Below are 55,453 nucleotides of genomic sequence, written 5' to 3'. Positions count from 1 at the left end.
ACTCTCGGGCCAGGCGATGGCCCACAGCCACAGCCCGCGCGCCTCGCCCGCGAAGACCGCGCGGTCACCGGGCGCATCGTCCACATGCCACATCGGGGTCGGCCGCCCGGCGGCGAGCACCTTGGCGTGCGGGGGCTTGTCCACGCACATATGGGGGCCGGGGTCCAGGCCGTCTATCCCGGCGTAGCGTGCGCCGAGGCCGACGCCCAGCTCCTCGGCGATCAGCAGAAGTTCGCCGGGGCCGCCCAGCGGTCCGGGGCCCGAGCAGGCCACCGCGGTCGCGCGGCCGCCGCTGCGGTCGTCACCGGCGCACGCGACGCCGGTGAACAGCCAGCCGACGGGCAGTGGCCAGGGCATCCATACGGGCACCTGAGCGCGGTGCACGACAACGCCGAGCGCCTCGACGCTCGGCGGGACGACCGGCTGGAGTGGGTGCACGACGCCGTGCACGGCGCACTGCCAGGAGTCGGAGAAAAGACCGGGCGCCCGCACCCGGCCACCGCACTTCGGGCAACTGGGTTCGCCCCTCATAAGGACCAACGGTCCTCCAGGCCCGCGTTCGCGTCAAGGACGATCACCCATCCGGTGTGCCCGGAATCACGTACCCGGGCGCCCTTTTGGCCGTCCGTTCCGCGGCGCGTCCCGCTCCGGCGGCACCGGCGGCCATTTTAGTTGCAGTTTGCACTCTTTAGCTCGCCTAACTTACTGTGTGCATACGCCAACCATCTCGGCGGAACACCGCAACGGAACCGGTCACGGGAAGGGGAACCGCAGCGTGCAGAGCAGCACGGACAGCCGCGGCCACAGCGACGCCGACGGCGATGCGTTCAACGAGGGCAAAGCGTCGATCCTGCGCCAGCCGATGGCAGTCTGGGCCACCGCCGGCGCCTCGGTCGTGGCCTTCATGGGCATCGGCCTCGTCGACCCGATCCTCCCCTCCATCGCCCAGGGGCTGCACGCCTCCAACAGCCAGGTCTCGCTCCTGTTCACCTCCTACTTCCTGATCACCGCCGTCGCGATGCTGGTCACCGGCTTCGTCTCCAGCCGCATCGGCGGCCGCAAGACCCTGCTGGCCGGACTCGCCCTGGTCGTGGTCTTCGCCGCGCTCTCCGGCATGTCCGTATCGGTCGGCGAACTGGTCGGCTTCCGGGCCGGCTGGGGCCTGGGCAACGCGCTCTTCGTCTCGACGTCGCTGGCGGTCATAGTGGGCGCCGCCGCCGGAGGCAGCGCGGCGGCGATCCTGCTGTACGAGTCCGCCCTCGGGCTCGGCATGGCCTGCGGCCCCCTGCTCGGCGCGATCCTCGGCGACATGAAGTGGCGCTACCCGTTCTTCGGCACCGCCGTCCTGATGGCCATCGGCAATGGAGCAACATTCACCTCCCCTTCGTGGTCGCCGCCGTCGCCGCGGTGACCGGGGCGGGCATCGTCGCCGCCCGCCGCCATGCCCTGGCCCTCCGGGCCGAGGAACCGGAACCGGAACCGGAACCGGAACCGCGAGGAGGGTCCTCCCGGACGGAGTCCGGGGGAGGGACGGAGGAAGGCCTCACGGTCTTCGCCGACTGACGCCCGGCGTGACCGGGGCTCCCACCGCGACAGCCCCGGTCAGGCCCCGGGCCGCACACGGCCCTCGCCCCGGCTGCCCACCGAGCAGCGGCGCCCCCGGCAGCCCCTCAGTCCTCGAGCGGTACGCCCTGCCGCAACGGGTCTCGCAGATCCGTACCGTGCCGGAGCCAGCGTTCCTGCAGGGCCTCGGCGCCGTGCACCCGCTTCCAGGCCGCCTCGTTGGGCGTCATCGGCAGCAGCGGCAGAAAGCGGACCGGATCGGCGGGCTCATCCAGCTCCAGGTCCTCGACCAGCCCGCCGGCCTCGGCGACCAGGACCGAGGTGAAGGGCGCGGCGGGCCACAGCGGCCCGCCGACGTCCAGCGAAGCGCCCGGGGCCACGATCACCCCCTCGACCTGTGGGGAAGCGGCCAGTACGGCGAGCGGGCGGAGTACCTTGTCGGTGTCCGCGCGGCCGCCCCGTATGGTCAGTACGAGTTCGGCGCGGGGGCCGCGCAGCGGGTCGGCCACCACCACCGTGGGATCGGCCATCGGCCGGCCGGACATCCCCAGGGTGGCGTAACGCACGACCCCGTCGTCGACGAAGCGGAGTACCTCGATACGGTCGGTGCCGAGGAAGGTGACGGCGGCGCGTGCGTCCGGCTCGCCCAGGGTTGTCCGCAACCGGGCCTCGACCAGCTCAAGAACGTCAGACATGCCGCGAGCATAAGACTCGTATCGAACAAGCAAAGCCGCACCGTAACGCTTCAGACGGCTGATAGCCTTGCCGTCTGGTCAGGGAATGACGTCGTCCCCCAACGGGGACCGGCCGGAGGAGGTGGGGCTGCGGTGGATCCGAGTCGACCGTGCAGTACCGATAGTTCTCCTGTCATCCCCCTCGCGCAGCGAATCTCCTGATCCGAGAGCTTCCGTACCCCGCCGTTCAGCGGCGAAACCAGGAAGTTCCTTTGCGCCGGATGTAGATGACGGAAGAGCGCCTTCGACTCTCAATTTCCGTGTTCTGCGAACTGCCGTCAGTGTCACCGCACGGAGCGCCGCCCGCTTTGCGGACGTACGGTCAAAGATGCCTCGTACGTCCTCGTTCCGGGCAGCGTTGCGCCCCGCGCTCCTAACTGGCGGCCGGCCCGTGAAGGAGCCTGCCATGTCGATGATCCGCGACCTGCGCGCCGCCGTCCGTCCCTCCCGTCGCCGCGACGACACCCCCTACCACTACGAAACCTCCGCCCCGGCCTGCCCCAACAGCGCCATCGTCGACTGCGGTGTCTACCGCGAGGGCCGCCGGGTGAGCGAGCACGTCACCCCGGCCGAGGCGATGGCCGGCGTCCGCGCCGACGGCGGCTTCGCCTGGATCGGGCTCCACGAGCCCACGGAGGCCGAATTCGCCGGTATCGCCCAGGAGTTCGGGCTGCACCCGCTGGCCGTGGAGGACGCCGTCCACGCCCACCAGCGGCCCAAGCTGGAGCGCTACGACGACACCCTGTTCACCGTCTTCAAGACGGTCCACTACGTCGAGCACGCCGAGCTGACCGCGACCAGCGAGGTCGTGGAGACCGGCGAGGTGATGTGCTTCACCGGCCGGGACTTCATCGTGACCGTGCGGCACGGCGGCCAGGGCTCGCTGCGCGCCCTGCGGCACCGGCTGCAGGACGACCCGGAGCTGCTGGCCAAGGGCCCGTCGGCGGTGCTGCACGCCATCGCCGACCAGGTCGTCGACGGCTATATGGCGGTCGCGGGTGCGGTGCAGGACGACATCGACGAGGTGGAGATCGACGTCTTCAGCTCGGGCACCAACGGCAAGGGGACCGGCGCCAAGGGTTCGTCCGCCAAGGGCGGCGACGCCGGGCGGATCTACCAACTCAAGCGCGAGGTGCTGGAGTTCAAGCGCGCGGTGTCGCCGCTGCTGCGGCCGATGCAGCTGCTGAGCGAGCGCCCGATGCGGCTGGTCGACGCGGACATCCAGAAGTACTTCCGTGACGTGGCCGACCACTTGGCGCGGGTCAACGAGCAGGTGCTGTCCTTCGACGACCTGCTGAACTCCATCCTCCAGGCCAACCTCGCGCAGGCGGCCGTGGCGCAGAACGAGGACATGCGCAAGATCACGGCCTGGGCGGCGATCTTCGCCGTGCCCACGATGATCGCCGGGATCTACGGCATGAACTTCACGTACATGCCGGAACTGCACTGGAAGTTCGGCTATCCGGCCATGATGCTGGTGACGGTCGCCATCTGCTTCGGCATCCACCGGGGGTTCAAGCGGAACGGGTGGCTCTGACAGGGCAGTTGGGGGCCGGCGCGGCGCGGGCGTTGTCAGACCCCCGTGTCATCCTCGGATCATGACCAGTGCGGAGCCTGCCGATGACCGGTACGACGACGATGAGCCGACCCCGACCCCCGCGCCCACCACCCCCGCCGAGTGGGACAAGCTGATCGACGAGTGGGACGACATCCGGCACGGCTACTACCTCGGCAATGCGCCGGGGACGGTGCGGGAGTGCGCGAAGAACCTCGTAGCGAGCGTGGCTGGCCCGGCGAGTGGCGCGAGTCCTGGTACGAGGGCCGGATGACCCGCGGGATATGGGCCTGCCCGCAGAATCTGGCCGGGTTCGCCCGCGCGTTCAGCACCTGAGCCGGGGCGTCTCAGCGCCTGGGCGGCCCCGGGCGGGTGCGGGCGCGCCCATTAGGCTGACCCGTATGACGGAGACCGTGTCGCAGGCCCTGCAGGATCGCGCGCTCATCGAAGAGGCCACGAAGAAGTCCGGCCTGATCTGGGTGCACGGCACGGCGGGCCCGGCGCGTGCGCTGTGGCATCTGTGGCACGACGGGGCGGCCTGCCTCGTGGGAGACGGTGCCGGGGAGCAGCCGCTGGCCGACCTCGGGCTGACCGACGGCGGTACGGCCACGGTCACGGTACGCAGCAAGGACAAGGGCGGGCGGCTGGTCGCCTGGCAGGCCCGGGTCCAGGAGCTGGCGCCGGAGGGCGAGGCCTGGCGGAGTGCGGTCGAGGAGCTGAAGGGCAAGCGGCTCAACGCTCCGGACACGGACACCATCGCGGAGCGCTGGGCGCGCGAGTGCCGGGTGCTGCGGCTGGAGCCGACCGGTGAGGAGGCGGCGCAGCGACCCGGCCGGATGCCGGACGGAGCGCATGCCGCGCCGCCGCTGGCGACGTCCGCGACCACGCGCCGGCCCGCGCCCGCCGCGCTGCCCAGGCTGCTGCGCCGGGGCCGTAAGGGCTGACCGGCCGCGTGCGGCGGCGGGGCCCTCAGCCCTTGCCCGACACCCGCGACCCGTAGTCCACCACCTGGTCCTTGGCCGGGACCTTCAGATCCACGCTCTTTCCCCAGTCGTCGAGCCGGACCACTCCCGCACCGCCCGCGCGCTCCATCCGCAGCGGGTACGGCGTGCCCTCCAGGGAGACGTCCAGGGTGCCGCCGGAGCCCGCCGCCGCGGTGAGGCGGATGGTACGGACGCCGCCGGTGTCGCCGCGGTCGCCGGTGGCGAGCTTCCCGTGCAGGGCGAGCAGGCTGCCCAGCAGTGTGTCCTTGTCCGTGAAGCCGCTGAAGCGCTTGTACACCGGGTCGGTGGCAGGCACCTTGACGTATTTGCCGCCGAGCTTGGCGGCGGCGGACTCGTCGGGTGTACCGGACTTGCCGGTCTTCTCACCGGCCCAGAAGGCGGCGTCCGCCTTGAGATAGAGCGCGTTGCCGACCCGCAGCAGCGAGAAGGCCGCCGCGTTGGTGCTCAGCTCCCCCTTGGCGCCGTTCCGGGCGAGCCGCATGTCGAGCTTGTAGGTACGGCCCTGGCTGACGACATTGCCGGAGAGCCGGACCGTATCGGCCTGTTCGGCGGCCGTCTGCGCCTTGGATTCGATCTTCGCGGCGGGCAGCTTGCCGACGCCGTTGGTGCCGGCGTCCGGGTCCTCGGCGCCGCAGCCCGTGAGCGCCGCGGCCAGTCCCGCGCACACCGCCCCGACGAGCGCCGCCCGTCCCGTGCGACGGCGGCCGGTCAGGGCTCGGGGACGCGTCCCCAAGGGCGTAGCAGTCACGTCGGCTCTGCCTCCTGATGCGGGTGACCTCGACAGCAGTACGGCAGCGTACCTGGGCGGTGCAGGGTTTTCGGCGGGGTGTGGTGCGCACACCCGTACGGCCGTGGCGGGTGGGAACCATACGGGTTCTCCCCGGGGCGCCACCGACCCGGGCGCGTTAGCCTGAACGCGACTTGAGGGCACATTCCGGGTGAAATGGAAGAAAGGGAGGCACTGCGCATGGCGGTGGTCACTCCCCGGGTCTTCGTCTCCCATCTCTCCGGCGTCGCCGTCTTCGACCCCAACGGCGACCAGGTCGGCCGGGTCCGTGACCTGGTGGCGATGCTGCGGGTCGGCGCGCGCCCGCCGCGGCTGCTGGGTCTGGTCGTCGAGGTGGTCAGCAGGCGCCGGATCTTCCTGCCCATGACCCGGGTGACCGGCGTGGAGTCCGGCCAGGTCATCACCACCGGCGTGATCAATATGCGGCGCTTCGAACAGCGCGCCTCCGAGACGCTGGTGCTCGGCGAGCTGCTGGACCGCCGGGTGCGCCTGGTGGAGACCGGCGAGGAGGTCACCGTCCTCGACATCGGCATCATCCAGCTGCCGGCCCGCCGCGACTGGGAGATCGACAAGGTCTTCGTCCGCAAGGGCAAGGGCGGGGCGCTGCGCCGCAAGGGGGAGGCGCTGACCGTGGAGTGGTCGGCGGTGACCGGCTTCTCGCTGGAGGAGCACGGGCAGGGCGCGGAGAACCTCCTGGCCACCTTCGAACAGCTGCGGCCGGCCGACCTCGCCGGCGTACTGCACCACCTCTCCCCCAAGCGGCGCGGGGAGGTCGCCGCCGCGCTCGATGACGACCGGCTCGCCGATGTCATGGAGGAGCTGCCGGAGGACGACCAGGTCGAGATCATCGGCAAGCTGAAGGAGGAGCGGGCCGCCGACGTCCTGGAGGCGATGGACCCGGACGACGCGGCCGACCTGCTCTCGGAGCTGCCCGAGGAGGAGAAGGAGCGGCTGCTGGCCCTGATGCGGCCGGCCGAAGCCGCGGATGTGCGCCGGCTGATGGCGTACGAGGAGCGGACGGCGGGCGGTCTGATGACGACCGAGCCGATCGTGCTGCGCCCGGACGCGACCGTGGCGGTCGCGCTGGCCCGGGTCCGCGACCCGGACCTCTCCCCCGCGCTGGCCGCGCAGGTCTATGTCTGCCGCCCGCCCGACGAGACCCCCACCGGCAAATATCTGGGGCTGGTGCACTTCCAACGGCTGCTGCGCGACCCGCCGTTCACCCTCGTCAGCTCCATCGCCGACACCGATCTGCCCGCGCTGTCACCGAGCACCCCGCTGCCCGAGGTGACCAGCTATCTGGCGGCGTACAACATGGTCGCCGCGCCCGTCGTGGACGAGAGCGGCTCGCTGCTGGGCGCGGTCACCGTCGATGACGTACTGGACCATCTGCTGCCCGACGACTGGCGGGAGGCCGAATTGCACGGCCCGGCCGGGGTGAGCGGCGCGCCGGATCTGCGGGGGGCCGCGGGTGGGCGCTGAGGAGCGGGACGGCGGCAAGGAGCGGGTGCGGGCGCACGGCGCCTCCGCGGTACGCCGCGGTGCCCCGTCCGACCGGCCACGGGTACGCCTGGACCAGCCGCGGGCGCCGCGCCGTTCGTTGTGGCCGGAGTACGACCCGGAGGCGTTCGGGCGGCTGTCGGAGAAGATCGCCCGGTTCCTGGGGACCGGCCGGTTCATCGTCTGGATGACGGTCATCGTCATCGCCTGGATCGGCTGGAACATCCTGGCACCCGGCCACCTGCGGTTCGACCAGTACCCGTTCATCTTCCTGACGCTGGCGCTGTCCCTGCAGGCGTCGTACGCGGCGCCGCTGATCCTGCTGGCACAGAACCGGCAGGACGACCGCGACCGGGTCACCCACGAGCAGGACCGCGCGCAGAACGAGCGCTCCATCGCCGACACCGAATATCTGACCCGGGAGATCGCGGCGCTGCGGCTCGGCCTCGGCGAGGTCGCCACCCGCGACTGGATCCGCTCGGAGCTGGAGGACCGGATGCGGGATCTGGAGCTGCGGCGGATGGTCGAAGCGGAGAGTGACGAACGCGACCGCTGACGGCCTTACCGGAGGCCCTCTCCAGCGCCGTACCATCGGGGCATGGCTACCGACACGCCCCAGCCCACTGACTCCGCGCCGCACGAGGACGCGATCCGCGCCGCGCTCGCGACGGTGAACGACCCCGAGATCCACCGCCCCATCACCGAACTGGGGATGGTCAAATCGGTGGACATCGCGGCGGACGGCGCGGTGGCGGTCGTGGTCTACCTCACCGTCTCCGGCTGCCCGATGCGCGAGACGATCACCAGCAATGTGCGCGAGGCCGTCGAGCGGGTCGAGGGCGTCACCTCCGTCGCCGTCGAGCTGGACGTGATGAGCGACGAGCAGCGCAAGGAGCTGGCGACGTCGCTGCGCGGCGGCACCGCCGAGCGCGAGGTGCCGTTCGCCCAGCCCGGCTCGCTGACCCGCGTCTACGCCGTCGCCTCCGGCAAGGGCGGCGTCGGCAAGTCGTCGGTGACCGTCAACCTCGCCGCGGCGATGGCGGCCGACGGCCTGAAGGTCGGTGTCGTCGACGCCGACATCTACGGCCACTCGGTGCCCCGCATGCTGGGCGCCCACGGCAAACCCACCCAGGTCGAGAACATGATCATGCCGCCGTCGGCGAACGGCGTGAAGGTCATCTCGATCGGCATGTTCACCCCGGGCAACGCCCCGGTCGTCTGGCGCGGCCCGATGCTGCACCGCGCCCTCCAGCAGTTCCTCGCCGACGTCTACTGGGGCGACCTGGACGTCCTGCTCCTGGACCTGCCGCCGGGCACCGGCGACATCGCCATCTCGGTCGCCCAGCTGGTGCCGAACGCCGAGATCCTGGTCGTCACCACCCCGCAGCAGGCCGCCGCCGAGGTCGCCGAGCGGGCCGGCTCGATCGCCGTGCAGACCCACCAGAAGATCGTCGGCGTGGTCGAGAACATGGCCGGGCTGCCCTGCCCGCACTGCGACGAGATGGTCGACGTCTTCGGCACCGGCGGCGGCGAGCGGGTCGCCGAGGGCCTGACGAAGACCACCGGCACGCAGGTGCCGGTGCTGGGCTCCATCCCGATCGACGTCCGGCTGCGCGAGGGCGGCGACGAGGGCAAGCCGGTCGTGCTGACCGACCCTGACTCCCCCGCGGGCGCCGCGATCCGCACCATCGCGGGCAAGCTGGGCGGCCGGCAACGCGGCCTGTCGGGCATGTCGCTGGGCATCACGCCGCGCAACAAGTTCTGAGCGCCCGGGAGCGGCGCCCGGAAAAACGCCGCAGGGGCGGGCCCACCAGGGTCCGCCCCTTCTTCGTCGGGCCGCTCACACCGCCGGGCCGCTCAGCTCTCGTACGCCGCCAGGTCCTTGACGACCGAGAAGCCCAGGCCGTACGCGCTCATCCCGCGCCCGTACGCGCCGATGTGCACGCCCTCGATGCCCTCGCCCGACGAGCCGGCCAGCACCCAGCCGTACTCGGACTCGCGGTAGCGGAACGGCATCGGCACACCGTCCACCGGCAGCATCAGCTCGCTCCAGCTCTCGCCGCCGAGGTCGTCGGCCAGCTCCCAGGCGATCATCGTCTGCTGGTCCAGCCAGTCCTGGCGCAGCGCCCGGTCCATATGGGACGGCCAGGTATGCGCGAGCAGCCCGGACCCGGCGAGCCAGGCGGCCGTCGAAACCGAGGTGGCCTCCAGGACGCCGGTGCCGTCGGCGCTGCGCCGGACGGGGCGGCTGGCGACGGTGACCACGACCGCGAACCGGTCCTCGTCCTGGCCCGTGTCCACCTTTATGGTCGGCTCCTGGCCGTGCCCGGTGGCACCGTGCTCGACGGTGCCGTCCGCGGCCGCGCCGACCTGCATCAGCCAGCGTGGCCCGGTGAACGCCTCGTCGAGGCCGTACCACGGGAACGCGGCCAGCAGATAGCCGTCGACCTTCCGGCCGACGTCGGCGGACGCCTGGTGGGTCGGTGTCGGACTCGTCGTCTCCATCTGCGCGGCGCCTCCTTGTTGCCCTGCGTCGTGGGCGGCCCGCCCCCCTCAGGCGTCCTCACCCCGGACACCGGGAGCATAGCCATAGGGGTCAACACAGCCGGGCATACGGGAGTACTAGGTGGCGTCGGCGTCGAAAGGCGGACGCTCCGCCGGCTGCCCGTCGGCGGGCCGCTTGACCATGTCGAGGCGGTCGGAGGCGGCGGCCGGGGATTCCTTGGAGAGGTTGGCGCGTGCGCCGTTCGAGGGGCTCGCGGGCGCGTCGGAGGCGTCGTCGCGGCCGTGGACGACGTCCTCGAGATCGGCCATCTCGGACCTGAAGTCGAAGCCGTTACGGATCTCCTGGAGGTCCTTGAGGCCGTATTCGTCCTTCTCCAGGACATGCTTGCGGACGAAATTCTTGGGCTTGAGGTCCTCGAACTCGAAGTCCTTGAATTCCGGGCCCAGCTCGCTGCGGATGTCTTCCTTGGCGCTGTCGGAGAACGCCCGCACCTTGCGGATGAAGCCCGTGACGTCGTGAATGAGCTTGGGCAGCTTGTCCGGTCCGAAGATGAGCACGGCAAGGATCACGAGCGCTACCAGCTCGAGGGGTCCTATGTCGAAGAACACCTTGCAGCTCCTTGGGTTATCCGCGGCCTTCGATGGACTGAGGGGCCAGGCCGACTATCACGGTACCTGGCCCGTCGCGTCGGCCGGGAGTCACCCGTGCCAACTCCGTGCAAACGATCAGCTGCTGCCGGCGGAACCCAGCGTCAGCCGGATGGTCCGCTCCTTTCCGCCCCTTTGGACGCTCAGCACCAGTGTGTCGCCGGGCCGGTGGCTGCGGATCTTGACGATCAGCTCCTCGCCGCTGTGCACCGGCGCACCGTCCACCCTGGTGATCACGTCGCCGGCCCTGATCCCGGCCTTGGCTCCGGGGCCGGCCGGGGTGACCGGCGCCTTTCCATCCTTGCTCCGGTCGCTGACCCGAGCACCGTCCCCGGCGTACTCCATCTCCAGCGTCACGCCGATCACCGGGTGTGTCGCCCGGCCGGTGTTGATCAGCTCCTCGGCGACCCGCTTGGCCTGGTTGATCGGTATGGCGAAGCCCAGGCCGATGCTGCCGCCCTGGCCGCCGCCGTCCGGCCCGCTGCCGCTGTCGGCCGCCCGGATGGCGCTGTTGATGCCGATCACCCGCGCCTTGGCGTCCACCAGCGGGCCGCCGGAGTTGCCCGGGTTGATCGGGGCGTCCGTCTGCAGCGCGTCGACGTAGGACACATCGCTGCCGTCGCCCTTCTGGCCGCCCGCGGTGATCGGGCGCTGCTTGGCGCTGATGATGCCGGAGGTGACGGTGTTGGCGAGGTCGAACGGGGCGCCGATCGCCACGACCGGGTCGCCTACCCGCACCGAGTCGGAGTTGCCGAGGGTCAGCGGACGCAGCCCGGTAACGCCTTCCACCTGGACGACGGCGAGGTCATAGCCGCCGTCCTGCCCGACGACCTTGGCCTTGGCCGTCTGGCCGCCGCTGAACGTCACCGATATCTCGCCACCCGTCCCGGCCGGCTCGACGACGTGGTTGTTGGTGAGGATGTGCCCCTCGTGGTCGAGGACGAAGCCGGTGCCGGTGCCCTGTTCGGCGTTGCCCCGGACGTGCAGGGTGACCACCCCCGGCAGCGCCCGCTGCGCGATCCCGGCAACGCTGTCGGGGTTGCGGACCCCGTCGTCGTTCGCGGCCTGCGGGAGCTTGATGTCGTTGATGCCGCCGTACCGCTCGATGTACGCGCCGATGACGCCGCCCACACCCCCCGCGAGCAGGGCGAGCGCGACCGCACCGATCACCAGCGGTGCGCGCTTGCCGCGCCGGCTGCGCGGTGGCGGGGGTGCGGTGGGGCCGCCGTGCTGGGGGGCGCTCCAGGGGTCGTACTGCTGCCAGGCACCGGTAACCGCGAGGACGGGGACGGGAACGGGGACGGGAGCGGGAACGGGAACGGGAGCCGGTCCGTGGCCGCCCGGCAGGGCCGCCCGGCTCCCGGCGGGGCGGGGTCCGCCGTCGCCCGGGTGCGGGACGAAGACGGTGGTGTCGGGGGCGCCGGGAGCCGCGGGCGGAGCGGGTAGGGGCTCCTGGCCGCCGGCCTGCGGGGCCGGGGGCTTCTGCAGGGAGGGGCGGTCGTCGCCGGCGGGGAGGGGCGGTTGCGGGGCGGCCTGCGCGGCGTCGGCCGGCGGCTGCGGGGCGGGGGCGCCGGGTGCCGCGGGCGGCTGCGCGCCGGGCGCGGTCGGCGGCTGCGACGGCGGCGGGGCCGGGTAGGACGTGCCCGGCATCGGGGCCTGCGCGGGCATCGCGTACGGCGGGAGCCTGGTGCCCTGCGCCGGGGTCGCCATCGGGCGCTGTACGGGCGGCGCGGGCGCCCACGGCCCGGGACCGCCGTAGGGAGGAGTGCCGTAGGGGTCCTCGGCGTGCAGCGGCCGGGGCCGCTCCGGCGCGCCGGCGGGCTCGGCCGTGGCCGTCGCGGTCCCGCTGCCCGGCGCTTCGGCCCGTGGCCCGGCCGCCGCCTCGTCCCGTGCGCCGATGGGCACCTGGCCGAGCGTCACGGTCGAGGGCACGGGCCGGTCGCGGCCCGCCGTATCGGCGCCCGATATGCCACTTGGGTCTCCGGCAGGATCCGCGGCCTTCGCCAACTCCTCGGCGGCCGCGGCCGGTTCGGCCGGTCCGGCGGCTGCCGCCGCTTCGGCCGGTTCCGTGGCGTCCGATGGCGCGGACGCCACGCCCGCACCGGCACCGCCCGCCCCCTCCGGTGGCCGGACGGTCCAGTCCTCGTCACCCGAGGCCCCCGAGCCCCCCGCGGCCGCCCCGGCCGAGCGGTCGGCGGGAGGCACCGGTGCCTGCGGAGCGGCCTCGGCGGGCGGTTGCGTCACCGGACGTCCCGGGCGGCTCCACCACTTCAGCTTCGGCCCGGCGGCCTTACCGTCGTCCATGCTCTCCCCATATTTCGCCCACGTCTCGCGCGGGCCACCGCCACCTCGCGGCCCGCGCCCCGGACAGGGGTGCGCCGCCCAAACAGGAATTCAACCAGTTCCGTGCGGGGCTGCGCAGTGGGCGGTCAGTGCCGGTCGGGAGTTGCGCCCGGTGCGGAGGGGCCGGCCGGGGCGGCGGAGCCGATCAGCGGGCGCTTGGGCTCCAGCGGCGGGAGCGGGGGCAAGGCGCGGGCGGGCGCCTTGCCGGGCTCGTCGGCCACCGGGGAGAGGTGGTACGGCGAAGCCGGGCCGGTCGCGGCTATCAGGGGCGACAGGCCGAACCGTCCGCTCGGGTTCATGGCCGCCGGGGAGTGCGGCGAGAACGCCGCGCCGGGGGCGTAGAGACTCATCGCGCTGGGGGCCGGGGCCACCGTGGGAACGCCGCTGCGCGGGCCGGTGCCGCTCCGGGAGTCCCTGGTCGCGAGGAGCTCGCCGGTACGGGCCTGCGCACCGCTGCCGGACGCCGGGGTGGCGCTGAGCGGCGTAACGGCCGTGCCGCCGCCGTCGGCGCGGCCGCCGGGCACATCGACAGCCGCCTCCAGCGGAAGGGCACCGCCGAGCGCGAAGGCCGCCAGCGAGACCGCACCGGCCGCCGCGAAGGCGAACCGGCGCCGCTGCGGAGCGGGCCGCTCGGCCTCATGCACCCGGAAGCCGCGCTGCCGCGGCTGCGCGGCAAGACCCGCCATCGCACGGTCGGCCCGACGGCCATGCCCGTCGCCGGGAACGTAGCCGAAGGAGCCGCCGCCCCTGGCGAAGTCGCCGCGTCCGAGGCCGCCGGCCCCGAGCCGGCTGCCGGGTCCGCCCGGATCGCCGCCGGGCAGCCCCTGAAGGCGCGCCAGCAGCCCCGCGGAGGGACCGGGGGGTGCCGTCTCGGCGAAAACGGTCTTCAGCCGACGCTGGGCGTCGGCCTCCGCCTTGCATTTTCCGCACGTCGCAAGATGCGCGAGCACCCGCTCGCGCGCGTCATGCCCCAACTCGCCGTCGACCAGGGCCGCGAGGCGGTCGCCGAGATGCTGCTCGGCGGGGGACGGACCGCCACTGAGGCTCACGCGATCCCGACCTCCCCGGTGGAGACCACGGCCAGCGACCGCTGCTGCTTGCGCTCTTCGGCGCGCGCCGCCGGGGAGCGGTGCTTGAGCGCCTTGCGCAGGTGGGAGCGGCCGCGGTGGATCCGGCTGCGGACCGTGCCGAGCTTGACGCCCAGGGTCGCGGCGATCTCCTCGTAGGAGAGGCCTTCGATGTCGCACAGGACGACGGCGGCCCGGAATTCGGGGGCAAGGGTGTCCAGCGCGTGCTGCACATCGGCGTCGAAGTGGGTGTCGTCGAAATGCTGCTGCGGCGCCGGCTCGCGGCTGGGCAGCTTTTCGGCGGCGTCGTCACCGAGCGCGTCGAAGCGGATGCGCTGGCGGCGGCGGACCATGTCCAGGAAGAGGTTGGTGGTGATGCGGTGCAGCCAGCCCTCGAAGGTGCCGGGGGTGTACGTCGACAGCGAGCGGAAGACGCGGACGAACACCTCCTGGGTGAGGTCCTCGGCGTCGTGCTGATTGCCGGTGAGGCGGTAGGCGAGGCGGTAGACCCGTGCACTGTGGGTGCTGACGATCTCCTCCCAGCTGGGCGGAGTCCACGCCTGCGCATCCGCGTCCTCGGCGAAGGTCGCGGTGGTTGCGGAGTTGGTGGTGCGGAGACGGTCAGCGGTGTTTGTCACGGATTTCGGCTCGGCGAACGACCTTTTCAAGCGCCTCAGCACTCCTCGGTCACCCGCCGCAGCCGCACCTCCCCTGGTGGCTCTGGTGGTGTCCAGTAGAGCCCCTACCATATCCACCTCGCCCGTTAGCTCCGGATAAGCAGTTTTGACCTGCATTTGGTCCTGCTTCCGGTCGTGTCCCGTGTCCCGCGCCGTCTTCACCGGTGCATCCCCCCTGCTTTTCCCCCTGCCCTTTGATAACGCCCGGTCCCATCTGCGGGTTCCCGCACACAGCGGATACAGTCACGGTTGCGTCAACTACGGGGACAGGAGAGGGCCATTACCGGCAACCGGCAGACGAACTTGGCATTCGCCGAGGCGTACGGCGCCGGAACCATCGACGACTCCACCGAGGCCGCCCTGAGCTGGTGCCGGCAGCGGGCGCGGGAGGCCGGTATCCGTACGGTGACCACCGGCACCGGCGCGGCCCTGCGGATGCTCGCGGCCACCGCGGACGCCAAGGCGGTCGCCGAGATCGGCACCGGCACGGGCGTGTCGGGCATCTATCTCCTGCACGGCATGCGGCCCGACGGCGTGCTCACCACCGTCGACCTCGAACCGGAGCGGCAGACCTTCGCCAAGCAGGCATTCCGCGAGGCGGGCTTCGCCGGCAACCGCGCCCGCTTCATCCCCGGCCGTGCCCTGGACGTGCTGCCCCGTCTCGCGGACGGCGGATACGACCTCGTCTTCTGCGACGGGGACCTGATGGAGTACCTGGAATACCTCGCTGAATCGTTGCGTCTCCTGCGCCCCGGCGGCCTGGTGTGCTTCGAGGGCGTCTTCGCCGAGGGCCGTACGGTCGACTCCGCGGTGCAGCCCGCCGAGGTGCTGCGGCTGCGCGAACTGCTGCGCGCGATACGCGAGAGCACCGCGCTGGTGCCGTCCCTGCTGCCGGTGGGCGACGGCCTGCTCTGCGCGGTCAAGCGCGGCTGATCCGCGCTCAACGGGCCCGCCGTCCCCGCCTACGAAACGGTCCCGGCAGGCGGCGCGCAGTGTTGTGCGCGCCGCCTGCCGGGACCGGGGTACTCGGCTGGGCGTACCGGGGTCAGCCCCCGGGAAACCGCAGCGGTTGTTCCGCCCTCGTCAGACGGTGACCTTGTCCAGAGCCTCACCCAGGGCCTTGGCCTCGTCGGGGGTCAGCTCGACGACGAGTCGCCCGCCGCCTTCGAGCGGAACGCGCATGACGATGCCCCGCCCCTCCTTGGTCACCTCGAGCGGGCCGTCGCCCGTCCGCGGCTTCATGGCCGCCATGCTCGTTCCCCTTCCTGAAACCAGCTCATCTCAGCCGACGGCCCGGATAGGCGCGTGTCACCGGCATCGAACACATTGCTTCCAGGCCATTATCCCGCATCGAACGACCCGATGACCAACATCGGGGAGCATCGCTTGTGCAACGCGCTCTACCAAAACCACTCAATTCGGGGAGGGGCCTGCGATACTGCGCCACCCGCCGACCTCCGACGCGCCCCAGTTGTTTGATGTACGTCACATGTCGGCGGCGGATGATCTCCGGCATTCTGAGCGCTGACTGCCACTGCCGGGCAGTCCGAGCCGCGACGGAGGGGAACCCCTTATGGCCGACACCGTGCTCTACGACGTGACCGACGGACTCGCGACGATCACCCTCAACCGCCCCGACGCGATGAACGCGATGAACACCGAGACGAAGGTCCTGCTGCGGGACACCCTTCAGGAGGCCGCCGCCGACCAGGCCGTACGGGCCGTACTGCTGACCGCCACCGGACGCGCCTTCTGCGTCGGGCAGGACCTCAAGGAACACATCGGGCTGCTGGCCCAGGACCGGGCGAACGGCTCGGGCGGCACCATGAACACCGTGCGCGAGCACTACAACCCCATCGTGACGGCGCTGACCGAGATGCCCAAGCCGGTGGTCGCGGGCGTCAACGGCGTCGCGGCGGGCGCGGGCGCGGGCTTTGCGCTGGCCGCCGACTACCGGGTCGTCGCCGACTCGGCGTCCTTCAACACCTCCTTCGCGGGCGTCGCGCTGACCGCCGACTCCGGGATGTCCTGGACGCTGCCCCGGCTGATCGGCCATGGCCGGGCCGCCGATCTGCTGCTCTTCCCGCGCAGCGTCGCTGCCCAGGAGGCGTACGAGCTGGGGATCGCCAACAAGGTCGTCCCGGCGGCCGAGCTGGCGACACAGGCCACGGCCGTCGCCCGCCGGCTCGCCCAGGGCCCGACCGCCGCGTATGCCGCGATCAAGGAGTCGCTGGCCTACGGGGCCGGGCACTCGCTCGCCGACACGCTCGGCAAGGAGGACGAGCTGCAGGTCCGGGCCGGGGCGTCCCAGGATCACCACATCGCGGTCGAGGCGTTCGTGAAGAAGGAGAAGCCGGTCTTCCTGGGGCGCTGACCGGCGCCCCGGCACGACCCCCGGGCCGCGCCGTTCACCCGGCCGCCGCCTCCACCTTCTCCCGGACATGGCAGTCCGCCAGATGGTCGTTGACCAGGCCGCACGCCTGCATCATGGCGTACGCGGTCGTCGGGCCGACGAAGCGGAAGCCGCGCTTCTTGAGGTCCTTGGCGAGCGCCGTCGACTCCGGGGTCACCGGCTGCAGATCGCCGAGGGCGTGCGGCACCGGGCGGCCGGCCCGGTCGGGGGCGTAGGACCAGATGAGGGCGTCGAGCTCGCCCGGGGCCAGCTCGGCGGCGATCTTGGCGTTGTTGATCGTCGCGGCGATCTTGAGGCGGTTGCGGATGATGCCGGGGTCGACGAGCAGCCGCGCGGCGTCCGCGTCGGTGAACCGCGCCACCTCCGGGATCCTGAAGCCGGCGAACGCGGCCCGGAACCCGGGGCGGCGGCGCAGGATCGTGATCCAGGACAGCCCGGACTGGAACGCCTCCAGGCTCATCCGCTCGAAGAGCGCGTCGTCGCCGTGGACCGGCAGGCCCCACTCGGTGTCGTGGTACTCGCGGTAGTCGGCCATCTGCTCCGACTCCATCCCCCACGGACAGCGCGGGATGCCGTCGGGAGCCGTCACCACTGCGCTCATGCCTGGCCCTCGCCTTCCTCGTCGTCAGAGTCCGCGGGCATGCCCGGAGCCTCGGCGCCGGGCCGCGTGTCCTTGGCGGAGCCGGTCCGCGTGTCCCGTATCAGCCCGGGTCCGCCCATCGCCGCGGCATGCGCCCCGGCCAGCGCCGCCTCCAGCTCGGCGATCCGCGCGTCGCGCTCGGCGAGCTCGGCGCCGAGGCGGTCCAGGGCGTCGTCGACGTCGTCCATGCGGTAGCCGCGGACGCTCACCGGGAAGCGGACGGCCTCCACATCGGCGCGGGCGAGCGGGCGGTCCGCGGGCAGCGGGTCGTGCAGCCGGTCCGGCTCGGCGTCCTGCAGTCCGCCGCCTCCGCCGCCGTCGCCGCCCACGACGACGAGGGTGACCGCGGCCACCACGACCACCATCGCGATCAGCAAGAACCAGAACACGACCAACTCCCCGGACTATGTGCCTGCACTGATCGTGCCATGCGGGTCTGACAGCTAGGGTCGCTCACGGACCACGGAGAGGGAGTCAGGGAATGCTGCGGCTGGGAAAACGCGAGTTCGGCGCGCATGAGCCGGTGATCATGGCCATCGTCAACAGGACCCCGGATTCCTTCTACGACCAGGGGGCCACGTTCGGCGACGAGCCGGCGCTGGCCCGTGTCGAGCAGGCGGTGGCGGACGGCGCCGCGATCATCGACATCGGCGGCGTGAAGGCCGGTCCCGGCGAGGACGTGAGCGCCGAGGAGGAGGCCCGCCGCACGGTCGGGTTCGTGGCGGAGGTGCGCAAACGCTTCCCCGATGTGGTGATCAGCGTCGACACCTGGCGGCACGAGGTCGCCGAGGCGGTCTGCGAGGCCGGCGCGGATCTGCTCAACGACGCCTGGGGCGGCGTCGACCCCCGGCTGGCGGAGGTCGCGGCGCACCACGACGTCGGTCTGGTGTGCACCCACGCGGGCGGCGCCGAGCCGCGTACCCGGCCGCACCGGGTGACGTACGACGACGTGATGGCCGACATTCTGCGGGTGACGCTCGGACTGGCCGAGCGGGCCCTGGAGCTGGGCGTACGGCGCGACGGGATCCTGATCGATCCCGGGCACGACTTCGGGAAGAACACCCGGCACAGCCTGGAGGCGACCCGCCGGCTGGGCGAGATGGCGGAGACCGGCTGGCCGGTGCTGGTCTCGCTGTCCAACAAGGACTTCGTGGGCGAGACCCTCGACAAGCCGGTCAAGGAGCGGGTGCTGGGCACGTTGGCGACCACGGCCGTATCGGCCTGGCTGGGCGCCCAGGTCTACCGGGTCCACGAGGTCGCCGAGACCCGGCAGGTGCTGGACATGGTGGCCTCGATCGCGGGCCACCGGCCACCGGCTGTGGCCCGCCGGGGACTTGCCTGACGGGCGCCCGGGGGCCGTTGGGGGTGCCCCCGCGGAGCCCTAAGGGGTGGGCGAACACATCCCGTAGGGGATGCGAGCGCCCCCTGCGGGGCCTCAACGCGGCGGAGCCTGGGCGGTATTCCCGAGGTGCACCACATGACCGACGAGACGCCGCCAGGCCCCCGGCCGAGCCCCGGGCCGGGAGCTCGACCCGGGCCGCGGCCCGGAGTCCGGCCCGCAGCCCGGCATGGATCCAGGCCCGGAGACCGGCCCCGAGGCCGGACCGGATCCCGGCCCGGAGCCAGGGTCAGACCCCGCCCGGGCCCGGCCCGGACCCCGCGGCGTAGCCAGGCCCGCGGCCCGGCCTAGATTCCCGCCTCCTTGGTCACCAGCGCGATCGCCTCGTCCACGTCGTCACTGACGTGGAAGAGCTCCAGGTCGTGTGCGGAGGCCTTGCCCTGGGCGATGAGGGTGCCGCGCAGCCAGTCGATCAGGCCGCTCCAGTAGGCCGAGCCGAAGAGCACGATCGGGAAGCGGGTGACCTTGCGGGTCTGGACGAGGGTGAGCGCCTCGAAGAGCTCGTCGAGGGTGCCCAGCCCGCCGGGGAGGACGACGAACCCCCGTGCGTACTTCACAAAGCACGTTTTCCGGACGAAGAAGTAGCGGAAGTCGACGCCGAGGTTCACGTACTCGTTCATGCCCTGCTCGAAGGGCAGCTCGATCCCGAGGCCGACGGAGACCCCGCCCGCTTCGGTGGCGCCCTTGTTGGCCGCCTCCATGGCGCCCGGCCCGCCGCCGGTGATCACCGCGAACCCGGCGTTCACCAGGGCCGCGCCGATGCGCACCGCGGCGTCGTACTCCGCGGAGTCCCGGGGCGTACGGGCGGAGCCGAAGACGCTGACGGCCGGGCCCAGCTCGGCCAGTGCGCCGAAGCCCTCCACGAACTCCGACTGGATGCGCATCACGCGCCAGGGGTCGGTGTGCACCCACTCGGAGGGGCCTTCGGAGTCCAGCAGACGCTGGTCCGTCGTGCCGGCCTGCACCTGGTCGTGACGGCGCAGTACGGGACCCAGCCGCTGCTCCTCGGGGATCGGTGCTCCCTCGGGGTTGGCCATGACGTGCTCCCTCCGCTGACAGATCGTTGCCGCTTCAGCGTAGATCCACGGACGTGACACGGAAGGGAATTCCGCCCGTATACGGGCGGACGGAGGGCGGACGGAGGGCGGTCGGCGGGCGGCGGGCGGACGGAGAGGGGACGGCGGGCCGTCGGCGGGCGCTCCCGCGAGCGCGGCGGTCAGGCCGTCAGCCAGGCGCGCAGCCGCTCCTCGCAGTGCAGGATCCGGTCGACCTCGACCCGTTCGTCCTTCTTGTGCGCGAGCAGGGAGTAGCCGGGCCCGTAATTGACGGCCGGGACGCCGAGCGCGCTGAAGCGGGAGACGTCGGTCCAGCCGAACTTGGGCATCGCGGTGCCGCCGACGGCCTCCATGAAGGCCTTGGCCGCCGGGTGGGACAGGCCCGGCAGCGCGCCCGGGGAGTGGTCGTCGATGATGAACTCGTCCACCGGGCAGTCCGCGAAGACCTCCCGGACGTGGGCGATCGCCTCGTCGGGGGTGCGGTCGGGGGCGTAGCGGAAGTTGACGGTGACGGTGCAGGCGTCGGGGATGACGTTGTTGGCGACGCCGCCCTCGATGCGGACGGCGTTGAGGCCCTCGCGGTATTCGAGGCCGTCGATCACCGGGCGGCGCGGTTCGTAGGCGGCGAGCTTCGCCAGGATCGGGGCGGCGGCGTGGACGGCGTTGGCGCCCATCCAGCTGCGCGCGGAGTGCGCCCGCTCCCCGGTGGTGCGCAGCAGGACCCGCAGGGTGCCCTGGCAGCCGCCCTCCACCTGGCCGTCGGAGGGCTCCAGGAGGACGGCGAAGTCACCGGCGAGCCAGTCGGGGTGGGCGTCGGCGACGTGGCCGAGGCCGTTGAGGTGGGCGGCGACCTCTTCCTGGTCGTAGAAGACGAAGGTCAGGTCGCGGTTGGGCGCGGGGACGGTGGCGGCCATCCGCAGCTGGACGGCGACTCCGGACTTCATGTCGCAGGTGCCGCAGCCCCACAGGACGCCGTTCTCGTCCAGCCGGGAGGGGACGTTGTCGGCGATCGGCACCGTGTCGAGGTGTCCGGCGAGCACCACCCGCTCGTCACGGCCCAGGTGGGTGCGGGCCACGACGTTGTTGCCGTACCGGTCGACGGTCAGGTGCGGCAGCGCGCGCAGGGCCTGCTCCACGGCGTCGGCGAGGTCCTTCTCGTCGCCGCTGACGGACGGGAAGTCGACGAGCTGCGCGGTGAGCTCGGCGGCGTCGAGCGACAGGTCGAGGGCGGGGTGGTGTACGGAGCGCTCCATGGGTCCGACCCTATCGGCAGCACTCCAGTACGGTGGGCCCGTGTCAGCCCAGCCCACAGCCCCCGCCTCCCGCAAGCGCTTCTGGCGTATCGCCGCGGCCATCGCCGTACTGATCGGGCTGGCCGTCTATCTGGTCGTGCAGTACGTCACCGGCGGCCCCGGTGCGCCGCACTGCCTGGTGCGGGCCGAGGGCGACGACAAGCCGTACGAGCTGACCCCCGAGCAGGCCGCGAACGCCGCGACGATCTCGGCGGTGGCGTCCTCGCGGGGGCTGCCGGAGCGGGCGGTGACGATCGCGCTGGCGACCGCGATGCAGGAGTCGGGGCTGCGCAACATCGACTTCGGCGACCGGGATTCGGTCGGTCTCTTCCAGCAGCGGCCGTCCCAGGACTGGGGCACGGTCAAGCAGATCATGGATCCGGTCTATTCGGCCGGGGAGTTCTACACGCATCTGGCGAAGGTGCCCGGCTACTCCCGGCTGCCGCTGACCGCCGCCGCGCAGAAGGTGCAGCGCAGCGGCTATCCGCAGGCGTATGCGAAGCACGAGGCGAACGCGGCGCGGCTGACGGGTGCGCTGACCGGCCGCGACCCCGCGGCGATGGTGTGCAGCCAGAGCCGCCCGGTGGACGGGAAGACGGGCGGCGTCGCGCCGGTGCGGGAGAAGCTGGTGCGGGAGTTCGGGCCGGAGGTGCTGCCGCGTACGGACGGTGCCGGCGGGCGTGCGGCGGCCGGTGAGCGCAGCGTGACGGTGCCGGTGCAGCGGGGCGGGGCGGGCGCCGGGGGCGACCGCGCGCGGCGTGGCTGGGAGCTGGCGACCTGGGCGATGGCGCACTCCGCGGAGCTGCGTATCGAACAGATCTCTTACGCCGGCCGAACGTGGTCGGCGGCCGATGCGGGGAAGGGCTGGCAGAAGAAGCGGGCCGCCTCCGGGCCGGGCACCGGGGACGTTCGTATCATCACCGCGCAATAGTCCGCCGGGTCCCCCGAAAGGGGCACCCGGCAGCAATTCCCTTTTACGGCACGTGAGTTGCCCGGCCGCACGTCGCACCTTCCGCCAATTCCCTTGCGCCGAAAGGGCTGTGACGTTTCCGCACGCCCGCGCTCGGTGCGCATATTGCCCACCTTTATCCAGGGCCGATTATGTGACGCGTTACCAACTCTTTACCGGAGTTCACCGCAACTTTCGGGGGTCTGACGCGGTAGTCAGTGCGTCCGCCCGGCGGACATGGCACATCTGTCAGAAGTTACGAGTCCCTCTCCGTAAAAGGAGCACCATGTCCCTCCCCGTTACGCGTCGGATCGCCCGAGCCGCCCTGCTCGTTGCCGCAGGTGCCGCTCCCGTGGTTGCGGCGGCCGGTTCCGCCGGTGCCGCAACCCTGCCCAAGGCGCCCGACGTCGGCGGACTGAGCTCGCTGGACAACGCCGCCGAGGCGGGCGTCGGCCTGGTCAACGCGGTCGGCAAGCAGGCCGCGACGAACCTGACCAAGGCCGCCGGCCCCGCCTCGAAGGCCGCGCCGATCGCCAAGGCCAGCGCCGAGAAGGCGAAGGGCCTGGTCGGCGGGGCCGCCAAGAAGGGCGTGTCCACGAACGCGCTGCCCGTTGACGCGGCCCAGGGTGCGGTCGGCGGGGCCCCCGCCCTGCTCGGCGGCCTGCTCGGCGGCCTGCCGATCACCGTCGGCAACTGACCTTCCGCGCCACGCGCCGGGGCCCGGGGAGTTCGTCTCCCCGGGCCCCGGCGCGTTCGCGTCACCGGCCGTGGGTCACTCCGCCAGGCGGCGCACCGCGGCGTCCACCCGCTCGTCGGTGGCGGTGAAGGCGATCCGTACGAACCGCTCGCCCGCGGCGCCGTAGAACTCGCCGGGGGCCACCAGGATGCCGCGCTTGGCGAGATCGCCGACGGTGTCCCAGCAGGGCTCGTCGCGGGTCGCCCAGAGGTAGAGCGAGGCCTCGCTGTGCTCGATGCGGAAGCCGGCCGCCTCGAAGGCGGTGCGCAGGGCGCCGCGGCGGCGGGCGTAGCGCTCGCGCTGCTCGGCGACATGGGCGGTGTCGCCGAGGGCGGCGACGGTGGCGGCCTGGACGGGCGCCGCGACCATCATGCCGCCGTGCTTGCGGATCTGCAGCAGCTCGCCGAGGACGGCGGCGTCACCGGCCAGGAAGGCGGCGCGGTAGCCGGCCAGGTTGGAGCGCTTGGACAGCGAGTGGACGGCGACGAGGCCGGCCACGGAGCCGCCGCAGACGTCCGGGTGCAGTACGGAGACCGGGTCGGCCTCCCAGCCCAGTTCGAGGTAGCACTCGTCGCTGAAGACCAGCACGCCGTGCTCACGGGCCCAGGCGACGGTGCGGCGCAGCTCGTCGGCGGTCAGGACCCGGCCGGTGGGGTTGGAGGGCGAGTTGAGCCAGAGCAGCTTCAGGCCGCTGGGGTCCAGCTCCCAGGGCTCGTCGTAGACGACCGGCTCGGCGCCGGCCAGGCGGGCGCCGACCTCGTAGGTGGGGTAGGCCAGGCGCGGGTAGGCCACCTTGTCGCCGGCGCCCAGGCCCAGCTGGGTCGGCAGCCAGGCCACCAGTTCCTTGGAGCCGACGATCGGCAGCACGTTGGTGTGCTCCAGGCCGCGGGCGCCCAGGCGGTCGGCGGCCCAGCCGGTGAGCGCGTCGCGCAGCGCGGCCGTGCCCCACACCGTCGGATAGCCGGGGCTGTTCGCCGCGTCGGTCAGGGCCTGCTGGATCACCGCGGGCACGGGGTCGACCGGGGTGCCGACGGAGAGGTCGACGATGCCGTCGGCGTGTGCGGCGGCGGTGGTCTTGTACGGCTCCAGCCGGTCCCAGGGAAAGACGGGGAGACGGGTTGAGACGGTGCCCACGATCGGTGACTCGCTTTCTCGTACGGGGTGACGCGGGGCGGCGGCGCAAATGCCTCGGCCCCGTACGGCAACGAGGCCGTACGGGACCGGGCGGCGCCGTGCGACCGCTGGCCACCTCAGAGGCGGAAGGGAGCGGGCGGGCTCCCTTCCGGTCCTGTGGGGTGTTACTGGTTCTGCGGCGGCAGCTCTGCGATGAAGGGGTGGTCACGCTCGATCAGGCCGAGCTTGCTGGCGCCACCGGGCGAACCGAGCTCGTCGAAGAACTCGACGTTCGCCTTGTAGTAGTCCTTCCACTCTTCCGGAGTGTCGTCCTCGTAGAAGATCGCCTCTACCGGGCAGACCGGCTCACACGCACCACAGTCGACACATTCGTCCGGGTGGATGTACAGAGACCGGGAGCCCTCGTAGATGCAGTCGACGGGGCACTCCTCGATGCATGCCTTGTCCTTGACGTCGACACAAGGCTGCGCGATGACGTAGGTCACGCTGTCGTTCCTCCTCGGTAGGGCCGGCGGACCGATTGGCAGTACCGCCGCTGGGCGCGCGGGAGCGCGGCGTCGTCGATGCCCGCCACCTAGTATCTCCGTTCCCGGGCACGAGACGAACAAGAGGGGCGGGAAGAGCGATGGAATTCATGGGCGGCGGTCGCGCGGAAGTCCGGATCACCCTTGCTGACGTGGGGAAAAGGGTATCTGTTCGACGCCTGACCGGGGGCGGGCCGGGAGAAGCCGCGTTCACGGATGTGGTCGGTGTTCTCACATCCTGGGACGAGGGTGTGCTGAGCATCACACGACGCACCGGCGAGACCGTCCGGATCGATGAGACCTCGCTGGTCGCAGCCAAGACCGTCCCCGCACAGCCGGCCCGCAGAAGGGGCCCCGCGGCCGATACCCGCGAGCTCCAGGAGATCGCGGCGCGCGGCTGGCCGGCCATTGAGACGGAACGTCTCGGGGAATGGACGCTACGAGCCTCCGGAGGCTTCACCCGGCGGGCCAATTCCGTACTGCCCCTCGGGGACCCGGGCATGGCGCTGGACGCGGCGCTGGAGCGGATCACGCGGTGGTACGGCGAGCGCGGGCTGCCCCCGGTCATCGTCGTCGCCACCGGGCGGGCGGACACCGAGGAGGAGCTGGCGGCCCATCTGGCGGAGCGGGGCTGGACGGCCGAGCGGCACACCGTGGTCCGGACCGCCGCGCTGGCACCGCTCGCCGATACGCAGGCCGACATTCCCCCTGGCTCCGCCGGCGGTGCCCCCACGCGGGTCGCCCTGGCCCGGGAGCCGGACGCGGCGTGGCTCGGGATGTACAACCGGACCGGCGCGGACACGACGGCCGCGCCGCAGGACACCGCGGACGCGCTGAAGGTGCTGACCGGCGGCCCCTCGGTGTGGTTCGCGACGGTGCCGGGAGCGGACGGGAGGACCGCGGCGATCGGCCGGGTGGTGATCGACGGCCGGTGGGCGGGCTTCGCCGCCATAGAGGTGGACCCGGCGCAGCGGCGCCAGGGGCTGGCCACGCTGGTGATGGCGGCGCTCGCCGAGCGGGCCCTGCAGGAGGGCGCCTCTGCCGCGTATCTGCAGGTCGAGGCGGACAACGACAAGGCCCGCGCGCTCTACGACCGGCTCGGGTTCACCGACCACCACGGCTATCACTACCGGCGGGCCCTGCCCGGCGCCGAGAGCTGAGCGGGTATCCCACAGCCATGGCCAAGGAATCCGAGCCGGAGGCGGACGGCGCGCGGGCCGCGCGGCGGCGGCAGTTCGCCGAGGCGGCCCGCGCGCACAAGCCCGACCTCGCCCTGTTGTGCCTGCTGATCGCCGCGGAGGCCGATCCGGAGCTGGGCGAGGCGGGCATCGACGAGGCCCAGATCGAGCTGGACCGGCTGGCCGGGCTGCTTCCCTACGCCCCGACCGGAGGTCCCGGCGCCTGGGCCCGTAATCTCGCCGAGCTGCTCGGCACCCGGTGCGGCTTCGGCGGCTCACCCGCCGACTACCGGCGGCTGGAGTCGTCGCTGCTGCACGCGGTGCTGCGGCGGCGCCGCGGCCTGCCGATCCTGCTGTCCGTGGTGTGGACGGAGGTCGCCCGGCGGGCCGGGGCCCCGGTGTACGGGGTGGCGCTGCCGGGCCATTTCGTCGTCGGCTTCGGCGATCCTTACGGCGCGCATGTGCTGGTGGACCCGTTCGCGGGCGGGCGGCTGCTCGGTGCGGCGGATGCCGCGCTGCTGGTACGGGGCGCCACCGGCGACGAGCTGACCGAGCAGATGCTCACGCCCGCCGATCCCCTGGAGATCGTGCTGCGGATCCTCAACAACATCCGGGCCTGGGCGCAGGCCCGCCCCGAGCACAGCACCGTGCAGCTGTGGGCACTGGAACTGTCGCTGCTGCTGCCCAGCCATCCGGCGCGGCTGCGCCACGAACGGGCCCAGCTGCTCGTCCAGCGCGGGCAGTTCACGGCGGGGGCGGATGAGCTGGAGGAGTACGCGCGGGTCGTGGAGGCGGTCGAGCCTGCCGCCGCGACCGCGATCCGGCGGCAGGCCGCGGCGGCCCGCGCCATGCTGAACTGACGATCCGCGCCCTGACCCGCTGACGGCCAGGGGGTGCTCAGCCGACCGCCCGGGGTGGGCTCGGTCGCGGCTGATTCCTGAGCTTCGCGGGTAGGCATCGGCCTGGGGCGCCGGCTACCCGTAGGGGCGGCCCCTAGGGAGAGCCGAGGCCCCAGGCCGATGCATACCCGGGTGGGCCTATGCGGACCCGGCGCTACGGCGGACGATCAGTGCCGTCGCATCGTCCTTGAGATCGCCCTCGGTGAAGTGCTCCAGGTCGGCGCGGAGGGTGCGGGCCACTTCGGCGGGCGGCAGATGGGTCCAGGCGGCCAGCCGCTCGCGCAGGGGGTAGAAGTCACCGTCCGCGCCGCGCGCCTCGGTCACTCCGTCCGTGCACAGCACGACCCAGTCGTCGGGCTCGGGGCGGACCCGGACGCTGTGGCGCCGCTCGCCGGTCAGCGTGCCCAGGCCCAGCGGCAGCCCGCCCTCGCCGTCGCTGCGCTCGTACACCGTGCCGCGACGCACCAGGTAGTACGGGATGTGGCCGCAGGAGAGCACCCGGCCCTCGTACGGCCGGCGTACCTCCATCAGCAGCGCCGTCACAAAGCGCTCGTCGGTGCCCTGCTCGGCCGAGCGGGTGTTGTAGCGGGTCAGCGCCTGTTCCATCCGCTCGGCGATCGACTCCAGCGAGTCCTGGTACTGGGCGGCCTCCCGGAACGAGGCCAGCACCTCCAGGCCCGCGCCGATGGCCGGCATGCCCTTGCCCTGCACATCGCCGATCATCAGCCGCAGCCCGTGCGGGGTCTCGACGGCCTCGAAGATGTCGCCGCCGACCCGGGCGCCCTCCTGGGAGGAGACATAGAAGCCGTACGCCTCGACGGGCCCGGCGCGCAGCGGCAGTTCGCGCAGCACGGCCCGCTGCACCGTGTCGGCGACCAGGCTCGTACGGGCGTGCAGCGCCTCGCGCTCCAGCCGGGTACGGCACAGCACCAGCGCGAAGACGGCCGCCAGGGCCGCGCCGAAGACCCCGACGACCCGGCTGGCCGGGGCCCAGTCGGGCACCGTCAGGATGTCGACGTACGTCAGGCACGCGACGTAGACGGCCGCCACGACCAGCGTCCAGCGGTAGGAGCAGCGCAGCGCGGCCACCAGCGGGGCGATCCCCATGAAGGCGGAGATGTGCAGCTCCGGGCCGGTCGTCGCGTCCACCACCACGACGATCACGATGGCGAGGATCAGCAGAACGGCGGCGCGGCCGCCGCTGTCCGGCGGGCGGGTGGCAGGCATAACAGTTCCAGCCTGCGGGACGCGGGGGCCGGGCGCACAGGGACGAAGGTCCTCAAGGCTCCGGGCGCACCGGGACGAAGGTCCTGGGGGCGCCGGGCCGCTACAGCCAGCCCTTGTCGCGGGCCGTGCGGACCGCCGCGGCACGGTTGCGGGCTCCGGTCTTCTGGATGGCGAGGGAGAGGTAGTTGCGGACCGTGCCCTGGGAAAGGTGCAGCGCGGCGGCGATCTCGGCGTTGGTGGAGGCGTCGGCCAGCCGGAGCACCTCGCGCTCGCGTTCGGTCAGCGGGCTGGCGCCGTCGGCGAGCGCGGCCGCCGCAAGGACCGGGTCGATGACCCGGTCGCCGCGCAGTACGCGCCGTACGGCGTCCGCGAGCTGGGCCGCCGGGGCGTCCTTGACCAGGAAGGCGTCGGCGCCCGACTCCATGGCGCGGCGCAGATAGCCGGGGCGGCCGAAGGTGGTGAGGATGACGATCTTCACGCCGGGGAACTCGTCCCGCAGGCGGGCGGCCGCATCGAGGCCGCTGATGCCGGGCATCTCGATGTCGAGCAGGGCGACGTCCACGGCGTGGGCGCGGGCCGCCGGGAGCACTTCGTCGCCGCGCGCCGCCTGGGCGACGACCTCCAGATCGGGCTCGAGGGACAGCAGCGCTGCCAGCGCTTCCCGGACCATCGACTGGTCCTCGGCGAGGAGAAGTCGCACACAGGTCACGGGGCGCTCGCCATCCGGGTCGGTCATGCGCCCAGAGTAGTCAGCGGGGCGGGTCGCCCGGACGTTGACGCCGGGGAGAGCCGTCACGGTGAATCCGGCCGTCAGAGAGAGTGAATACGGGGACGGGCCGTCGTTCAAGCTTGGCGGACCGGGGCTTGCCCGATAGCAAGACTGCGGCTTACCAACCGCTAGGGGCAGGACCACAACCGTGAAGAAATTGGGACGCACCAACACCTTGATCGCAGGCGCCTGCGGGGTGCTATTGGCCATGGGCGGGGCGTCGCCCGCCCTGGCGTGGGGCGGGTACGACGACTGGGGGGGTTCGGGGAACGGCGATACCTGGATCGAGATGAACTCCATTCTGGTGTGCAAGCACCGGGCCAGGATCTGCATCAATGGGCCGCTGAACAGCGGAAACCTCAGGAATTCGCAGAACGTCGGCGTGTCCGGCACCGTGAGCAACAGCGGCAGCCCGACGTACACCTCCGGAAACTCCGACTCCGGCAACACCGGCAACGGGAACGAGACGGACAGCGAGAACAACACGCAGAAGGTCCGCTGAGGCACCCCGCGCGGCTGACTCCGCGCTGATCCGACTCCGCGTCGGCCCCTTTGGCCCCGGCACATTCCGGGGCCAGAGGTTTTTTGTCTCCCGGGGTGTGGTGGCACGCAAAAGCGATCGCCCGGCGGTTTCGCCGGGCGATCGCGGAGTGTCTCACGAGGAGGCGCTATCCGGGTCCGAGTCTGCGGTCCGTATCCGTATTCCTGTCCGTATTCCTGGCTCTGTACCTGTACCTGTCCCGGTACCTGTCAGTGCGGGAAGCCTCCAAGCAGCCGCTGAATATTGTTTGCGCTGTCCGCTTGGTTCCCCGAGGCGGAGTTACCGCTATTGGTGGAGCCGTTTTTGCTGGAGAGGTTTCCGCTGTTGTTCGGGTTCCCGCGGTTGAGGAAGTTCCCGCTGTGCCAGCTGTTGCCGCTGTGCACCGGCCCGTTGACGCACGGGTGCGGCGAATGGTTCTTCGGCGATTTGTAATTGAAGTCGGCCAGCCGGTTGTCACACACGACACCGGAAATCATGCTGGTCAGGGTCCCGACGTCGGCACCCACCGCGGCCTCGAGCAGAGACGGCTCGGGGGTCAGGGCCCTGGCAGTCCCGGCTCCGAGCAGCATCATGCCGCACGCCCCGACGACACTTCCGGCCTGCACAAGCTTTCTCACGGCGCTCCTAGCCTTCGTCCTAGTGGATGTCGGACATATCGTCCTGCCGTTGTCCCCGCGCCACGCCGCCGAACCGCAGAAACTCAAACCCTCGTCGACCAGATTCAGTCGGGTGGCCCAACGGTTCCGGCGGCCGTCGCCGCTGCGTCGCCGCCGGGCGGGGCGGAACTGCCCAGGGGGACGTGGGCGCGCAGGACGAAACCGCGGCCCTTGGGGGCGGGGCCGGTCTCCAGGCGGCCGTCGGCCAGCGCGAGGCGTTCGCGCAGGCCGCCGAGGCCGTTTCCCTCGTGCAGGGCGCGGGGCGGCCCCGCGCCGTCGTCGAGCACCGTCAGGCACAGGTAGCGGCGCTCATCGGCCTCCCACTCCTCGGTGAGCAGCAGCTCGCAGTGGCGGGCGCCGCTGTGCCGTACGACGTTGGTGGCGGCCTCGCGCAGCGCCCAGGCCAGCGCGCCCTCCGCATCGCGCGCGAGCCCCTGGTGCTCGCCCTCCAGGGCCGGGTCGACGGTGGCCTCGACGCCGGCCGTGCGGAGCGCGGCGCACACCCCGGCCAGCTCGACGGCGAGCCGGGGCCGGCGGTAGCCGGTGACCGCTTCCCGGACGTCGACCAGCGCCTGCCGGCTGACCCGCTCGATGTCGGCGACCTGCTGGGCGGCCTCCTCGGGGGCGGCGGGCAGCATCCGGCCGGCCAGCTCGCTCTTGAGGGTGATCAGCGAGAGGGAGTGGCCGAGCAGGTCGTGCAGGTCGCGGGCCAGCCTCAGCCGCTCTTCGTTGGCGGCGAGCCGGGCGACCTCCTCACGGGCGGAGCGCAGCTCCTGGGTCGTACGGATCAGATACTGCACCCCGATCATGCTGTAGCCGCTGCCCACGGTCGGCAGGACGTAGGCGAAGAGGTAGTAGCCGCGGATCTCCGGAAAGTGCCACCCGACGGCGAGCAGCACCGCGGTGATCAGCGGGATGCTCCAGCGGGACAGGCGCCAGGGCAGGACCACGGCGGAGGCCACGGAAGTGAAGATGAACAGCACCAGCCAGGCGTAGCCCAGCGTCCAGGAGAGCGTGGTGGACAGCGCCAGCATCAGGCCCAGCGCGGTGTACATCAGCGTGGGGTTCAGGACCCGGCACATGTGCCGGAAGACCACCAGGAAGTAGGCGAGGACGAAGAGCGTGAGGCCCAGGCCGCCCCAGATGCGCTCGGCGGTGGACACCTGGGGGTCGAGCAGCCGGCCCACCGGACCGGCCAGATACAGCAGCCAGATCCCGATCCACATGAGCTTGCTGAGCGCCTGACGGCGGGTGCGCGGCTGCTGCCCGATCATCGCCGGGCCGCCGTCCCGGGTGTCGCTCTTCGTCTCCACCGCCTCATGCCTTCCGGGTGTCCTTGCGGTACAGCCAGGCCGCACCGCCGGCGAAGACCACCAGATAGCCGGCCAGTATCGCCATGTCCTTGAGGTGTGGCGCGCCGCCGGCCTCGACGGCCGTGCCCAGGGCGGCGTACGCATGGGTCGGGCACCACTCGGCGATGTTCTGCACCCACTGCGGCAGGATCGTCAGCGGCATCCACAGGCCGCCGAGGAACGCCAGGCCGAAGTAGAAGAGCATCGCGATCGGGCGGACGGCGTCACCGGTGGCCATATAGCCGATGGCGACGCCCAGGGCGGCGAAGACAAAGCTGCCGAGCCAGGTGCCGAGGGCGATGGTGATCCACTGCCAGGCCTCGAGCCGGACGCCCTTGACCACCGCGGCGACGATCATGACCAGCAGGATGGAGGGCAGGCTGACCGTCGCGGCAGCGCCGATCTTGGCGGCGACATAGCCGCGGCCGGGCAGGGCCGTCAGCCGCAGCTGGCGCACCCAGCCCTTCTCGCGCTCCTTGGCGATGCGTTCGCTGTTGCCCAGCAGGACGGCCGTCATGGCACCGAATGCTGCCATGGAGACCATGAAATACAGGCCCATGTCCAGCTTCGTGCCGGGGATCGGCTTGCTGTCCGCGCCGCCGGCGATGATCAGATACAGCGCCGGCGGATAGATCACCGAGAAGAACATGAACTTCTTGTTGCGCAGCGCGCGGACGATCTCCAGCTTGATCAGAGTGGTCATCGTGCCGCCTCCTCGGCGGTGGCAGGGGTCGCGTCGGATGCCGTGGTGATGGCGATGAAGGCCTGTTCCAGGCCGAGGCCGGAGACCTCGAGATTGCGGGGGTAGGCGCCGAGGCCGTAGAGCGCGTGCACGGTCGCGTCGGCGTCCTGGGACTGGATCCGCACCGTGTGGACGGCGCCCTCGCTCCGCTCGTGCCCGGAGATCTCCAGCGAGGTCAGGAAGGGCAGGCCGTGCAGCGCATCGCGGTCGAAGGGCCCCTCGAGGTCGAAGGTGACCCGGCGGGCGCCGGCCTTGGCCTTGATCTCGGCGGCGGTGCCGTCGGCGAGCACCCGGCCGCGGTGCAGCACGATCACCCGGTCGGCGATCTCGTCGGCCTCTTCGAGGTAGTGGGTCGCGAACAGGACCGTACGGCCCTGCTGCGCCTGCTGCCGCATCGCGCCCCAGAAGGTCTGCCGGGCCGTGACATCCATGCCGGTGGTCGGCTCGTCCAGCACGATCAGGTCGTTGGCGCCGGCGGTGGCCAGGGCGAAGCGCACCCGCTGCTCCTGGCCGCCGGAGAGCTTGTCGACCAGCCGGTCGGCGATCTCGGTGATGCCGGCGGTGGCCATGATCTGGTCGAGGGGGTAGGCGTGCGGGTGCAGATCGCGGGCGAGCCCGACCAGTTCCCTGACCTTGACGCCCTCCATCAGGCCGCCGCTCTGCAACATCGCGCCGACCTTGCCCTGCTCTATCGCGCGCTGCGGGGTCGTCCCGAAGAGCGAGAGGGCCCCGGAGTCGGGGCTGCGCAGCCCGAGGAGCAGGTCGAGGGTGGAGGACTTGCCCGCGCCGTTCGGCCCGAGGAGGGCCACGGTCTCGCCCGGGTACAGCTCCAGGTCCAGGTCGGCCACCGCGCGCACCGCGCCGTAACTCTTGCTGACCTTCCGGAAGCTGACCACGGGAGCCCGGCCCGCGGCGCGCGCGGCGGTGGCTGTGGTGGTGACTGTCGTCGTCATGCTCATAAGCCTCACGGATCCGCGGGCCGTCCGGCAGTGTCAGACGTACGCACTCCGTCGTGACAGATGTCATGGGTGAGGCCCCCTGGGGGATTCCCTGAGGAATCGCCCAACGGGGGCCTCCACCTGCGGATTCGCGCCGCAGGGCGGTCAGTTGCCGTCCGGGGTGACGGTCACGGTGCGTCAGCGCCGATCGTCTGGATCCGCTCGGCGGGCGTACGGCCCAGCAGCGCCTTGCCCACTGTGCTCGCCACCAGCGCCGGGGTGACCGGCTTCTTGGCGCCGCTGCCCGAGGTGACCGTCACGCCGTTGAACGTGTCGCCGTAGAGCTGCTCGAGGGCCGACAGGTCGTAGTACGGACCGAACTTGCCGTCCGGGCCGACCCTGAAGGACAGGAACTTCGGGATGGACTTCTGCGGGCTGAAGGAGACCGAGTGCGTCGCGTCCGTACGGACCGTCACCAGTCCCGACATGGCGGGTTCGGCGAAGAACTTCATCGCCTTGTCCACCTCGGCCTTGCTGACCTTCGGCTGCTGGGTGGCGGCGGCCAGCACGACCGGGGTGTCGGTGCCGGTCGAGGCGCGGTCGCGGTAGGCGTCGGACACCTTGGTCTTGGACGCCTCGGTGCCGACCGATTTGTACGGCACGCCGTAGTGCGGCACGGCCTTGCCGTTCTCGAAGGTGATTCCGCCGTCCTTGGAGGCGCCCGCGGGACCGGCCACGTTCTGCAGCGCGACGCCCAGCTTCTCGTCGTCGACGGTCATCGACGGCTTGGCCACACGGGTGCCGCCGAACAGCGAGCCGATGACGGAGATGGGGTTGTAGTCCCGGCCGGCCGCGTTGCGGACCGTCTCCTGCAGATCGATACCGAGGCCGGCCCTGCCGGGCTGGAGGGTGACGGCCTTGCCGCCGACGGTGAGCTTGAGCGGCTCGGTGAGCCGGCTGCCCAGCTCCTTCTCGAGCTTCTTGACGGCATCGTCCTTGGTGGTGCCGCCGATGTCGACGCCGAGCGCCGTGGTGCCGTTGGGCACATCGGCGTGGTCGAGCAGCAGACCGGCGCCGTAGGCGATACCCACCAGGGCCACCAGGCCGACGCCCACCAGGACGATCTTGTTACGCCCCTTCTTGGGCGGGTTGATCGGCTCGGGGATCTTGCGCCGCGGCGCCGGGGCGGCGCTCTGGTCGCCGTCGGCCGGTGCGGAGGCGAACGGCGAGGGGGACGACGGGGCGTCGGCGGTCGTCGGGATGCCGCTGACCAGGGTGTCGCCGGATACCCGGCCGTGGGCTGCGTCCCCGCCGCGGGCGGCGGCGTCCGCGCCGACGGCACCGGGGATGCCGCCCTTACGGCCGCCCTTCTTCGCGGCGCCGGGCGCCGCGCCGGCCACGCTGCCGGGCAGCCCGCCCGAGATGCCTCCCATGACGCCGATGCCGTTGCCCGGCCCCGCCAGCGGGGGCGCCGGGGGCTGCGGGGTGAGTTCGGCGGTGTCGCCGGGCCTGCCGGGTGTGCCGCCGAATCCTGTCGCGGGCTCGCTGAAGCCGGCCGGGAGGTTCAGCGCGCTGTCGCCGCGCGCCGGGCCGGTCGTCGGGCCGCTCGGGGCCGCGGGACCGCCGGCCGGCGGGGTGTCGAAGGGGCTGTGCTCCCGCGCCGGCGCCGGCGCGTCGAACGGCGAACCGCCGTCGTGCGCGCCGCCGTCGAACGGGGAACTCTCGAACGGCGAACCGCCCTGCGGCACCCCACTGTCGAACGGCGAACCGCCCTGCGGCACCCCGGCGTCGAACGGCGCACCGCCGCCCGGCGCCGCCTGCCCGTCGGAGAAGTAAGGCAGATCGGGGCGCTGCGGGGGCTTGGCGCCCGCCGGGCCGCGGGGCGGCGTCGCGGCGGGCGGGGCGGGCGGTGCCGCATGCGTTCCGGTGGTCGACGCGCCGCCGCCGGGCCCGGCCTGCGGCTTGCGCGGCGCGAACCAGTCGCTGGTCTTGTCGCCGGGACCGCCCGCGGGCGGCGCATCGGCCGAGGCATCGGGCCGCGGGGTGTTCGCCGTCCGCTCGCCGCTGCGTTCGGCGCCGCGTACCGGACGGGACGGGCCTGGGGAACCGGCGGAACCGCCGGGTGCAGCCGATGCGTTCATGCCGGACTCCTCACCGACGGGCTTGCGCACGACGACCGGCGGGATGGGGCGGGACCCCGGAATGTTGATCTTGATCCGCGTCGTCAGCGTGGTCTCGGTCTTCGGCTCCTCCGGCCGGTCCGCGGACTTGTCGGCGTTTCCCCCGGGCGAGCCGTACGGCTGCGTGCCCGAGGGGTACGCCGCTCCGCCACGGCCCTGGGGGCCGGAGGACGAACTGTCAGATTCACGACTCAAAGCAGGTTCTCCCGGTTGGCTCCGCCGCTCGTCAGAGATGATCCCCGGCCTCAAGCCGAGAGGTGCCCCCAGGGCGGCGCGGCGGCGCGCACCACCATACTGGCCGCCGCCGACGGACACCCGAAGAGCGTACGAACACCGTCGGCACGGGCGAACCCCCGGTACCCGGATCGATTACCGGGCACCGTGTGGCATCCGTCCGGATATGGACCACGTCATCCACCAACTCGGCCGTGCGGTACGGCCGTAGCGCGCCGGAGGGCGACGGTGGCACAGATCACAGCGAGCAGACTGCCGCCCCCCAGATAGAGGGACGAACTGATCCCCGCACCGAACAGGAAGTCACCCTCGGGCCGGATGTTGCCGAGCAGGACGACCAGGGTCACCAGCCAGCCCGCGCCCGGCACCAGCGCGCCGGCCAGGGTGCCGGTCGCCGTGGCGCCACCGTAGAAGAGCCCGCCGATTCCGGCCAGTGCCAGCAGCAAACCGCCCGGGAACCATGCCGCTTGGACGAGCGTCCCGGCCAGCGCGACCAGCACGCTCGCGACCAGCAGCAGCACGTACAGGCCCACCCGCCCCGGTGTCACCGGCGCGGACATCCCGTTGGCGGGGCGGGGGGAGGCGGGGGGCGTGCCGGAGGTGCCGCCGCCGCCCGCCCTCGACCGGCGGCCGTTGGCCGGGTTGTCGGCGGCGCCGCCGCCCTTTGCCGTACTCATTCAGCGGCCTCCTCTCTCCGGACGTTCCCGTCCCTGTCCGCACTTACGTCACTTGCGCCGCTTACGTCGATTCCCGCGAAAAGGTCGTCCTCGCGCGCGCCTTCCGCGGCGCCCGGGACACCATGCACCAGCCGATACTGCTCGCGGCCGAACAGCGGCTGCCCCAAGTCGTTGGAGAGCGCGAAGAACGGCCCGTCGACCGCGATCTGGGTGTAGTGGGCGCGCATCGCGGCGGTCTTGGCGGCCGCGTACGCCGGGCTGCCGTCGATGGACGCCGCGACCTCCGCGTCCGGCACCACGCCCGGGACGTCGTCCACGGAGGCGATTCCGGGGAAGCTGTGGCCGGCCGCCGTCAGCCGCGCGAAGCCCTCCTCGACGTCCGAGCGGGCGTTGCAGTTCCAGTAGATCTTCTCGATCGCGTACGCGGGACCCAGATCGGGCCGGAACTCCGCCTGCCCGGCGAGTTCCGCGCCACGCATCGCGACGCGGTGCGCCTGGATGTGGTCGGGGTGGCCGTATCCGCCATTCGGGTCATAAGTGACCAGAACCTGCGGCCGGGTCTCGCGGATGACGGCCACCAGATGGGCGGCCGCCTCGTCGAGATCCGCCCGCCAGAAGGCGTTCGGCCGGTCGTTCTGGGGGGCGCCCATCATCCCGGAGTCGCGGTAGCGGCCCGCGCCCCCGAGGAAGCGGTGGTCGGTGACGCCCAGGGCCGCCATGGCGGCGGCCAGCTCGCCGGTGCGATGGGCGCCCAGGGTGTCGTCGCGATCGGGCGCCAGATGGGCGAGCTCGGCGGGTATGACCTCGCCTTCTTCGCCGAGTGTGCAGGTCACCAGCGTGACCAGCGCGCCCTCGGCCGCGTACTTGGCCATGGTCACGCCGTTGTTGATCGACTCGTCGTCCGGGTGCGCATGCACCAGCAGCAGACGGCGGGCGGGCATGTCGGTGCGACGCGCGGAGCCTCCGCCGGGGGCGGTGGCGGGCCGGGGATGCCTCCCAGCGGTGGCTGGGGGAGGGTGGGCGGTCATGCGGACAGCCTACGAGCCGCCCGCGCCGCCTTCAGCGCACGATCCCGGTCGCCGCCCATACGCCCGATCGGAGTACGGACGTACCGCGACGGCGCCCGGGTCGGTCCCGGGGCGAGGCGTCCGGCCCCGGGGCAACCGGCGAGCGGATCAGAACTTGATGTTGCCGAGCATGCTGGCGACGTTCGTGGTCAGCTGCTTGACCGTGGGGGCGATGGACGAGCTGGCCAGATAGAAGCCCAGCAGCATGCAGATGAACGCATGCCCGCCCTTCAGCCCGGCCTTCTTGACAAGCAAGAAGACGATGATCGCCAGCAGCACCACCGCCGAAATCGAGAGTGCCACGGCGGCTCACCTCCAAGTACGCATGGACCGGACAGAGTTGATGGTGCGCGGACCGCCTCGACGAGCCGCACACCGGGGTATGCCATGGGCTCTTTACCCCGTACTCACGACGCGCAAGGGATCATAACTTTCCGTCCGAGCGCATAAGTCGGTGCACAGGAGCAGAGGAGGGGCGCACGTGATCTTCGCGAGTGCGACCACGGTGAGTCCACGCCCCTCTAGGCTCGGCCCATGACCGGACAGCCTTCCTTTCCCCGGCAGTACGCCCGTACGCAGCGCTTCACGCTGGGCGCTCCGCGCGGCTACGCCCTCTCGCCCGACGGCGCCCGCGTCGTCTTCCTCCGCTCCGCCGCGGGTACCGACCGCGCCCAGCGGCTGTGGGTCCTCGACCTGGACGAGGGACGGGAGTTCACGGCCGCCGACCCGCAGAAGCTGCTGGCCGGTGCGCACGAGGAACTCTCCGCGCAGGAGCGGGCGCGCCGCGAGCGTACCCGGGAAGGATCGGCGGGCATCGTCGACTACGCGGTTGACGCCGCAGTGGAGTTGGCGGCCTTCACCCTCTCCGGCCGGCTCTTCGTCTGCGAGCTGCGGGCCGGCACCACACGCGAACTCCCCGTCCAGGGACCGGTGGCCGACCCCCGGCCGTCGCCGGACGGGCGGCAGGTGGCGTTTGTGGCCGACGGGCGGCTGTGTGTGACCCCGGCGGACGGCGGCGCGAGCGGGACGGGGCACAGCGGCGGGGAGCGGGTCCTCGCCGAGCCCGACGGCCCCGGCGTCACCTGGGGACTCGCGGAGTTCATCGCCGCCGAGGAGATGGACCGTCACCGGGGCTACTGGTGGTCGCCGGAGAGCGACCGGGTGCTGGCCGCACGGGTCGACGACTCCCCGGTGCGACGCTGGTGGATCTCCGACCCGGCCCATCCCGACCGCGCGCCCGCCCAGGTCGCGTACCCGGCGGCGGGCACCGACAACGCGGTGGTCACGCTGGCGCTCCTCGGCCTGGACGGCTCCCGTACGGACGTCACCTGGGACCATGCGCGCTACCCCTATCTGGCGCGAGTCCACTGGTCGGCGGCCGGCCCGCCGCTGCTGCTGGTGCAGTCCCGCGACCAGCGCGACCAGCGCTATCTGACGATCGACACCCGCACCGGCGCGACCCGCACCGTGCACGACGACGAGGACGAGGCGTGGGTCGAGCCGTTCCCCGGGGCGCCCGCCTGGACACCGGACGGCCGTCTCGTGCGGATCGCGGACGAGGGCGGCGCGCGCAAGCTGTTCGTCGGGGACCGCCCGCTGACCGGCGCGCCGCTGCATGTCCGCGCGGTTTTGGACATCGGGGAGGACGACGTCCTCTTCTCCGCGAGCGGCACCGATGTGAAGGACATCGGCGTCTTCCGCGCCTGGTTCCGGGGCAGCGGCGACCAGGGCGGCTGGGAGCGGGTCGGGGAGCGCCCGTATCCGACGGTGTCCTCCGCGGTGCGCGGCGGGGACCTGGTGGTGCTCTCCCAGGCGTCGGCGGAGCGGCCCGGCGCCCGGGTGGAGGTGGTGCGGCTGGATGCGGACGGCGGCGAGAAGACCCTCGCCACGATCGCTTCGTACGCCGAGGAGCCGGCCCTCACCGCCCGCCCCCGCTTCGTACTGGCCGGTGAGCGGGAGATCCCGTGCGCGGTGCTGCTGCCGACCGGCTATACGGAGGCCGACGGCCTGCTGCCGGTGCTGCTCGACCCGTACGGCGGGCCGCACGGCCAGCGCGTGGTCGCCGCGCACAACGCCTATCTCACCTCCCAGTGGTTCGCCGACCAGGGATTCGCGGTGCTCGTCGCGGACGGCCGGGGCACCCCGGGGCGCTCCCCCGGCTGGGAGAAGGCGGTGTGCAGGAACCTGGCCTCGGTCGTCCTCGAGGACCAGGTCGACGCGCTCCAGGCGCTGGCCGGATCCTTTCCCTTCGACCTGGAGCGGGTGGCGATCCGGGGCTGGTCCTTCGGCGGCTATCTCGCCGGACTCGCCGCGCTGCGCCGCCCCGATGTCTTCCACGCGGCGGTGGTGGGCGCCCCCGTCACCGATCTGCGGCTGTACGACACGCACTACCAGGAGCGGTATCTGGGGCACCCGGACGAGGAGCCCGCGGTCTACGCCGACAACTCGCTGATCACCGACGAAGGGCTGTCGGGAGCGGTGGAGCCGCACCGGCCGATGCTGATCGTGCACGGGCTGGCCGACGACAATGTGGTGGTGGCGCACTCACTGCGGCTGTCCTCGGCGCTGCTCGCGGCGGGCCGCCCGCACGAGGTGCTGCCGCTGTCCGGGGTGACCCATATGACGCCCCAGGAGCAGGTGGCCGAAAACCTGCTACTGCTCCAAGTGGACTTCCTGAAGCGGTCGCTGCGCATGACGTGACGGGCCGGCCGGCCGACGGGGACTCACCAGCCGGGCGGGAGCGTGGACGGCGGGGGCGGGGCGTGCGGCGGCCGCTGGGCGCCCGGGGAGGCGCCGTACACGGCCGCCCTGCCCGCATCCCCGTCCGGCACACCGGGCCGGGCCGCCACGACGACGGCGGCCAGCGCGGCGGCCGCCACCAGCAGCGCGGTGCCCAGCTCCAGCTGCGCCTGACCGGGCAGCACCGGGAAGCGGTCCAGCTTCCCGGTGCCCGAGGCGAAGGCGAGCGCCGTGGCCGCCTGGGCCAGCAGCAGGACGGCGGCCGTCATCGCGGCGGGCCGCGCCCACGGCGCCCGGCGCAGCGCCGCGACGGCGCCCGTCAGGGCCAGCAGGGCGAGCGCCGCCACCTGCCAGTGCACCGGGGGCTGCAGCAGCGCCCGGAAGACGGAGGCATCGCCCAGCAGCCCCTTGCGGTAGGTGTCCCAGCCCAGCCGCAGCCACCAGTGGACCTCCCAGGCGGCGAGGGCCAGCCCGGCGGTGCCGAGGAGGACGCCGAGCGCGCGGGCCGGTCCCTTGCGCGGGCGGCCGGGGGTCTCGTCCGTCTCGTCGTACGTCAAACGGTGGACCACGCCGTACGCCGTCTGCGCCACCCCGCGCAGGTCCCGGTGCGCGCTCCTGTCCGGCCGGCGGCCCACCGCGGTCGCGATGATCACCACCACGGCGAGCACGAGCTGGGTGCCGGCGGTCAGCCTGGCCCGTCCGGTGAGCCCGCTCTCCAGGCCCTGCAGCCAGCCGGCGCCCAGCATCCACAGCAGCGGGAGCCGCAGCAGCGCGGTGGCGGCCGCCAGGGCGAGCAGCGCGCCCGCGGCCACGGACGCGGCGGCCCGCAGCGCGGTGACCCCGGCGGCGAGCGCGCCGATCACCAGGAGCGGGTCGAGCGCCGAGGTGGCCCAGGCGGTGAACTCGCCGGGCCGGCGGGCCTCGCCCAGCCACGTCCACCACAGGTCGGCGGGGTGCTGCGCGATCTGGAGGTCCCGGATGATCCAGGCGGTGCTCAGCAGCGCCATCAGCAGACAGGCCGCCGCGCCGATGCCTCGCGCACCACTGCTGAGACCGCTCTTGTGCCTGGTGGACACGGCCCGCCCCCGTCCGCGTCGATGCGCCTGATCGTCCTCGGCGGCCGCCGGTGCGGCGACGCCTACCGCAGGTCTACTGCACGCAGAGGACCGGGACAACACACGCGCACCGGGGGCGGCACATGCCGGTCGAACGGCAACCGGCCGGGAGCCCGTCTGGTGGCCCCCGGCCGGTCTACGGCACCCGCACGGCCGTACGTTGTTCATGATTCCGCGTCCGTATATCGGTGTTACGACAGCGAAGTTGCCTTCTTGTTAAAGAAGTTAAGTGCGAAATGTCCCCCATGCCGCACATGAGACCGGCCTGTCAAGCACGCCCGTGCGTCAATCTGCGCAATCTTCGCTCAAGAAGCGGACGACCCGCACACCGGCACACCGCATACCCTTGACTCCGCCATAAATCACTTGCGAAAGTCGCGCTCATCCAGCGGTGCGACTCTGCGCCGCTTCACGTTCCAAGAGAACTCGGCGCGGGGGCACTTCGCGATGACTAGTCCATCCCAGACCGCGGCAACCAAGTCCGACACCCCAGGGCTTGATTCCAAGGGTCTGAAGAAGGCGAAGGACGGCAAGGACGGTGAGCTCGTCGGCCGTTCCCCCGGACAATTGATGTGGCGGCGCTTCAAACGCGACCGCACCGGCGTGGTCTGCGCCATCATCGTGCTGGGCTTCTTCGCCGTCGCGGCGCTGGCGCCGGTGATCGCCTCGCTGTACGGCAAGAATCCGTACACGTTCTACGGCAACGAGGACCCCAGCCTCTTCGACGAGTTCGGCTATCCGATGGGGGCCAACGGCGGTATCTCCGGCGATTTCTGGTTCGGAATCGAACCCGCGCTGGGCCGCGACCTGTTCACCTCATTGCTCTACGGCATGCGCATGTCTTTGGGGATCTCGGTGGCGGTGACCATTCTGGTGGTCATCACCGGCACCATCCTGGGCGTGACGGCCGGCTATCTGGGCGGGAAGACCGACTACTGGCTCGGCCGGGTCATCGACTTCCTGCTCGCCTTCCCCAGCCAGCTGACGTTCGTGGCATTCATGCCCGTGGTCGTCGCGTTCTTCATCCCGCCGGGCGACGAGACCCCCACGTATGTGCGGGTGGTGGCCCTGATCCTGGTGCAGTGGGCGCTGGGCTGGATGGGCCTGGCCCGGCTGCTGCGCGGCCAGGTGCTGTCGCTGCGCGAGCGGGAATTCGTCGAGGCCGCGAAGATCACGGGGGCCTCCCCCTGGCGGATCATCCGCAAGGAACTGCTGCCCAACGTGGTCACGCCCATCCTGGTGCAGGCCACCTACATGCTCCCGCTGTTCGTCACGGCGGAGGCCGGCCTGTCCTATCTGGGCGTCGGCATCATGGAGCCGACCCCGGACTGGGGGCGGCTGTTCCACACGGCCGGCATGGTCTACGAGAACGACCCGACCTTCTTGCTCTTCCCCGGCGCCGCGATGGTGATCTTCGTGCTGTGCTTCAACCTGCTCGGGGACTCGGTCCGGGACGCCTTCGATCCCAAGTCCGGGCGTTGATCGTCCATGTGAGGGGGGCTGCTGTCACCCCCGCGCCGGTCCCGTACCGGATGCGTCAGACAGCACATCTGGACCACAACTGACAGGCAGGTGCTTGGATCCTCATGAACGTTCTATCTACGCGCAGAGCACGCGCGGCGATCGTGGCCCTGGCGGCCGGTTCGCTCGCGCTCACCGGATGCAGCAGCGGCGGCGGCACCGGCAAGGACAAATCACAGACCGAGAAGGACGCCGCGGCGCAGGCCAAGGCGGTGCCGCTGGGTACGGTCGCCGACTCCACCGGTCCGGCGACCGACGTCAAGGGCTCCCGCAAGGGCGGCACCATCCGCGTCTACCAGCGTGACAGCTTCAATCACCTGGACCCGGCGCAGATGTACGTCAGCGACCTCGGCGACCTGTCCAAGCTGATCTTCCGTGGTCTGACCACGTACAAGCAGGACGACAAAGGCAACAAGACGGTGGTCGGCGACCTCGCCACCGACGCGGGCCAGATGTCGGACGGCGGCAAGACCTGGAAGTACACGCTCAAGGACGGCATCAAGTTCGAGGACGGCAAGCCGATCACCTCGAAGGACATCCGCCACAGCATCGAGCGGATGTACGCGAAGTTCATCACCGACGGCCCCACCTACCTCCAGACGTGGCTGTCCGGTGAGGGAACCAAGTACCGCAAGGCGCTGCCGGACGGTCCGTACAAGGGCGACCACCTGCCCAAGAGCGTCCTGGACACCCCGGACGACAAGACCGTCATCTTCCACTTCCTCAAGCCGCAGTCGCAGGTGCCCTACGCGCTCGCCATCGCGGGCTACAGCGCCGTCCCGGACAGCGCCAAGGACACCAAGGACAACTACGACGTCAAGCCGGTCTCCTCCGGTCCGTACAAGTTCGCCTCCTTCAAGGAGGGCAAGTCCGCGAAGCTGGTGCGCAACACCAACTGGGACCCGAAGACCGACCCGGCGCGCCACCAGTACGTCGACGGCTACGACATCACGTTCAACCACCAGTTCTCGGACTCCACCAAGCGCCTGATGGCCGACCAGGGCGAGGCCAAGAACGCGATCAGCTTCACCAACTCGGTGGAGCCGACGCAGACCAAGCAGGTGCTGGACGACGCCAGTGCCAGCAAGCGCCTGGTGCAGGGCTACCAGCCCTACGTCTGGCAGATGAACATGAACATGGACCGCATCAAGGACAAGAAGATCCGCGATGCGATCACCTACGCCATGCCGAGCGCCCAGATCGTGCGGATAAACGGTGGCAGCTACGGCGGTGAGATCGCCGGCGGTCTGCTCGCCCCGACCGTCGCGGGCTACGAGAAGGGCTACGACCCCTACGGGAAGCTCAAGCACCCCAACGGTGAGCCGGAGAAGGCCAAGAAGCTCCTCAAGGAGGCCGGCAAGACGGGCATGAAGCTCGTCTACGCCTACTCCAACACCGAGATCCGCCAGAAGGAAGCCGCGGTCGTCGAGGACGCGCTGAACAAGGCCGGCTTCAACGTCCAGAAGAAGGAGGTCGACTCCGCCTCCTGGTACCAGCAGATGGGCAAGGTCGACAACGGCTTCGACATCTACATGACCGGCTGGGGCCAGGACTGGGCGGACGCCTCCACCGTCATCCCGCCGTCGTACGACCCCCGGCAGATCCAGGACGGCGCGGCCAACTACTCCCACATCCGCGACAAGCACATCAGTGACGAGATCGACCGCATCGCGAAGATCACGGATGTCACGAAGCAGACCGCGGAGTGGCAGAAGCTGCACCACTACATCGTGGAGAAGGTCAACCCGGCAGCCCCGGTCTTCTACACCAAGGTGCTCCAGCTGTACGGCTCCAACGTCGGTGGTACGCGCTACAACAGCGACACCAACTACCTGGACCTGAACACGCTGTTCCTCAAGAAGTAAGCAGCAAGCAGCAAGCGCCCGAAGGCAGTCCGGAGAGCGCGCGGCACGGCGGAGCGCGCGCTCTCCGGGACCTTCCCCGCCACCCCCTCACTCCCCACTGCCGCCGCCGTCCTGAGAGCAGCGATCTGCCATGCTTCCCTTCCTATTCCGCCGGACCCTCGGCGCGGTCATCATCCTTCTCCTGCTGAGCGCCTTCACCTTCTTCGTGTTCTTCTCCTCGGGTGACCCGGCGATGATGGCGTGCGGCAAGAACTGCACCGCCGACAACGTCGCCCTGATCCATCACAACCTCGGCCTCGACAAGCCCCTGACGACGCAGTACTGGGACTTCCTCGTCGGCATCTTCGCCGGCCGCGACTACACCATCGGCCACTGCAACGCCCCCTGCTTCGGCTACTCCTTCGCCACCAAGCAGGACGTCTGGTCGACGATGATGGACCGGCTGCCCACCACGGCGTCGCTCGCCATCGGCGGCACGGTCGCCTTCCTGGTCATCGGCCTGGGCGCCGGTCTGCTGGCCGCCTGGAAGAAGGGCTCGCTGCTGGACAAGACCGTCACCGGCGCGTCCATGGTGCTCAGCTCGGTGCAGATCTACATCCTGGGCCCGATCGTGCTGGGCATCTTCGTCTACAGCGGCATCATGGCCTCCCCCAAGTACGTGGACTTCACCAGCAACCCGGCCGGCTGGTTCATGGGCCTGCTGCTGCCGTGGCTGGTGATGTCGACGATCTTCACCGCGCAGTACACGCGTATGGCGCGCTCGACGATGATCGAGCAGCTCCAGGAGGAGCATGTCCGTACCGCCAAGGCCAAGGGCATGTCCTCGCGTTACGTCTTTCTGCGCTACGCCTGGCGCGGCTCGCTGATCCCCATCGTCACGATCCTCGGCATCGACCTGAGCTCACTGTTCGGCGGCGCCATGATCACCGAGTACACCTTCTCGCTGGCGGGCCTGGGCCGGCTGGCGATCAACTCCGTCATCACCCTCGATCTGCCCATGATCCTGGGCGTGCTGATCTTCAGCGCCGCCCTGATCCTGGTGTTCAACATCATCGTGGATGCGACGTACGCCCTCATCGACCCGCGCGTGCGCCTGTCCTAGGAGAGCCTGAAGTGACCACACTCACCAAGACCGAGGATGCGCCGGTCCCGACCGGGTCGGACCCCTTCCTCTCCGTCCGCGACCTGCATGTCCGGTTCTCCACCGAGGACGGCATCGTCAAGGCGGTCGACGGCCTCTCCTTCGACCTGGAGCGCGGCCAGACGCTCGGCATCGTCGGCGAGTCGGGCTCCGGCAAGTCCGTCACCAACCTTGCCGTCCTGGGGCTGCACAACGCCAAGACGACCGAGATCACCGGCGACATCACCCTGGACGGCCAGAAGTTGACCGGGGCCAGGGAGAAGACCCTGGAAAAGCTCCGCGGCAACAAGATGGCCATGATCTTCCAGGACGCGCTGACCGCGCTCTCGCCGTACTACACGGTGGGCCGGCAGATCGCGGAGCCGTACATCAAGCACACCGGCGCCAGCAAGCGCGAGGGCCGGCAGCGGGCCATCGAGATGCTGACCAAGGTCGGCATCCCACAGGCGACGCTGCGGGTGGACGACTATCCCCACCAGTTCTCCGGCGGTATGCGCCAGCGCGCCATGATCGCCATGGCGCTGATCTGCAACCCCGAGCTGCTGATCGCGGACGAGCCGACCACCGCCCTGGACGTCACCGTCCAGGCGCAGATCCTGGACCTGCTCAAGGACCTCCAGCAGGAGTTCGGGTCCGCGATCATCCTGATCACCCATGACCTGGGCGTGGTCGCCAACACCGCGGACGACCTGCTGGTGATGTACGCCGGCCGGGCCGTGGAGCGCGGCTCCGTCAAAGAGATCCTCACGCAGCCCCGGCACCCCTACACCTGGGGCCTGCTCAGCTCCATGCCGCGGCTCTCCTCGGACATCAGCGAGGCCCTGCACCCGATCCCCGGTTCCCCGCCGAGCCTGCTCAACCCGCCGGACGGCTGCGCCTTCAACCCGCGTTGCGGCTTCGTCGACCAGGTCGGCGGTACGCACTGCACCACCGAGCGGCCGCCGCTGGCACCGGGCCGCGCCGCCGCGTGCCATCTGACCGCCGAGCAGAAGCAGTCCGTCTTCATCGAGCAGATCAAGCCCCGGCTGGGCTAGGGAGCCATCACCATGACAGACAACGTCACTCTCCCCGCGCCCCGCGACCTCGCACCCGTCCCGGGCGAGCCCCTGCTCACCGCCGAGGGGCTGACCAAGCACTTCCCGATCCACGGCGGCTTCCCGTTCAAGCGGAAGGTCGGGGCGGTGCAGGCCGTCGACGGCCTGGACCTGACCGTGCACGCCGGCGAGAGCTTCGGCCTGGTCGGCGAGTCGGGCTGCGGCAAGTCCACCACCGGGCGGCTGCTCACCCGGCTGATGGAGCCGACCTCCGGCAAGATCACCTACGCGGGCCAGGACATCACCCACGCGGGCCGCAAGCAGCTGGCACCGATCCGCTCCGAGATCCAGATGATCTTCCAGGACCCGTATGCCTCGCTGAACCCGCGGCAGACGGTCGGCACCATCATCGGCGGCCCGATGGAGATCAACGGGATCAACCCGCCCGGCGGCCGGGAGAAGCGGATCCGCGAGCTCCTGGAGACGGTGGGTCTCAACCCCGAGCACTACAACCGCTTCCCGCACGAGTTCTCCGGCGGCCAGCGCCAGCGCATCGGCGTCGCCCGCGCGCTCGCCCTGGAACCGAAGCTGATCGTCGCCGACGAGCCGGTCTCGGCGCTGGACGTCTCCATCCAGGCGCAGGTCATCAACCTGCTCCAGAAGCTGCAGCGCGAGCTGGGTATCGCGTTCCTCTTCATCGCCCACGACCTGGCGATCGTCCGCCACTTCAGCGAGCGGGTCGCGGTGATGTACCTCGGCAAGATCGTCGAGATGGGCACCCGCGACGAGATCTACAACCGGCCGCGCCACCCGTACACCCACGCCCTGCTCTCGGCCGTTCCCGAGGCCAAGCTGGTGGAGGACGAGAGCGAGGACCGCGAGCGCATCCGCCTCGCCGGCGACGTCCCCTCGCCCGTCAACCCGCCCTCGGGCTGCCGGTTCCGCACCCGGTGCTGGAAGGCCCAGGACAAGTGCGCGACCGAGGAGCCGCCGCTGGTCCAGCTCGGCGGCAACGCTGCGGGGCACCTGACGGCCTGCCACTTCCCGGAGGAGCCGACGACCGCGGCGCGGGGCGAGGACATCGTCCTGGACCCGGCGCTGGCGGCCATCGAGGCGGCGGACGGCCCGTCCGGCTCCGGCGCGGAGGGCTCCGGCGGCAAGAGCCTCTGACCGCTCTCAGACGGGGGTGTCCGGCCCTGCGGGCCGGGCACCCCCGCTTCGCTGTCCGGCGGCCCCGCTATTCGCTCGGCACCACATGCCGCTCCTCCGCGAAGTGGCAGGCCGAGTCGTGCCGCGCCGGGCCTTCGGTCTCCCGGAACACCTCGGGTACCGCCAGCGGCGGCTCGACCTCGGCACACAGCGGCTGCGCCTTCCAGCAGCGGGTACGGAAGCGGCAGCCGGAGGGCGGGTTGGCGGGCGAGGGGACGTCGCCCGCCAGCAGGATGCGCTCACGGCGTTCGCGGGCGTCCGGGTCCGGTACGGGCACGGCGGACAGCAGCGCCTGCGTGTACGGGTGCGTGGGGTGGTCGTAGATCTGCTCGTCGGTGCCGGTCTCGGCGATCCGGCCCAGGTACATCACCGCGATCCGGTCGGAGATATGCCGTACGACGGACAGATCGTGCGCGATGAAGACGTAGGACAGGTCGAACTCGTTCTGCAGCTTCTCCAGCAGATTGACCACTTGGGCCTGGACCGAGACATCCAGCGCGGAGACCGGCTCGTCCGCGACGATGATCTCCGGCCGTAGCGCGAGCCCGCGCGCGATGCCGATGCGCTGCCGCTGGCCGCCGGAGAACTGATGCGGATAGCGGTTGATGTATTCCGGGTTGAGCCCCACCACGTCCAGGAGTTCCTGGACCTTTGTCCGGCGGTCTCCCTTGGGGGCCACCTCGGGGTGGATCTCATACGGCTCGCCGACGATGTCCCCGACCGTCATCCGGGGATTGAGGGAGGTGTAGGGGTCCTGGAACACCATCTGGATGTTGCGCCGTACGGCCTTCATCGCCCGCCCTGACAAGGTGCTGATGTCCTGGCCCTGGTAACGGATCTGACCGGCCGTCGGCCGCTCCAGCCCCACCAGCATCTTGGCGAGCGTCGACTTCCCGCACCCCGATTCGCCGACGATGCCCAGCGTCTCGCCCTTGCGCAGATCGAACGAGACCCCGTCGACGGCCTTGACCGCGCCGACCTGCCGCTTGATGAGCACGCCCTGGGTCAGGGGATAGTGCTTGACCAGATCGCGGATCTCGAGGATCGGTTCGCCGACCGCCGCCCGTGCCCGGGGGCCCTCACCGTGCGCCATCCAGGGTCTCCTTCCAGAAGTGGCAGGCGCTGGCCCGGCCGGGGCCCACGTCGTAGAGCGGCGGGCGGTCGGTGCGGCAGATGTCCTGGGCGAGCGGGCAGCGCGGGTTGAAGGGGCAGCCCGGCGGGATGGCGGTCAGATTCGGCGGCAGGCCCTTGATCGCGTACAGCTCCTGGCCCTTGTGATCCAGCCGCGGGATGGATTCCAGCAGTCCGCGGGTGTACGGGTGCGCGGGCGCCTTGTAGAGCTGGTGGACGGGGGCGGTCTCCACGATCCGCCCGGCGTACATCACGGCGATGGTGTCGGCGACATCCGCGACCACCCCCAGATCGTGGGTGATCAGAATCAGCCCCATGCTGTACTCGCGCCGCAGCTCCGCGAGCAGATCCATCACCTGCGCCTGGACGGTGACATCGAGCGCCGTGGTCGGCTCGTCGGCGATGATCAGGTCGGGGGCGAGGGCGAGCGCCATCGCGATCATGATGCGCTGGCGCATCCCGCCGGAGAACTGGTGCGGATAGTCGCCCACCCGCTCCCTGGCCGCGGGAATCCCGACCCGCTCCATCAGCTCGACGGCCTTGCCCCGCGCCTCCTTTCGGGAGCGCCCTTCATGCACCTGGAACATCTCCCCCAGTTGCGCCCCGACGCTGAGCACCGGATTCAGCGAGGACAGCGCGTCCTGGAAGATCATCGCCATCTTCGCGCCCCGGACCCTGCGCCGCTCCTCGTTGCTCATCCGCAGCAGATCGCGTCCCTGGAAGATGATCTCGCCGCCGGTCACAAACCCCGGAGGCGAGTCGAGAATGCCCATCACGGCCTGCGCGGTGACGGACTTGCCGGAGCCGGACTCCCCCAGCACCGCCAGCGTCTGCCCCGCCGCCACGCGATAGCTGACGCCGTTGACGGCCTTGGCGATGCCGTCCCGCGTACGGAACTCCACCCGCAGGTCACGCACGTCCAGGAGGGCCGCATCCCCCGCGGACGGCGCTTCCTCCTGGGTCATCGGCTCGGTCATCTGCCCACTCCTCAGCGCAACTTGGGGTCGAGGGCGTCGCGCACCGCGTCCCCGAGCATGATGAACGCCAGCACCGTGATGCTCAGCGCGCCCGCGGGCCACAGCAGCATGTGCGGGGCGTTGCGGATGTAGGTGGAGGCCGCGGAGATGTCGATGCCCCAGGAGATGGTCGGCGGTTTGAGGCCCGCGCCGAGGTAGGACAGCGTCGCCTCCAGCGCGATGTACGTGCCGAGCGCGATGGTGGCGACGACGATGACGGGCGCGATGGCGTTCGGGGCGATGTGCCGCAGCAGCAACCGCCCGTTGCCGGCGCCCAGTGCCCGTGCCGCCTGGACGTAGTCGTTCTGTTTGGCGGTGACCACGGCGCCGCGCGCGATGCGGGAGATCTGCGGCCAGCCCAGCAGCACGATGAAGCCGACCACCGGCCAGACGGTGCTGCTGGTGACGACGGACAGAAAGACCAGGCCGCCGAGGATCACCGGGATGCCGAAGAAGATGTCCGCGAGCCGCGACAGCAGGGTGTCCCACCAGCGGCCGAAGAACCCGGCCAGCCCGCCCAGCAGGCTGCCCAGCAGGGCGGCGCCCGCGGTGGCGCAGACGCCGACGGTGATGGAGGCGCGGGCGCCGTAGACCACCCGGGTGTAGACGTCGCGGCCCTGGGTGTCGAAGCCGAAGGGGTGGCCGGGTGCGGCGCCTGCCTGTGCCTTGGCCAGATCCGCGCGGTAGGGGTTGCCGGTGGCGATCAGCTGCGGCCAGATCGCGATGAGCACCAGGAAGACGATGACCAGCGCGGACACCAGGAAGACGGGGTTACGGCGCAGATCGTGCCAGGCGTCGCTCCACAGGCTGCGCGGCTTGCCCGTGGGCTCACCACCGGGGGGACCGGCCGCCGGGACGCGCTCCAGCGACTCGGCCTCGCCGATGGCCAGCGCGGCGCTGCCGCCGTCCCCATGGCCGATGGCTTCCTTCGGAACGTAGGGATCAGGCATAGCGGATCCTCGGGTCGAGGACGGCGTACAGCAGGTCGACGACCAGGTTCGCGATCAGGAAGACCAGGACGAGAATCGTCACGAAGCCCACCACGGTCGGCGAGTTCTGCCGCAGGATCCCCTGGTAGAGCTGGAATCCCACGCCGTGGATATTGAAGATGCGCTCGGTGACGATGGCCCCGCCCATCAGCGCACCGATATCGGTACCGATGAAGGTGACGACCGGGATCAGCGAATTGCGCAGCAGATGGCGGGTGATGACCCGGTGCCGGGGCAGCCCTTTCGCGATGGCCGTGCGGACGTAATCCGCGCGGGCGTTCTCCGCGATGGAGGTACGGGTCAGCCGGGTGACGTAGGCGAGGGACACCAGCGCCAGCACCAGCCCCGGCAGCAGGAGTTCACCCAGCGGCGCCTCGGTGGCGACGGTCGGCGCCGCCCAGCCCCACTGCACCCCGAACAGAAACTGCAGCACATAGCCGCTGACGAAGGTGGGGATGGAGACCACGACGAGGGTGAGGAGCAGTACCGAGGTGTCCACGCTCCGCCCGCGCCGCAGACCGCTGAAGACGCCCAGCACGACGCCCACGATGATTTCGATGACGATGGCCACCAGCGTCAGCCGCAGGGTGACCGGAAAGGCGTCGGCCATCAGCTCGGTCACCGACTGGCCGTTGAACGCGGTGCCGAAATTCCCCTGGAAGATCTGCCCCATGTAGTGCAGATACTGCTTCCACAGCGGCTGGTCGAGATAGAGATCGGCGCGGATCTGGGCGGCGGTTGCGGGGTCGGGTGCCCGGTCGCCGAACAGTGCGGCGACCGGGTCTCCGAGTGCGTACACCATGAAGAAGATCAGGAACGTGCTGCCGATGAACACCGGGATCATCTGGAGCAGCCGCCGGATCACATAGCGTCCCATGAGCGGGGCCGGGGGGCCTCACACCACCTTGATCTCGTTGTAGACGGGAACGCTGAACGGGTTCAGCGACACATTGCTGATCCGGTCGGAGTAGCCGCCGCTGCCGTTCTGGTACCACAGCGGAATGGACGGCATCTGTGCGACCAGCACCTTCTCCGCGTCCTGGAATTTCGCGACGGCCTTGGCGGTGTCCGTCTGCGCATTCGCCTCATTGACGAGCTTGTCGAAGTCGGGGTTGCTGAACTTGCCGTCGTTGGAGGCCGCGTCGGTGTAGTACAACGGCTGCAGGAAGTTCTGGATCAGCGGATAGTCCATCTGCCAGCCGGCCCGGAACGGCCCGGTCATCTGCTTCGCGTAGATCTTGTTGCGGAAGTCCGCGAACGTACCGACCGGGGCGCCGACACATGCCTTGTCGCTGCCCAGCGAGTTGTTGATGCTGTTGCAGATCGCGTCGATCCAGTCCTTGTGCGATCCGGTGTCCGCGTTGTAGGCGATGGTCATCTTCCCGCCGGGCAGCCCGCCGGCCTCCTTGATCAGCTGCTGTGCCTGGTCCGCGTGGAACTCACAGAACTGGCCGCACAGCCCCGCCTTGTAGCCCCCTTTCGCCCCCAGCACCGGCGAGGTCCAGTCCGTGGCGGGCGTCCGCGTCTTCTGGAAGATCTCGTTGGTGATCTGCGCGCGGTCGATCGCCATCGAGATGCCCTGCCGCAGCTTTTCCTTCCCCGGGCCCCAATTCTTGTCGTACATGGGGAAGGTGAGGGTCTGAATGATTCCGGCCGGCTGATTGATGTAGCGGTTTCCGAGGTCCTTCTTGACGTTCTTGAGCTGTGCGGCGGGCACATCGTCGACGAAGTCGAGGTTCCCCGCCTGCAGGTCGGTGTAAGCGGTGTTGTTGTCCGTGTACACCCGCAGATCGATTCCGCCGTTCCGGGCCGGGTCGGACCCCGGATACTTCCCCCACTTACGCATCTTCATCACGGTGCCCTTGGTGTACGAGTCCACCGTGTAGGGGCCGTTGCCGACCGGCTTCTTCAGCCAGGCGTCGTGATCCTTGTAGAAGGCCTGCGGCAGTGGCATGAACGCCGAGTAGCCGAGGGTGTCCGGCCAGCTGGAGAACTTCTGATGGAGCTTGACGGTAAAGGTCTTGTCGTCCTTCACCGTCAGCCCGGACAGCGTCTTGGCGGTCGGGGTGCCACTGCTCGGATGCACCTTGTCGAATCCGTCGATGTACTGGAAGAAGGAGGCGTTCTTCTGCTTGTTGGTGAGCAGCGCGCCGTAATTCCAGGCGTCGACGAAGGACTTGGCGGTGACCTTCTCGCCGTTGCTGAAGGTCCAGCCGCTCTTCAGCGTCACCGTGAAGTTCTGCGAGTCCTTCGTCTCGATCTTGTCCGCGATGACGTTCTCGGCGGCGCCGGTCGTGGGGTTGTAGCGCTTGAGCCCCCGGAAGAGCATCTCCATGACCTTGCCGCCCTGCACCTCATTGGTGTTCGCGGGCTCCAGCGGATTCTGCGGATCTCCCCAGGACGAGCTGACCACCCCGGAACTCTCTCCGCCGCCGCCACCCCCTCCGCAGGCCGTGGCCGCGAGGGCCACGGCGACGGCGCATACGGCCCACTTCGCGCGCGTAGCTCCACGCATGGGGTGCTGCCTCCTCAGGTTTTCCGAAGCCCTTTGGCTCTATACGAGCGCAAAAGACCACATAATGCGCTCACCGCTTACCGGCAGCGCCCTGAAAACCCTAGAAATCCCCCGTGTGGCCCCTGTCGGATGGCCGCATTACCGCCCGCTCGTCGTCTTCCCGGGGTGACGGGGGCGCGGCGACGGGCCGCACCCCCGCCCCGCGCCGTCCCCTACACGTGATGCACGGACTCCACCGAGAACAGCCGCGGGTCATAGCTCTCGGCGATCGCGGCGGCCTGCGCCATATGCTCCCGCGCCACCGGATCGGACAGCATCGCCGTGAAGTGCGCCTCGCTCTCCCACTGCGCGTCATTCACGACCCGCTCGCCATCCTCGCTCGCGTGAATATTCGCCGATATGAACCCCAGCCGCCCCTGCATCACTTCCTCGGTCGCCCTGGCGAGCAGGGCCACCAACTCCCCCTGGCGCTCCGGCACTACGGTGAACACATTGATCAACGTGGCGACATCGCGCCCTGCTGCGATGCGTGTGGTCTCTCCCATGCGGCCACCCTGCCAGGGACCACTGACAACGGGGTGCGGGAAGCGGCCGGGCGGTACCCGGTGGCGGTTTGCGATCAGCGCCTGCCCGGCTTCGTCATGCGCCGGCTCTTCCCTTCGGCGTGGCGGCGGCCAGCGCCCGCAGGACCCGTACGAAGCTCTCCCGCTCCGCGGCCGGGAACCGGGCCAGGAGTTCCTCTTCCGCCCGCTGGATGTCCCTCTGCACGGCGTCCCGCAGCCGGCGCCCCTCGGGGGTGAGCGACAGCAGCCGCACCCGCCGGTCGCCGGGGTCGGGGCGGCGCAGGATCAGCCCGCGCGCGTCCAGATCATCGAGTACGGCGATGATGCGGGTCTTGTCCGCCCCGATGGCCTCGGCCAGCGCCGCCTGGGAACGGATCGGGGTGTTCTCGAGCCGCAGCAGCACCGCGTAGGCCCACATGGCCAGGCCGTGCCCGTCCAGGATCGGCTGCTCGGCGGCCATCAGGGCGCGGCCCAGCGGTACGACCATGGCCGCCAGGTCGGGACGGCCGGACCCTTCCCCGGATCGCCCGGATTCCACGGATTCCCCGGATTCCCCGGTTGCCGCGGATTCCCCGGATGCCGTCTCCCTGTGCGCTGCGTGCTCGGCCATGCCAAGAAAATACCTCTTGACAGATCGTACGCTCGAGCAGATCGTAAGTGCATGCATACTAATTTTCCCGAGGAGCGGGACCACGGCATGCCGGGCCTGGAGAGGCTGGCCCGCATCACGGCACTGGATGGCGAAGCCGTACGGGAGAGCGTGGCCGTCGTACGCCGGGTGACCCCCGCGGACCTGTCCCGGCCGACCCCCTGCTCGGCCTGGACCCTGGCGGATCTGCTCGCCCATATGACCGTTCAACACCGGGGGTTCGCGGCGGCCGCGCGCGGGGACGGCCAGGATCTGGCGCACTGGGCGGCCGGCCCGCCCGCCGAGGACCCCGTAGCGCGGTACGCCGATGCGGCCGACGAGGCGCTCACCGCCTTCGCCGCCGTCCGGTCGCCCGACGCCGACTTCGCCCTTCCCGAATTCACCGGCGCCCAGAGGTTCCCGGCCACCCTTGCGATGGGCTTCCACTTCATCGACTACGTCGTCCACGGCTGGGACGTCGCCAGGACACTGGGCCTGCCGTACGACCCCGCCCCGGAGCTGCTGCGGGCCGCGCTCCCTGTCGCCCAGGCCGTCCCGGCCGGCGACGACCACCGGCTGGCCCCGGGGAGCGCCTTCCGCCCGGGACTCCCGGCGGGCGACGGCGCGAGCACACTGGACCGGATCCTGACGGCGCTGGGCCGTTCCCCGTCCTGGGCCCCGCCGTGCTGACGTCGTCCTGGACGCCGGGCGCGGAGCGCGGCCACGACGGCCCGGTGCTGGTCAGCCTCACCGACTTCACCCTCGCCCGGATCACCGACCTGCCGGGCGTCCATCTCGCCGCCCGCCGCCTCACGGCCGGCTGGCCCGGCCTGGAGGGGGCGCTCGCGGTACGGCTGTGGGCGGCCCCGACCGCCCGCCGCTGCGGCGCGGTCGCCGTCTGGCGTGACGAGGCCGCCCTGCGCCGCTTCATCGCCTGGCCGCCGCACGTCGACATCATGCGTCGCTACCGGGGGCGCGGGTCCCTGGCCTCGACCACATGGA

General features: G+C 71.1%; 55 protein-coding genes and 1 pseudogene (2 of these 56 cut by a window edge). 23 read left to right on the top strand and 33 right to left on the bottom strand.

Going from position 1 to position 55,453, the window contains the following annotated elements; all coding sequences use genetic code 11:
• Positions 1-531: the 5' portion of a DUF6758 family protein gene (locus ACZ4S3_RS08880; RefSeq protein ID WP_467928638.1), read on the bottom strand. Its footprint begins 108 nt before the window's first position; only the first 531 of its 639 coding nucleotides appear in the window; it begins with the start codon at positions 529-531; its stop codon lies off the left edge, out of view.
• A 331-nt stretch (positions 532-862) separates the two neighbouring features.
• Between ACZ4S3_RS08880 and ACZ4S3_RS08875 the strand changes: the two are divergent.
• A pseudogene (locus ACZ4S3_RS08875) lies at positions 863-1,360 on the top strand (MFS transporter); the annotation flags it as partial.
• 310 nt (positions 1,361-1,670) lie between these two features.
• Here ACZ4S3_RS08875 and ACZ4S3_RS08870 read toward each other — a convergent pair.
• Positions 1,671-2,258: a suppressor of fused domain protein gene (locus ACZ4S3_RS08870; protein ID WP_467928634.1), complete on the bottom strand. Its 588-nt coding sequence runs from the start codon at positions 2,256-2,258 to the stop codon at positions 1,671-1,673.
• A 445-nt stretch (positions 2,259-2,703) separates the two neighbouring features.
• Between ACZ4S3_RS08870 and ACZ4S3_RS08865 the strand changes: the two genes are divergently transcribed.
• The 3 genes from ACZ4S3_RS08865 (at position 2,704) to ACZ4S3_RS08855 (ending at position 4,796) form a co-directional block, all read left to right on the top strand.
• Entirely contained in the window at positions 2,704-3,834 is a 1,131-nt protein-coding gene (locus ACZ4S3_RS08865) for a magnesium and cobalt transport protein CorA (protein ID WP_467928629.1), read from the top strand.
• 61 nt (positions 3,835-3,895) lie between these two features.
• On the top strand, positions 3,896-4,126 hold the full coding sequence (locus ACZ4S3_RS08860; RefSeq protein WP_467928624.1) for a hypothetical protein: 231 nt from the start codon (positions 3,896-3,898) through the stop codon (positions 4,124-4,126).
• Positions 4,127-4,253: 127 nt separating this feature from the next.
• The gene (locus ACZ4S3_RS08855) at positions 4,254-4,796 is read left to right on the top strand and encodes a hypothetical protein (protein WP_467928620.1); all 543 of its coding nucleotides are present in this window, start codon (positions 4,254-4,256) and stop codon (positions 4,794-4,796) included.
• Positions 4,797-4,821: 25 nt separating this feature from the next.
• Here the strand turns inward: ACZ4S3_RS08855 and ACZ4S3_RS08850 are convergent, their stop codons facing one another.
• Positions 4,822-5,604, bottom strand: a complete 783-nt coding sequence (locus ACZ4S3_RS08850) for a hypothetical protein (protein WP_467928616.1) — start codon at positions 5,602-5,604, stop codon at positions 4,822-4,824.
• A gap of 219 nt (positions 5,605-5,823) precedes the next feature.
• Here ACZ4S3_RS08850 and ACZ4S3_RS08845 point away from each other — a divergent pair, with 219 nt between their 5' ends.
• Genes ACZ4S3_RS08845 through ACZ4S3_RS08835 form a run of 3 tightly spaced genes read left to right on the top strand, consistent with a single transcriptional unit; the run spans position 5,824 to position 8,908 of the window.
• Positions 5,824-7,125: a magnesium transporter MgtE N-terminal domain-containing protein gene (locus ACZ4S3_RS08845; protein WP_467928611.1), complete on the top strand. Its 1,302-nt coding sequence runs from the start codon at positions 5,824-5,826 to the stop codon at positions 7,123-7,125.
• Entirely contained in the window at positions 7,115-7,699 is a 585-nt protein-coding gene (locus ACZ4S3_RS08840) for a DUF1003 domain-containing protein (protein WP_467928608.1), read from the top strand. The genes ACZ4S3_RS08845 and ACZ4S3_RS08840 overlap by 11 nt, the downstream gene beginning before the upstream one ends.
• Positions 7,700-7,741: 42 nt before the next feature.
• Positions 7,742-8,908 (top strand): Mrp/NBP35 family ATP-binding protein, encoded by a 1,167-nt coding sequence (locus ACZ4S3_RS08835; protein ID WP_467928604.1) that lies wholly within the window; start codon positions 7,742-7,744, stop codon positions 8,906-8,908.
• 92 nt (positions 8,909-9,000) lie between these two features.
• Here the strand turns inward: ACZ4S3_RS08835 and ACZ4S3_RS08830 are convergent, their stop codons facing one another.
• From ACZ4S3_RS08830 to sigE, 5 genes are all read right to left on the bottom strand, one after another.
• Positions 9,001-9,648: a hypothetical protein gene (locus ACZ4S3_RS08830; protein WP_467928601.1), complete on the bottom strand. Its 648-nt coding sequence runs from the start codon at positions 9,646-9,648 to the stop codon at positions 9,001-9,003.
• 117 nt (positions 9,649-9,765) lie between these two features.
• A complete protein-coding gene (locus ACZ4S3_RS08825) occupies positions 9,766-10,257 on the bottom strand; it encodes a sec-independent translocase (protein ID WP_467928597.1) in 492 nt (163 codons plus the stop codon).
• Positions 10,258-10,374: 117 nt separating this feature from the next.
• The gene (locus tag ACZ4S3_RS08820) at positions 10,375-12,006 is read right to left on the bottom strand and encodes a S1C family serine protease (RefSeq protein ID WP_467929687.1); all 1,632 of its coding nucleotides are present in this window, start codon (positions 12,004-12,006) and stop codon (positions 10,375-10,377) included.
• A gap of 719 nt (positions 12,007-12,725) precedes the next feature.
• Complete coding sequence (locus ACZ4S3_RS08815; RefSeq protein ID WP_467928594.1) at positions 12,726-13,688, bottom strand: zf-HC2 domain-containing protein; 963 nt, start codon at positions 13,686-13,688, stop codon at positions 12,726-12,728.
• On the bottom strand, positions 13,685-14,455 hold the full coding sequence (gene sigE, locus ACZ4S3_RS08810; RefSeq protein ID WP_467929683.1) for an RNA polymerase sigma factor SigE: 771 nt from the start codon (positions 14,453-14,455) through the stop codon (positions 13,685-13,687). Before sigE ends, ACZ4S3_RS08815 begins: the two co-directional genes overlap by 4 nt.
• A 177-nt stretch (positions 14,456-14,632) precedes the next feature.
• Here sigE and ACZ4S3_RS08805 point away from each other — a divergent pair, with 177 nt between their 5' ends.
• Positions 14,633-15,316, top strand: a complete 684-nt coding sequence (locus tag ACZ4S3_RS08805) for an O-methyltransferase (protein WP_467928589.1) — start codon at positions 14,633-14,635, stop codon at positions 15,314-15,316.
• A gap of 150 nt (positions 15,317-15,466) precedes the next feature.
• Here ACZ4S3_RS08805 and ACZ4S3_RS08800 read toward each other — a convergent pair whose 3' ends face one another.
• Complete coding sequence (locus ACZ4S3_RS08800) at positions 15,467-15,634, bottom strand: DUF3117 domain-containing protein (RefSeq protein WP_006603288.1); 168 nt, start codon at positions 15,632-15,634, stop codon at positions 15,467-15,469.
• A 322-nt stretch (positions 15,635-15,956) separates the two neighbouring features.
• Here ACZ4S3_RS08800 and chcB point away from each other — a divergent pair, with 322 nt between their 5' ends.
• A complete protein-coding gene (gene chcB / locus ACZ4S3_RS08795) occupies positions 15,957-16,757 on the top strand; it encodes a 2-cyclohexenylcarbonyl CoA isomerase (protein ID WP_467928584.1) in 801 nt (266 codons plus the stop codon).
• 34 nt (positions 16,758-16,791) lie between these two features.
• Here the strand turns inward: chcB and ACZ4S3_RS08790 are convergent, their stop codons facing one another.
• Complete coding sequence (locus ACZ4S3_RS08790; protein ID WP_467928580.1) at positions 16,792-17,397, bottom strand: DNA-3-methyladenine glycosylase I; 606 nt, start codon at positions 17,395-17,397, stop codon at positions 16,792-16,794.
• On the bottom strand, positions 17,394-17,825 hold the full coding sequence (locus tag ACZ4S3_RS08785) for a DivIVA domain-containing protein (protein ID WP_467928576.1): 432 nt from the start codon (positions 17,823-17,825) through the stop codon (positions 17,394-17,396). Before ACZ4S3_RS08785 ends, ACZ4S3_RS08790 begins: the two co-directional genes overlap by 4 nt.
• Positions 17,826-17,917: 92 nt before the next feature.
• On the opposite strand from ACZ4S3_RS08785, the gene folP reads away from it, so the two are divergent.
• The gene (folP, locus tag ACZ4S3_RS08780) at positions 17,918-18,778 is read left to right on the top strand and encodes a dihydropteroate synthase (protein WP_467928572.1); all 861 of its coding nucleotides are present in this window, start codon (positions 17,918-17,920) and stop codon (positions 18,776-18,778) included.
• A gap of 344 nt (positions 18,779-19,122) precedes the next feature.
• On the opposite strand, the gene ACZ4S3_RS08775 is transcribed toward folP, so the two are convergent.
• Entirely contained in the window at positions 19,123-19,872 is a 750-nt protein-coding gene (locus tag ACZ4S3_RS08775) for an LOG family protein (RefSeq protein ID WP_467928568.1), read from the bottom strand.
• A gap of 179 nt (positions 19,873-20,051) precedes the next feature.
• Positions 20,052-21,143 carry a succinyl-diaminopimelate desuccinylase gene (dapE, locus tag ACZ4S3_RS08770; protein ID WP_467928564.1) on the bottom strand — a complete coding sequence of 364 codons (1,092 nt, stop codon included), beginning with the start codon at positions 21,141-21,143 and terminating at the stop codon, positions 20,052-20,054.
• Positions 21,144-21,183: 40 nt separating this feature from the next.
• Here dapE and ACZ4S3_RS08765 point away from each other — a divergent pair, with 40 nt between their 5' ends.
• Together ACZ4S3_RS08765 and ACZ4S3_RS08760 are read left to right on the top strand one after the other, a co-directional pair.
• On the top strand, positions 21,184-22,113 hold the full coding sequence (locus tag ACZ4S3_RS08765) for a VldE C-terminal domain-containing protein (RefSeq protein ID WP_467928559.1): 930 nt from the start codon (positions 21,184-21,186) through the stop codon (positions 22,111-22,113).
• 304 nt (positions 22,114-22,417) lie between these two features.
• Entirely contained in the window at positions 22,418-22,828 is a 411-nt protein-coding gene (locus tag ACZ4S3_RS08760) for an ATP-binding protein (RefSeq protein WP_467928555.1), read from the top strand.
• Positions 22,829-22,903: 75 nt separating this feature from the next.
• Here ACZ4S3_RS08760 and dapC read toward each other — a convergent pair whose 3' ends face one another.
• Both dapC and fdxA read right to left on the bottom strand, forming a co-directional pair.
• A complete protein-coding gene (dapC, locus tag ACZ4S3_RS08755) occupies positions 22,904-24,001 on the bottom strand; it encodes a succinyldiaminopimelate transaminase (RefSeq protein WP_467928550.1) in 1,098 nt (365 codons plus the stop codon).
• 164 nt (positions 24,002-24,165) lie between these two features.
• The gene (gene fdxA, locus ACZ4S3_RS08750) at positions 24,166-24,486 is read right to left on the bottom strand and encodes a ferredoxin (protein WP_033319951.1); all 321 of its coding nucleotides are present in this window, start codon (positions 24,484-24,486) and stop codon (positions 24,166-24,168) included.
• A gap of 140 nt (positions 24,487-24,626) precedes the next feature.
• Between fdxA and ACZ4S3_RS08745 the strand changes: the two genes are divergently transcribed.
• Positions 24,627-25,685, top strand: coding sequence for a GNAT family N-acetyltransferase (locus ACZ4S3_RS08745; RefSeq protein ID WP_467928543.1), 1,059 nt, complete (start codon positions 24,627-24,629; stop codon positions 25,683-25,685).
• A gap of 17 nt (positions 25,686-25,702) precedes the next feature.
• Entirely contained in the window at positions 25,703-26,563 is an 861-nt protein-coding gene (locus tag ACZ4S3_RS08740) for a transglutaminase-like domain-containing protein (RefSeq protein ID WP_467928541.1), read from the top strand.
• A 177-nt stretch (positions 26,564-26,740) separates the two neighbouring features.
• Here ACZ4S3_RS08740 and ACZ4S3_RS08735 read toward each other — a convergent pair whose 3' ends face one another.
• Both ACZ4S3_RS08735 and ACZ4S3_RS08730 read right to left on the bottom strand, forming a co-directional pair.
• Positions 26,741-27,829 carry a PP2C family protein-serine/threonine phosphatase gene (locus ACZ4S3_RS08735; protein WP_467928539.1) on the bottom strand — a complete coding sequence of 363 codons (1,089 nt, stop codon included), beginning with the start codon at positions 27,827-27,829 and terminating at the stop codon, positions 26,741-26,743.
• 100 nt (positions 27,830-27,929) lie between these two features.
• Positions 27,930-28,565 (bottom strand): response regulator, encoded by a 636-nt coding sequence (locus tag ACZ4S3_RS08730; protein ID WP_467928536.1) that lies wholly within the window; start codon positions 28,563-28,565, stop codon positions 27,930-27,932.
• A gap of 181 nt (positions 28,566-28,746) precedes the next feature.
• Here ACZ4S3_RS08730 and ACZ4S3_RS08725 point away from each other — a divergent pair, with 181 nt between their 5' ends.
• Positions 28,747-29,100 carry a hypothetical protein gene (locus ACZ4S3_RS08725; RefSeq protein ID WP_467928533.1) on the top strand — a complete coding sequence of 118 codons (354 nt, stop codon included), beginning with the start codon at positions 28,747-28,749 and terminating at the stop codon, positions 29,098-29,100.
• A gap of 248 nt (positions 29,101-29,348) precedes the next feature.
• On the opposite strand, the gene ACZ4S3_RS08720 is transcribed toward ACZ4S3_RS08725, so the two are convergent.
• From ACZ4S3_RS08720 to ACZ4S3_RS08685, 8 genes are all read right to left on the bottom strand, one after another.
• Positions 29,349-29,744 (bottom strand): hypothetical protein, encoded by a 396-nt coding sequence (locus tag ACZ4S3_RS08720; RefSeq protein WP_467929680.1) that lies wholly within the window; start codon positions 29,742-29,744, stop codon positions 29,349-29,351.
• A 116-nt stretch (positions 29,745-29,860) separates the two neighbouring features.
• Positions 29,861-31,108: a sensor histidine kinase gene (locus ACZ4S3_RS08715; RefSeq protein ID WP_467928529.1), complete on the bottom strand. Its 1,248-nt coding sequence runs from the start codon at positions 31,106-31,108 to the stop codon at positions 29,861-29,863.
• A gap of 4 nt (positions 31,109-31,112) precedes the next feature.
• Positions 31,113-31,850 (bottom strand): ABC transporter permease, encoded by a 738-nt coding sequence (locus tag ACZ4S3_RS08710; RefSeq protein WP_467928525.1) that lies wholly within the window; start codon positions 31,848-31,850, stop codon positions 31,113-31,115.
• The gene (locus ACZ4S3_RS08705; RefSeq protein ID WP_467928522.1) at positions 31,847-32,842 is read right to left on the bottom strand and encodes an ABC transporter ATP-binding protein; all 996 of its coding nucleotides are present in this window, start codon (positions 32,840-32,842) and stop codon (positions 31,847-31,849) included. Before ACZ4S3_RS08705 ends, ACZ4S3_RS08710 begins: the two co-directional genes overlap by 4 nt.
• Positions 32,843-33,015: 173 nt before the next feature.
• A complete protein-coding gene (locus ACZ4S3_RS08700) occupies positions 33,016-35,202 on the bottom strand; it encodes a hypothetical protein (RefSeq protein ID WP_467928518.1) in 2,187 nt (728 codons plus the stop codon).
• Positions 35,203-35,417: 215 nt separating this feature from the next.
• On the bottom strand, positions 35,418-35,918 hold the full coding sequence (locus ACZ4S3_RS08695) for a DUF6113 family protein (protein ID WP_467928515.1): 501 nt from the start codon (positions 35,916-35,918) through the stop codon (positions 35,418-35,420).
• Positions 35,915-36,859: an N-acetyl-1-D-myo-inositol-2-amino-2-deoxy-alpha-D-glucopyranoside deacetylase gene (gene mshB, locus ACZ4S3_RS08690; RefSeq protein WP_467929675.1), complete on the bottom strand. Its 945-nt coding sequence runs from the start codon at positions 36,857-36,859 to the stop codon at positions 35,915-35,917. Before mshB ends, ACZ4S3_RS08695 begins: the two co-directional genes overlap by 4 nt.
• A gap of 234 nt (positions 36,860-37,093) precedes the next feature.
• A complete protein-coding gene (locus tag ACZ4S3_RS08685; RefSeq protein WP_467928512.1) occupies positions 37,094-37,288 on the bottom strand; it encodes a hypothetical protein in 195 nt (64 codons plus the stop codon).
• 231 nt (positions 37,289-37,519) lie between these two features.
• Between ACZ4S3_RS08685 and ACZ4S3_RS08680 the strand changes: the two genes are divergently transcribed.
• On the top strand, positions 37,520-39,685 hold the full coding sequence (locus ACZ4S3_RS08680; RefSeq protein WP_467928508.1) for a S9 family peptidase: 2,166 nt from the start codon (positions 37,520-37,522) through the stop codon (positions 39,683-39,685).
• Positions 39,686-39,708: 23 nt separating this feature from the next.
• Here the strand turns inward: ACZ4S3_RS08680 and ACZ4S3_RS08675 are convergent, their stop codons facing one another.
• Positions 39,709-40,800 (bottom strand): hypothetical protein, encoded by a 1,092-nt coding sequence (locus ACZ4S3_RS08675; RefSeq protein ID WP_467928503.1) that lies wholly within the window; start codon positions 40,798-40,800, stop codon positions 39,709-39,711.
• Positions 40,801-41,286: 486 nt separating this feature from the next.
• On the opposite strand from ACZ4S3_RS08675, the gene ACZ4S3_RS08670 reads away from it, so the two are divergent.
• The 5 genes from ACZ4S3_RS08670 to ACZ4S3_RS08650 all read left to right on the top strand — a co-directional run bounded on the left by ACZ4S3_RS08670 (position 41,287) and on the right by ACZ4S3_RS08650 (position 47,570).
• On the top strand, positions 41,287-42,321 hold the full coding sequence (locus ACZ4S3_RS08670) for an ABC transporter permease (RefSeq protein WP_467928499.1): 1,035 nt from the start codon (positions 41,287-41,289) through the stop codon (positions 42,319-42,321).
• A 104-nt stretch (positions 42,322-42,425) separates the two neighbouring features.
• A complete protein-coding gene (locus tag ACZ4S3_RS08665; RefSeq protein ID WP_467928495.1) occupies positions 42,426-44,225 on the top strand; it encodes an ABC transporter substrate-binding protein in 1,800 nt (599 codons plus the stop codon).
• A gap of 130 nt (positions 44,226-44,355) precedes the next feature.
• On the top strand, positions 44,356-45,327 hold the full coding sequence (locus ACZ4S3_RS08660) for an ABC transporter permease (RefSeq protein ID WP_467928491.1): 972 nt from the start codon (positions 44,356-44,358) through the stop codon (positions 45,325-45,327).
• An 11-nt stretch (positions 45,328-45,338) separates the two neighbouring features.
• Positions 45,339-46,400: an ABC transporter ATP-binding protein gene (locus ACZ4S3_RS08655; RefSeq protein ID WP_467928487.1), complete on the top strand. Its 1,062-nt coding sequence runs from the start codon at positions 45,339-45,341 to the stop codon at positions 46,398-46,400.
• Positions 46,401-46,412: 12 nt separating this feature from the next.
• Positions 46,413-47,570, top strand: a complete 1,158-nt coding sequence (locus ACZ4S3_RS08650; protein ID WP_467928484.1) for an ABC transporter ATP-binding protein — start codon at positions 46,413-46,415, stop codon at positions 47,568-47,570.
• Positions 47,571-47,637: 67 nt separating this feature from the next.
• Here the strand turns inward: ACZ4S3_RS08650 and ACZ4S3_RS08645 are convergent, their stop codons facing one another.
• The 7 genes from ACZ4S3_RS08645 to ACZ4S3_RS08615 all read right to left on the bottom strand — a co-directional run bounded on the left by ACZ4S3_RS08645 (position 47,638) and on the right by ACZ4S3_RS08615 (position 54,433).
• Entirely contained in the window at positions 47,638-48,702 is a 1,065-nt protein-coding gene (locus ACZ4S3_RS08645) for an ABC transporter ATP-binding protein (RefSeq protein ID WP_467928480.1), read from the bottom strand.
• Positions 48,689-49,705: an ABC transporter ATP-binding protein gene (locus ACZ4S3_RS08640; protein ID WP_467929672.1), complete on the bottom strand. Its 1,017-nt coding sequence runs from the start codon at positions 49,703-49,705 to the stop codon at positions 48,689-48,691. Before ACZ4S3_RS08640 ends, ACZ4S3_RS08645 begins: the two co-directional genes overlap by 14 nt.
• A 23-nt stretch (positions 49,706-49,728) precedes the next feature.
• Entirely contained in the window at positions 49,729-50,706 is a 978-nt protein-coding gene (locus ACZ4S3_RS08635) for an ABC transporter permease (RefSeq protein ID WP_467928477.1), read from the bottom strand.
• Positions 50,699-51,622, bottom strand: coding sequence for an ABC transporter permease (locus ACZ4S3_RS08630; RefSeq protein ID WP_467928474.1), 924 nt, complete (start codon positions 51,620-51,622; stop codon positions 50,699-50,701). Before ACZ4S3_RS08630 ends, ACZ4S3_RS08635 begins: the two co-directional genes overlap by 8 nt.
• Before the next feature lie 18 nt (positions 51,623-51,640).
• Positions 51,641-53,260 (bottom strand): peptide ABC transporter substrate-binding protein, encoded by a 1,620-nt coding sequence (locus ACZ4S3_RS08625; RefSeq protein ID WP_467928472.1) that lies wholly within the window; start codon positions 53,258-53,260, stop codon positions 51,641-51,643.
• A gap of 212 nt (positions 53,261-53,472) precedes the next feature.
• Complete coding sequence (locus ACZ4S3_RS08620; RefSeq protein ID WP_467928467.1) at positions 53,473-53,805, bottom strand: antibiotic biosynthesis monooxygenase family protein; 333 nt, start codon at positions 53,803-53,805, stop codon at positions 53,473-53,475.
• A gap of 94 nt (positions 53,806-53,899) precedes the next feature.
• A complete protein-coding gene (locus tag ACZ4S3_RS08615) occupies positions 53,900-54,433 on the bottom strand; it encodes a MarR family winged helix-turn-helix transcriptional regulator (RefSeq protein ID WP_467928462.1) in 534 nt (177 codons plus the stop codon).
• Positions 54,434-54,484: 51 nt separating this feature from the next.
• Here ACZ4S3_RS08615 and ACZ4S3_RS08610 point away from each other — a divergent pair, with 51 nt between their 5' ends.
• Complete coding sequence (locus ACZ4S3_RS08610; protein WP_467928458.1) at positions 54,485-55,141, top strand: TIGR03086 family metal-binding protein; 657 nt, start codon at positions 54,485-54,487, stop codon at positions 55,139-55,141.
• On the top strand, positions 55,135-55,453 hold the 5' portion of the coding sequence (locus ACZ4S3_RS08605; protein ID WP_467928453.1) for a hypothetical protein. It continues 77 nt past the right edge of the window; only the first 319 of its 396 coding nucleotides appear in the window; it begins with the start codon at positions 55,135-55,137; its stop codon lies off the right edge, out of view. The genes ACZ4S3_RS08610 and ACZ4S3_RS08605 overlap by 7 nt, the downstream gene beginning before the upstream one ends.

The organism is Streptomyces sp. NPDC028368, from assembly GCF_055565615.1.
This window is presented reverse-complemented; position numbering and strand designations above follow the sequence as displayed.

Bases quoted from the DNA above. Each gene is read 5' to 3' on its own strand.
- ACZ4S3_RS08680 (WP_467928508.1), top strand. From the start codon at position 37,520: ATGACCGGACAGCCTTCCTTTCCCCGGCAGTACGCCCGTACGCAGCGC.
- ACZ4S3_RS08665 (WP_467928495.1), top strand. From the start codon at position 42,426: ATGAACGTTCTATCTACGCGCAGAGCACGCGCGGCGATCGTGGCCCTG.
- ACZ4S3_RS08695 (WP_467928515.1), bottom strand. From the start codon at position 35,918: ATGAGTACGGCAAAGGGCGGCGGCGCCGCCGACAACCCGGCCAACGGC.
- ACZ4S3_RS08835 (WP_467928604.1), top strand. From the start codon at position 7,742: ATGGCTACCGACACGCCCCAGCCCACTGACTCCGCGCCGCACGAGGAC.
- ACZ4S3_RS08740 (WP_467928541.1), top strand. From the start codon at position 25,703: ATGGCCAAGGAATCCGAGCCGGAGGCGGACGGCGCGCGGGCCGCGCGG.
- ACZ4S3_RS08820 (WP_467929687.1), bottom strand. From the start codon at position 12,006: ATGGCGACCCCGGCGCAGGGCACCAGGCTCCCGCCGTACGCGATGCCC.
- ACZ4S3_RS08775 (WP_467928568.1), bottom strand. From the start codon at position 19,872: ATGGCCAACCCCGAGGGAGCACCGATCCCCGAGGAGCAGCGGCTGGGT.
- mshB (WP_467929675.1), bottom strand. From the start codon at position 36,859: ATGCCCGCCCGCCGTCTGCTGCTGGTGCATGCGCACCCGGACGACGAG.
- ACZ4S3_RS08760 (WP_467928555.1), top strand. From the start codon at position 22,418: ATGTCCCTCCCCGTTACGCGTCGGATCGCCCGAGCCGCCCTGCTCGTT.
- ACZ4S3_RS08650 (WP_467928484.1), top strand. From the start codon at position 46,413: ATGACAGACAACGTCACTCTCCCCGCGCCCCGCGACCTCGCACCCGTC.
- ACZ4S3_RS08735 (WP_467928539.1), bottom strand. From the start codon at position 27,829: ATGCCTGCCACCCGCCCGCCGGACAGCGGCGGCCGCGCCGCCGTTCTG.
- ACZ4S3_RS08790 (WP_467928580.1), bottom strand. From the start codon at position 17,397: ATGAGCGCAGTGGTGACGGCTCCCGACGGCATCCCGCGCTGTCCGTGG.
- ACZ4S3_RS08860 (WP_467928624.1), top strand. From the start codon at position 3,896: ATGACCAGTGCGGAGCCTGCCGATGACCGGTACGACGACGATGAGCCG.
- ACZ4S3_RS08745 (WP_467928543.1), top strand. From the start codon at position 24,627: ATGGAATTCATGGGCGGCGGTCGCGCGGAAGTCCGGATCACCCTTGCT.
- ACZ4S3_RS08660 (WP_467928491.1), top strand. From the start codon at position 44,356: ATGCTTCCCTTCCTATTCCGCCGGACCCTCGGCGCGGTCATCATCCTT.
- folP (WP_467928572.1), top strand. From the start codon at position 17,918: ATGCTGCGGCTGGGAAAACGCGAGTTCGGCGCGCATGAGCCGGTGATC.
- ACZ4S3_RS08865 (WP_467928629.1), top strand. From the start codon at position 2,704: ATGTCGATGATCCGCGACCTGCGCGCCGCCGTCCGTCCCTCCCGTCGC.
- ACZ4S3_RS08870 (WP_467928634.1), bottom strand. From the start codon at position 2,258: ATGTCTGACGTTCTTGAGCTGGTCGAGGCCCGGTTGCGGACAACCCTG.
- ACZ4S3_RS08610 (WP_467928458.1), top strand. From the start codon at position 54,485: ATGCATACTAATTTTCCCGAGGAGCGGGACCACGGCATGCCGGGCCTG.
- chcB (WP_467928584.1), top strand. From the start codon at position 15,957: ATGGCCGACACCGTGCTCTACGACGTGACCGACGGACTCGCGACGATC.
- ACZ4S3_RS08635 (WP_467928477.1), bottom strand. From the start codon at position 50,706: ATGCCTGATCCCTACGTTCCGAAGGAAGCCATCGGCCATGGGGACGGC.
- ACZ4S3_RS08730 (WP_467928536.1), bottom strand. From the start codon at position 28,565: ATGACCGACCCGGATGGCGAGCGCCCCGTGACCTGTGTGCGACTTCTC.
- ACZ4S3_RS08830 (WP_467928601.1), bottom strand. From the start codon at position 9,648: ATGGAGACGACGAGTCCGACACCGACCCACCAGGCGTCCGCCGACGTC.
- ACZ4S3_RS08705 (WP_467928522.1), bottom strand. From the start codon at position 32,842: ATGACGACGACAGTCACCACCACAGCCACCGCCGCGCGCGCCGCGGGC.
- sigE (WP_467929683.1), bottom strand. From the start codon at position 14,455: ATGGTAGGGGCTCTACTGGACACCACCAGAGCCACCAGGGGAGGTGCG.
- ACZ4S3_RS08640 (WP_467929672.1), bottom strand. From the start codon at position 49,705: ATGACCCAGGAGGAAGCGCCGTCCGCGGGGGATGCGGCCCTCCTGGAC.
- ACZ4S3_RS08710 (WP_467928525.1), bottom strand. From the start codon at position 31,850: ATGACCACTCTGATCAAGCTGGAGATCGTCCGCGCGCTGCGCAACAAG.
- dapE (WP_467928564.1), bottom strand. From the start codon at position 21,143: ATGGAGCGCTCCGTACACCACCCCGCCCTCGACCTGTCGCTCGACGCC.
- ACZ4S3_RS08620 (WP_467928467.1), bottom strand. From the start codon at position 53,805: ATGGGAGAGACCACACGCATCGCAGCAGGGCGCGATGTCGCCACGTTG.
- ACZ4S3_RS08615 (WP_467928462.1), bottom strand. From the start codon at position 54,433: ATGGCCGAGCACGCAGCGCACAGGGAGACGGCATCCGGGGAATCCGCG.
- ACZ4S3_RS08855 (WP_467928620.1), top strand. From the start codon at position 4,254: ATGACGGAGACCGTGTCGCAGGCCCTGCAGGATCGCGCGCTCATCGAA.
- ACZ4S3_RS08800 (WP_006603288.1), bottom strand. From the start codon at position 15,634: ATGGCGGCCATGAAGCCGCGGACGGGCGACGGCCCGCTCGAGGTGACC.
- ACZ4S3_RS08645 (WP_467928480.1), bottom strand. From the start codon at position 48,702: ATGGCGCACGGTGAGGGCCCCCGGGCACGGGCGGCGGTCGGCGAACCG.
- ACZ4S3_RS08625 (WP_467928472.1), bottom strand. From the start codon at position 53,260: ATGCGTGGAGCTACGCGCGCGAAGTGGGCCGTATGCGCCGTCGCCGTG.
- ACZ4S3_RS08630 (WP_467928474.1), bottom strand. From the start codon at position 51,622: ATGGGACGCTATGTGATCCGGCGGCTGCTCCAGATGATCCCGGTGTTC.
- ACZ4S3_RS08845 (WP_467928611.1), top strand. From the start codon at position 5,824: ATGGCGGTGGTCACTCCCCGGGTCTTCGTCTCCCATCTCTCCGGCGTC.
- ACZ4S3_RS08670 (WP_467928499.1), top strand. From the start codon at position 41,287: ATGACTAGTCCATCCCAGACCGCGGCAACCAAGTCCGACACCCCAGGG.